Source organism: Edaphobacter bradus (assembly GCF_025685645.1).
Lineage (GTDB): Bacteria > Acidobacteriota > Terriglobia > Terriglobales > Acidobacteriaceae > Edaphobacter > Edaphobacter bradus.
The window spans coordinates 288,358-346,028 of record NZ_JAGSYF010000002.1 but is presented as its reverse complement, the minus strand read 5'-3'; the positions used below and the strand labels follow the sequence as shown (position 1 = coordinate 346,028).

Genomic DNA, 57,671 nt, shown 5'->3' with positions numbered 1-57,671 from the left:
CAGAACTGTGCCATTGCATGAGGTGTTGGCAGAACACATCCATCGATGGCAGCGTGAGACCCCCTATGGTGCGTCGGCTGACTGGGTCTTCGCCAGCTTCAAGTTGAAGGGCAAGCAACCAAGAGCCGCCACTATGATCGTCGCGGACTATCTTCGGCCCGCAGCAGTGAAGGCCGGCGCCGCTTCGAGTTTCACACCCTTCGCCACTCGCTCGCAACATTTCTCGTAGCGATGAAGACGGATCCAAAGACTGACAGTCTGGCGGAGTATGTGTTTTTTCATTCGACGTAGGGAATTGTTTCGTACTCGGTCTGGACCGTGCCTGGTATGCGAAGGTTGAGGATCCCGGCGCAACGGGCGGCTTCAGGCTCCCACTTAGACAGCCATCGTCTGCTTAGCAACAGCAGTACGAGCGACGCGAAAAAGAAGCAGAATGCCAAAGCTACGAACCCGGCACTGTAATGACCTGTGTGCTCCTTTAGAACGCCGAAGCCTGAGGGTAGAAAGAAGCCTCCCAAGCCGCCGGCAGCGCCTACGATGCCGGTCGCGATTCCTACGCGACTCTGAAAGCGCAACGGCACCAATTGGAAGACAGCGCCGTTACCCATGCCGAGGATTCCCATTCCGGCGAAGAGCAGACAGGTGGTCGTGGCTATGGCTGGAATTGTAGCCGTGAACGCAAAGCAGAGGCCCGCGCTGAAAAGCACGATGAGAAGAAACTTGTACCCGCCGATCTTGTCCGAAAACCAGCCGCCGACCGGGCGAAGAAAACTTCCTGCTATGACAACGAGTGTGGTGAAGTCTCCAGCCTGTACTTTGGAGAGGTGGTACTGGTCGGCGAAGAAGATGGTCAGGTAACTGATAAGGCCGACGAATCCTCCAAAGGTGAGGCAATAAAAAAAGGAGAGCCAGTAAGTATCTGCTTCCCGGAGCAGCGCGCCATAGACGCCCCATGCGGGAGGAGCTGTGCGTTGGCTGTCTTTGGCGAAGACGGCAAAGAAGAGCAGGATTGCGAGCACCGGGATCATGGCGATGGCAAATGTGGCCTGTACGCCGAGGTGCTGTGCAATGCGGGGTGCAAAGAGAGTCGCGAGCAGAGTGCCGGAGTTGCCCGCGCCCGCCAGACCAAGGACAAGACCCTGCTGCTCGGGCGGATACCAGCGGCTGGCCAAGGGGAGGGCTACGGCGAAGCTGGCCCCGGCAATGCCGAGCAAAAGACCGAGTGCATAGTATTGCCAGAGTTCATGCGCGAAACGCCAGCCGATCACCAAGGGCACCAGTGTCAGGATCATTCCCAACAGGCCGGTGCGACGGCCTCCGATGCGGTCCGCAAGTATGCCGAGGATCGGGCGGAAGAGCGACCCTCCGAGCAGTGGAATCGCCGTGAGGAGTCCCTTCTGCGTTGCGGAGAGCTTGAGTTGCACCGCTATAAATGGGGCAAGCGGGCCGAGCAGAACCCAGACCATGAAGCTGATGTCGAAGTAGAACAGCGAAGAGAGAAGAGTGGGAAAGTGTCCCGACTTAAGAAACTTCTTGAGTTCCATGGTTTTGATCTCCGGCGGATGAAGCCTCTGGGTATTCGACGATTCGCGATGGCGCAATGCCTGGTCTGCACAGGGCAGAGAGCACGAAGATATCGGCCGGCAACATCCCCACAAATGGATGCAAGGACACGTCGGTAGACATCGGCGTTTGCGCGTTCGGGGCGCGAGGTTCTCAGATGGATTGTCTCGGGCGGAGCGTAGCGAGACGATCGGCACTGACAGGGTGCCGGAAACAGAGCGTTTCTGAAGCGAGAGTATCCTAAGGCGGCTTTTGTGACAAGAGTCCTCTTGCTCGCGCGGCGAGGCTTCGGTATCATCGCCTTACTTTCCTCTTGCCGGCACCTTGTCAGTGCCTGGCTGCATTCTCTCCACGGCGAGCTTTGTTCCAGAAGCGGGTTGCTTCTGGTGTGGTCGATGACTCTGTCGGCCCAAAGGCTTTTTACGCTTTCAAATCGTTCGCCTGATCATCAGGCATGGAGAGAGTTATGGATCTGCCTCTGCTGGATCGAGCAACGGAAGATGGTGAGCAGTTTCTGCTGACGTCGTCCCTCGAGGACGCGCAGGGCGCAGCGTGTTCCGTTCCGCTTGTGCCAAGCCGTCTGCCTCTGTCGGGAGAACAGTACCGGTTTCACCTGGACATGACGCAATGTATCGGGTGCAAGTGCTGCGTAGTTGCCTGCAATGAACAGAATGGCAATCCGGCTGAGATCCAGTGGCGTCGCGTAGGAGAGATTGAGGGCGGCGTCTACCCTGATACGATGCGGCACTACCTGTCGATGGGTTGCAATCATTGCCTTGAGCCAACGTGCATGACCGGATGTCCGGTAAATGCCTACACGAAGGACCCGCTGACAGGGATCGTGTTGCATAGCGCAGAGCGCTGCATCGGGTGCCAGTACTGCACGTGGAACTGTTCGTATGGTGTGCCGCAATTCAATCCGGAGCGTGGCGTCGTTGGCAAGTGCGATATGTGCTACGGACGTCTTACCGATGGACGTGAACCAGCGTGTGTGGCTGCCTGCCCAGAGGAGGCGATTCGGATTGAGATCGTCGATATTGCTGCTTGGCGCCAGGACTATGCCGGGCAGGCGAATGCGCCAGGGTTGCCCTCTGCAGACGACAGCATCTCCACCACCCGAGTCACGGTCGATGCGAGCCTGCCTCGGGACATGGGTCGAGTGGACACCGCGCGCGTGGAGCCGGAGCATCCGCACTGGACTCTCATTCTGATGACCGTGTTTACGCAGATGTCCGTGGGAGCCATCGTGTCGATGTGCGCCTCACAGGCGATCGCGCGCGTAACCATAGAGCGGACTCCCGCGATTGCGGTTGTGATGATCGCACTGTTCGCGCTGGGGGTGTCGACGATGCATCTCGGCAGGCCTATCTATGCGTTTCGCGCGCTTAGCATGTGGCGCCGCTCGTGGCTTAGCCGTGAGGTGCTGTTCTTCTCGCTGTTTGCCGCGGCCGCCGTCGTCTACGCCCTACTGCTATGGACAGGGGCCAGAGGTAATCTGACAGCGGGTGTCATCGCTGCTGCGCTTGGGCTGGTTGCCGTCTACTGTAGCGCCCGGCTCTACGTGGTTGCAGCGCGGCCGGCCTGGAACAGCGCGCACACATTGTTTGAGTTTTATCTCAGCGCAGGTCTTACCGGACCGTTGGTCGCCTCCCTCTTCGCGCCTGTTACAAAGCTGGCGTTGGGTCATGTGGCCGCAGGTTGCGCGGCAGGGCTTGTCCTCCAGCAACTTGTAAAGTCGGCGTGGTTCTGGCGCTCTCATGTGTTTGAGTTGCGTGCCTCCGGAGGGCTTCTGCGCTACCGTCTCATGCCGTGGTTTGCAACACGACTGTTCGGCTTGGCAGGTCTTGCTACGGCATTGACGTTGCCGGGCGGAAATCGCTGGCAACTTGGGTCCTGTCTCGCAATTTCGATCGGGCTTGAGATGCTGGGGCGTTATCTCTTCTTTGTCAGCGTGGTTCCGAAGAACATGGCTGCGCCCTATCTGAAAGAGAGGCCTGCTGCATGAAGCTGCGCCGCTTGCTCGGGTTGGATATCGCGCGCGAGAAGTATGCCTTCAGCAAAGACGCGGCCGTGGGACACATCTCGGCACGAAAGGTCGCAGACAGCTGGGTCAAGACGACGTGCGGGTATTGCTCTGTTGGTTGCGGGATGCTGCTTGGAGTTCGCGACGGCAGAGTGGTGACATCCCGTGGAGACCCGAATCACCCTGTCAATCGAGGCAAGCTGTGCCCCAAGGGGCTAGCCGAGCACTACGTGCTTGAAGCGGAGAAGCGCGCCCAGTACCCGCTGCTTCGCGGCAAGGATGGCCTTGCCCGCGTCTCATGGGGTGAGGCGATCGGCACGATGGCGCGCGAGTTTCAACGCGTGGCCGAGCAGTACGGCCCTCAGGCCGTGGGCGTGATCAGCACCGGGCAGTTGGTGACGGAGGAGTTCTATACGCTCGGGAAGCTGGTTCAGCTTGGCCTCACAACCTCAAACTACGACGGCAACACGACACTCTGCATGTCGACTGCGGTCGCCGGTTACAAGCGCTCGTTTGGCAGCGACGGCCCTCCTGGAACGTACGAGGACATGACGAAGGCGGACGTGGTGCTGCTGATCGGTGCCAACATCGCCGAAAACCATCCAATTCTATGCCAGCACCTCGAGGCGAACCGCCCGAAGACTCTTATCGTCGTCGACCCGCGCGTGACGAAAACCGCCATGATGGCGGACATCTATCTGCCGGTGCGGCCTCGCTCTGATCTTGCATTACTGAATGGCATCGCTCACATCCTCATACGAGATGGACTGATCGATCGCGAGTATATTCAGCGACACACGAACGGCTTTGACGAACTCTCCGCGTTTCTCGAGAAGTATGAGCCGGAGTATGTCAGCAGCCTCACTGGGCTCAGCACAGAACTGCTCCACAAGGTTGCGCACCTTTACGGGACGGCAAAGGCCGGCTTCATCGGATGGACGATGGGTGTCAATCACAGCTCGAAGGGCACCGAGACTGTGAATGCCATCAATAACCTTGCGCTGCTCACGGGGAATGTCGGACGTGCCGGCGGATCGCCGTTCTCGATCACCGGCCAATGCAATGCGATGGGCACGCGCGAGACCGGGTTCACATCAGGTCTGCCGGGCTATCGCAAGTTTGAGAGCGCGGAAGACCGCGAGGAGGTTGCCAGAATCTGGGGTGTTCCTGCAGAGCGCATTCCTATGCAACGAGGGCTTGCTTACCCGGACATCATCAGCGCCGTGTTCAGAAGGGAGATTCGCGCACTGTGGATTATCGCGACGAATCCGCTCGTCTCGTTTCCCAATATTGACGTATTGAAGCAGGCGCTTGGCGGCCTCGAATTCTTGGTAGTGCAGGATGGTTTTCATCCCACGCCGACGACGGAAATCGCGCATCTTGTATTGCCTGCGGCGATCTGGGGCGAGAAGGAAGGCACATACACGAACTCCGAGCGGCGTGTGAGCAAGGTCAACGCCGCTGTTCAGCCTCCGGGCGAAGCTCTCAGCGACTTCGAGATATTTCTCCGGCTTGCGCGAGAGCTTGGCTGCTACGACGAGCTCTTCCCCGGATGGGAGAGGCCGGCGGATGCCTTTGAGGAGTGGAAGCGGATCTCAGAGGGCAGGCTCTGTGACTACTCCGGCATCACCTATGAGGCGCTCGAAGAGCTCGGCGGCATTCAATGGCCGTTCCCGAAAGACTCAGACTCCCCGGCCAGCGCGGTTCGGCGGCTTTACACGAATGGGAGCTTCCAGACAGCCGATGGGAGAGCACAACTCTATTGCGTAGACTGGACGCCGTTTCCCGAACAGCCTTCGGAGAAGTTTCCTCTCGTGCTGAATACCGGAAGGACCGTCGAGCACTGGCATACAAGGACCAAGACGGGAGCCATTCCGATCCTTGAGCAACTCTCACCCCGCGCCTGGCTGGAGATGAATCCAGTAGACGCGAAAGGGTTGTCGCTGCGGCCCCACGATCTCGTCGATGTCGTCTCGTCAAGAGGCAGGGTGCGCGGTGTGGAGTTGCGCGTGACCGAAGTGATTGCGCCCGGGCAGGTATTTGTTCCGTTCCACTTTGCTGAGTGGAACATCAACGAAGTCACGCAGGATATATTTGACCCCATATCGCGCGAGCCGAACTACAAACAATGCGCCGTGCGGGTGGAGAAGATGCCGATCGCGCCACCGTAAGTCGTCAGAGACTATGCCTGGCTTGTGTCGCTGGTTCTGCGAAGCTCTTCGCTGAGGATGACAGCTTCGGCAATCTCGCGCATATTCTTTCTGCGCTGCCGGCTCTCCTTCTGCATCATGCGATAGGCCTGCTCTTCATCGATGCCGAGCTCCCGTTGCAGCATACCCTTGGCGCGCTCCACGAGCTTGCGCGACTCGAGCTGGCCGGAGAGAACATTCTTCTCTCCTTCGAGACGGGCCATTTCGATCTCGGCGCCCACCAGAAACCCAACCATTGAAATAGTCTGAACTTCCCACTGCGTATAGTGGTGCGGATTGCGGTGTTGCACATTAATGACGCCAACCAGCCGTCCACGCGCCAGAATGGGCACCGAAAGGAATGCTTCAAACCGGTCCTCAGGGAGATCCTTGAAGAACTGGAAGCGCGGATCGCGCAAAGCTCCGGAGTCGATGGAGACCGGCTCCTGATGTTTTGCCACCCAGCCCGTGATGCCCTGGCCAATCCGAATACCGAGGTGGTCGATGATGTCGGGGTGTGGATTCTTCGACGCGCGCAGCACGAGCTCATTCTCTTCGAGAACATAGATAAAGCAAGAGTCGCAACGCAGCAGGGTCTCAATAAAGCTGACGATCTGGTTCAGTACCAGGTGGAGCGGATCGGATGCGGCCATCCTCCGGCCGATGGCGTGCATGAGTTCAATCGCGTTAGATTGACGCGCGCCCTGCGGACGGCTGAGTTCACTCTCCTGTTTTGATTGCGATAGTGAGGTGGGGACGGCCACTGGTACAGGCGCTGTGGAAGGAATGCTCTTTGCGATAGACGACGCGCCTTGTACAGCCGCGTGAAGTCTTGAGGTGATGGTCGTTCTCACCACCGGCCCGCGCTTCTCTTCGAGCAAGTCAACTGCGCGCGCAGAAGCTTCGTTCATCAGGAAGCCCATCTTTGGGCGTGATGGTTCAAAGTCGGGGCGAACGCCGTGACGAGCGAGCTCCTCTGTCGTGCTTGGTCCGATGGAAAGTACAACCGTCCGCTCGATTCCCTCACGCAGCGCGTCGGTGGCGCCGATCTCCTCGGCTACCTGGAAGAGGTGGATGACCTGAACAGCAGTGAGAAAGATGATGACATCCGTCTCACCTGCAGCAATAGAACGGATTGCGTCCTTCAGCGGCTCAAGATCATCCGGAAGCGCCCATTGATAGACCGGAACACGAGTGCACTGAACGCCATGATCGGAGAGGGCGTTGAGCAGCTCATGGTTGGGAGCTCCGTACTCCTGAACAGCTGCACGTAGACCTTCGAGCGATGGCCCAAATGCGGCGTCGAGCGCTCCAATCATCTCGCGCCACGTACAAGGCTCTGGCACTGTTACTGCTATTGGTACACCCAACTCCTTGAGCGCACTGCTTACCTTCGGGCCGCGGCTTGCTATCTTGACGCGCCGCAGCGCTTCAACGAAGCGCTCGCGATCGTAGCGTGAGTCGATGACATCGGTGAGGCGGCGAACCCCAACTCCAGTGAGAAAGATGACCAGGTCGTAGTCGCCATGAAAGAGGCGGCCGGCGAAGTCCAGAGCCTCGTAATTGGAGTCCAAAGGAATCTCACGCATGGCGGGCGTGACCGTAGGATCACCGCCATACGTTCGAATCAACTTTGCGATCTCCGTGGCGCGCCGACTCTCCAGCGCCAGAATCCGCAATCCTTGGAAGTTACCACTCGCCATTCTCTATTGTTATCTCAAAATGTGCAATTTTCGAGGAAAATCGTAAATGTGGCTTCAATTCTGGGTTTTTCTCTGGTTGGTCCCCCAGCGGTATACAAGCTCTACGTAACCATACTGTGCATTGGGATCTACGGGATAGATCTTTCTGACGACCGTTTTGCCCCAGGCGTGCGCATAGTAAAAGTTCAGCCCCACCGACTTCGTAGCCTGCCAGTCGGCGCTAATGTCCGCGACGGAGGCAAAGGACGACGATCGGTTGCCTGGGCGTCCCGTGTATCCGAAGACTTTATTGTCGAAAGCTCCGCCCCCCTGATACCAGAGGTCACTGTTCGAGGTAAGTTGCAGCCATTGCAGGTCGGCCCGTAAAGCGAGCTTGCTGAAGGGCTTCTCGTTGACCTGCATAAACTCGTCTGTATTGTTCATCAGGTTGTAGAACGGAATTCGTGCATAGATTCGCGGTGTCGGCAGCACCTGAAAGAAGGTGTTGTGCTTGCCGTCTGTCGTGTTGCTGTCGCCACTGCCGCGGAACCATCCACCACGCAGCCACGGGGACCGTGCTGTTTTCGTTGGCTGGTATCCACCTTCCACTGCGACGGCGTTGGCACTGTGGCTGAGAACTCCCCAGCTTCCGTTCTGAATCGCGCCCCAAAAGAGGAAGTCGAACTGGCCCTGACCGGCTGGAACAGTCGCGAGAAAATCGCCGCCGTAGGTGCCAACCCGAATGTTTCGATGGTCCGTAGCCCTGACGGCCAGTGCGCGGTTGTCCGTTTTAGTGATACCTGTGCGTCCGTCGTGATAGCCGAGGCCGAAGACACGCCACAGGACGTGCTGCTTCAGCGCCGATTGCGTGAACGCAAGGTATTGAATGTCAACGTTCAGCTCGGGATTACCGTTCATGTTGACGACGCCCTGATCGGCTCGGCCAACCATGGCGGTAACGTCCCAGGAGCGAGAGCTGTAGTGTGCGTCGATGCCGTCGAAGCTGCGCTGAGCGTTGGAGAATCCGAAGTTGCCCACCAGTCGATGAGCAATCCGGTTGGTTTGCAGCCAGTTGATCGCGGAGTTCTTCGGCTGCATCTCCTGCCCCTCGACAAACTCAAACCTCCCTAGGCGCACTGCACTGTCGTTGTCGCTGCCATTATTGAAGTGGTAGCGCACAAATCCCTGCTTCAGGAAGGCCGCAGCGGGGTGGGAATTGCTGTTAGCCGCATAGTAGGTTCCACCGAGCCCGAGTTGTCCCTGAGCAGATACCGGAGAGATAGCATCGTTTGGCAGGCCAAGCACGGATGGCTGCGCCAACTCGAGCGACCAGTCCACGCGATGAACGCGCTGCGCAATGCCGACGCGCAGCAGCGATTCGACGTAACCGTACGTCTCCGATTCAGGAGGCGCCGCGAACCACTGCCACGCATCCGCGCGCGTCCGGTCGTAAACAGAGATGCTGACGGGCATGTTGCCTGGTGGGGCCTGCGCCTGGCAGAAAGCGGGAGCCGTGGTCATCATCAGCAGTGCGATCGCCGTTACTACAACACGATATTTTTTAAACATGTCGTTCTCCTCGTGGCTTATTGGCAGGTATACGTTGCCCTGGGGTCTGCGAAAGACTCAACCTGCAGCACTGTAAGCAGGAAAAGTTCGATGCGTGTCTTGGGTCAGGCTTCGACGGCGCTCGGTTGCGGATCGATGAACGTTTCAGGGCCGGGCTCCGCCGATTGGCCCGCGGGAGCAACTCTCTGTACTTGTTCAGAACGAAGCCAAAGCATCGGCAGTCCCACGAAGAGAAACCCTCCGAGGAGATTTCCGATGGTGACTGGAATCTGATTCCATATCCACCATTCGCGGATAGAAACCGGTGCGCCCATCAGCATGCCAGCGGGTATCACGAACATGTTTACGACCGAGTGTTCGTAGCCCAGTGTGAAGAAGGTGAAGACGGGCAGCCAGCATGCAGCGATCTTGCCAAGAGTTGAGCGCGACGTAATCCCCATCACCACGCCCATGCATACCATCCAGTTACATAGGATGGCCTTTACTGCCGCCAGCCCTATGCCTGCTGCTCCGAGTTTGTGGTAGGCGACCGTCTTCGCCTGTGCCGCTGCAACGACCAACGCCGCTGGGCCAGCAGCAGGAACGTGATGGAACTGCGTCTGCACGGCCGCATACAGCCAGGCAAAGAAGCATCCGCCGAGCAGATTGCCAAGGAATACCCAGGTAAGGTTTGTAGTTGCGGTTAGAGGGCCCACCTTGCCCGCTAGTGTTGCGGCTGGCAGCATGGCAAAGCTGCCGGTGACGAGTTCGAGGCCCAGAACGATGATCATCGCGAAGCCTACCGGGAATAGGATCGCTCCGACGATCGGAGGCAAGCCTTGCGAAGTGGAAGTGAAGGCGACAGCAGTTGCAAAACCGAGCAGAGCACCGGAGAGAAATCCACGAAGTAGAAGCTGGCCGGCGGGCAGCTTCGATTTAGCCACAGCAGCGATAAGAAAAGTCTCAGCGACCTCGGAAGGCTTGATGTAGTCCATAGAAATGTCCTCTCGTCCGCAAGGTGATTGCTACAAGCTACGGACACGCGGGCGCATTACCGCAGCCATGTGTCAGATTGCCATTGGTTTTGCTCAGCGGAGAGCAGGAGATCTATGAGGATCGAACAGCGGACACTGCCATGGTGTCCCTTGAGGCTGTTCCGTGTAGTGAGTGATAGCACACCTGCGGGCGCGAATTCAAGAAATATTTGCACTGAGCCGGGCATGCAGTGCAGTACGCGCTATCGGTTTCAAGAGCCCGCTGTGCTTCAGAGAAATATGCGGCGATCCCCCTTGTGGACGGACAGGGAACGCAGTATCCTCGTTCCATATCGCAACGAGTGCAGGCATCGCGCACTTCGATCGCCCGCTGAGGTCCTCTCCGATACTCGTTGTTGTGGCACCATGATCCGTGCCATCTATCAGAAGTGATGCTGCCAGAATCACAGCATCGGTACCTATCGCTCCAGGATGAGCAGTTGAAATGCTTATGAGCCGCTGCGCCGGCATCACGTGATGCGCTGCACCAAAGCGGCTATTGGCACTCATTTCGTCTGGAGGAATCTGAGAGATGGCTGCGTCGATTCATATTGTTCCCAAGGAAATTCAGGACACGTTCACCCTTGAGCAGAAGGAATACCTGAGCGGCTTTCTTCTCGCTGTCGCCAAGCGGGGTGAGACGTTCTTTGCCGGACACACGGCAAACGGACTCATCACCGCAGACGCTGCATCAGGTGCGGCAAACCTGGCTGCGCCGTCGCAGGAAGAGGCTTACTTTGGCACTCCGGTGGAGGACCTCTGCAAGGAGGAGCGCTGGAAGTACGAAGAGAATCCGCTCGATATCTGGGAGAAGATTCTCGCCCATGCCCGCGAAAACCGCTTTCCTGAAGCCGGTGACGTCTTCCGCTTCAAATTTCACGGCCTCTTCTACGTCGCTCCGGCGCAGGATTCTTTCATGCTGCGCCTGCGGACGCCGGGCAGCATCCTGACCTCGCATCAGATGCGCGGCCTGGCCGAGATGGCTGAGGATTGGGGAGCCGGTGAAGCCGACATCACAACCCGCAGCAATATCCAAATCCGGCAATTTCAGCCGAAAGACATTGTGCGCGTACTGACAAAGGTGCAGAGCCTGGGGATGAACTCGCGAGGAACGGGGGCTGACAATATCCGCAACATTACGGCAACCCCTACCAGCGGACTCGATTCACACGAACTGATTGACGTTGCCCCACTCGCGCAGGCGCTGAACTTTTACATCCTCAACTCACGCGACCTCTACGGCCTGCCGCGTAAGTTCAACGTCGCCTTCGATAGCGGCGGCCGCGTCAGCGTCGTTGCAGACACCAATGACATCGCCTTCGTTGCCACCCGTGTGTTACCCGGACGCAGCGTGCCTGAAGGCGTCTACTTCCGGGTGCAGCTTTGCGGCATCACCGGCCATCGCCAGTTCGCGACCGATTGCGGCCTGCTACTTATGCCGGAGCAGGCGATAGCAGTAGCGGCGGCTATGATCCGAGTCTTCAACGAGAACGGTGATCGGATGGACCGCAAACGGGCGCGCCTCAAGTACCTCATCGACGATTGGGGAGTCGACAAGTTCCTTGATGAGGCGGAGAAGCGCCTGGCCTTCCCTCTGCTGCGGTCGCCGCTTGCAGAGTGCGAGCCTCGTGGGCCGGTCGATCCGAGCGGGCATCTGGGCGCGCATCCACAGCGGCAGCAAGGCCTCTTCTACCTGGGAGTCGCGGTGCCGGTAGGGAGGCTAAGCGTGGCCCAGATGCGAGCCATCGCTGACATCGCCGATGAGTACGGCTCAAGAGAGATTCGTCTCACCGTCTGGCAGAATCTGATCCTTCCCAACATCTCCGGCGCGAGGTTGGAAGCCGCGCGGAATGCTCTCGCCGCTGCCGGTCTCAGTGACTCCGCAGGGACGTTTGCCGCAGCTGCAATTGCATGCACAGGCAACAAAGGCTGCCGCTTCTCCGCAACAGATACAAAGAGCCATGCCGTTCAGCTCGCACAATATCTTGATGACAGATTCGTGATCGAGCAGCCTCTCAACCTACATGTCACAGGCTGCCCCCACTCCTGCGCACAACACTACATCGGAGACATCGGCCTGTTGGGAACGAAGGCCGGCGGCGAAGAAGGCTATCAGGTACTTGTGGGAGGAGGAAGCGACGACCGTCAGGGGCTCGGGCGCGAACTTATATCGGCGATTCGCTTTGCAGACCTGCCTCTGGTGATGGAGAAGCTCTTCAGCGCTTACACGGCAAAACGCCTCGAAGGGGAGTCATTTCTCGATTACACGCGCAGACATGAGATCGAAGAGCTCAAGGCCCAGATCTCCACACAGGAGCAGGCATGAACACTCCCGAAGGGCTGGTGCCACGTATCCCCGAAGAAGCGCCTTTCACGCAAGCTCAGCGGGCATGGTTAAACGGCTTTATCGCAGGGCTCTATTCGTACGCTCCGGCCCCGGCGCCTCCTGCGCAGAAGCCTCTTCGCATCGCCGTGCTGTACGGGTCGCAGACCGGTACAGCAGAAGGGCTGGCGCGCAAGCTCGCCAAGGAACTGAAGGCGGCTGGCTTCGAAATCGCTCTCAACTCGCTCGAAGGATACGTCCCGGCTACGCTGGCCGAAGAGCGCTACGCTCTCTTCATTGTTTCCACGTATGGAGAGGGTGAGGCTCCAGACCCGGTGCAGCCCTTCTTCCAGCATCTCTGTGTGCAACACTTTCCGCTCCTCGGCAATCTCTCTTATGGATTGCTGGCGCTGGGCGATTCGCATTACGAACAGTTCTGTCAGTTCGGCAGGGATCTGGACGCAAAGCTTGACTCCCTGGGGGCAGTGCGCTTGATGGACCGCGTCGAGAGTGACGTAGACGTCAAAGCTCCCTTCGCGAAGTGGAAGGAAGCTGTGGAGAAGCGCCTCCGCGAGATCGCTCGCCAAGCACCGCCAGTCGATCCGGTCTCTGCAACCGTTGACGACGCGGGCAGCGCTGCGGAAGCATCCCTTGAGACGGTCGTGCGTTCGCCCATGCCGACGGCACACACGCGAGAAAACCCATACATCGCACCAGTCGCCGAAAAGCGACCTCTCACACATCCATCGTCAACCAAGCAGACAATTCATCTGAGTTTCGCGATCGATGATTCCTCGGTCCGTTATGAAGCAGGAGATGCCTGCGGCGTGGTTCCGCAGAACTCTCCGGAGCTGGTCGATGCTGTTCTGGGACAGCTTCCCTTCAGCGGCAACGAACCGGTTGAGATACCCAAAGCCGGCACACTTCCGCTGCGTCAGGCACTGCTCGAGAGGCTGGCGATTACCCGGTTGTCGCGCAATATGCTCAAACAATATGGAGCGCTCACGCAATGCACTCAGTTACAGACGCTGCTGCTGCCGGAGAAGCAGGACGACCTCGAACGCTATCTTCACGGACGCGATCTGGTCGATCTCCTGAAAGAATGCCCGGGAGCGTTCTCTTCGCCGGATGAGTTCGTGACGCTGCTTCCTAAGCTGATGCCGCGGCTGTACTCGATATCGTCCAGTCCCTCGGCGCATCGTGGTCAGGTCCACACCACAGTCTCCATCGTCCGTTATCGCACTTACGACCGCGACCGCGGAGGAGTGTGTTCCACGTTGTTGGCAGACCGGGTCAACGTCGGCGACCGCCTGCCGCTCTATATCCAGCCCAACAAAAAGTTCCGTCTTCCACAAGACCCAACCGCATCCGTCATTATGATCGGTCCAGGAACCGGCATCGCCCCGTTCCGCGCCTTTCTCCACGAACGCCGAGCCACCGCCGCTACAGGACGAAACTGGCTCTTTTTCGGAGAGCGCAGCGCAGCCACAGACTTTCTCTACCGCGAGGAACTTGAGAACATGCGGTCCGACGGACACCTCACCCAACTCGATACCGCCTTCTCGCGCGACCAGAAGGAAAAGGTTTACGTACAGGACCTGATGCAGCAGAACGCGCAGCAGCTTTGGGCCTGGCTCGATGAAGGAGCCTTCATCTATGTTTGTGGCGACGCGACCCGTATGGCCAGGGATGTTAGTCAGACTTTACATCGAATCGTGCAGGAACAAGGCGGGATGTCGGAAGAGGAGTCGGAGAACTATGTGAATGTGCTCGGTGATACCTTCCGATATCAACGAGATGTCTACTGAAGAGGACGTCGCTACTCGAGATTCTTGTAGATACGAAATTGGCTGTGCAGGATCTCGACCAGACGCGTGTCTGAATGTTGTCCGCCTCCACTGGAGGCGGCGCATGAATCCCCTTTTTACGCTTCGCTCAGATCCAGTTTCTCCTGCAGTGCTTCGAGCGAAAGCCCTTTTGTCTCCGGGAAGAAGAACAGCGTCACAAAGAACTGCGCCGCCATCACCACTGCGAAGAAGACAAACGGCAAAGCCGCTGATCTTGCGGCCAGCGATGGAAACACCAGCGAGATAAGACCGTTCATAATCCAAAGTACGGTACTACCCAACGCCTGTCCCTTAGCCCGTACATGTGTCGGAAAGATCTCGCTCATATACACCCACAGTACGGAGCCGGAAGAGAGCGCGAAGGAAGCTGTGTAGCCCGTCACGAAGTAGATCAACGAACCATGACCGCGTCCCGTAAGAAAGACTGTCGCGACGCCACTCAGGCCAACTGTCATACCTACGCAGCCGATCAACAGGAGAGCTTTGCGGCCAAGCTTGTCAATTAGAGTCATCGCTAATAGCGTCGCCAGCAGGTTTACCGCGCCCACCACCACAGCCTGCAGGCCTCCCGATAACCTGCTAAATCCCGCCGAGACGAAGATGTCGTTCAGGTAATACAGCACTGCATTGATGCCTGACAGTTGGTTGAATGCCGCGATCCCAATCGCCAGCAGAATCGGCACGCGGTACTGTCGTTTGAAGAGCGTTTCCTTGCTGCTGCTCGCATCGAGATGGATTGATGCAATGATCGCCTCCAATTCTACCTCTGGCTCCGGCGTGCCGATCGTCACAAGCGTCTTCCGCGCCTCCTCAGCTCTGCCCTGCGTCACCAGCCAGCGAGGGCTATGGGGAATACCGAAGAGCATCAGCAGGAAGAGGACTGCGGGCACCGCGGACACGCCGAACTCCCATCTCCACTCCAGCGCGCCCAGATGAAACGTGGCGATCGAGAAATTCGAGAAGTACGCGAGCAGGATGCCGACTACGATGTTGATCTGAAACAGACCCACCAGCCTGCCGCGGTACTTCGGCGGCGCGAGTTCCGCAATGTACACCGGCCCGAGAACGGAAGAACCCCCGATGCCGAGGCCACCGAGAAAGCGTGCGGCCAGAAAGACGGGCCAGCTCCATGCGAGCGCACAACCCAGCGCGGAGAGCACATAGAGAACCGCCATGATCCGAAGGGTCGCGCGGCTGCCGATCCGTTGTCCCATCGCCCCTGCAGAGCTCGCGCCTAGTACCGTTCCCCACAGCGCAATCGAGACTGTGAAGCCGAGCTGAAACGGGCTCAGAAGAAAGTGATCCTTTAGCGCATAGGTTGTACCTGCGATTACCGCCGTATCGAAACCGAATAACAGGCCTCCCAAGGCGCCCGTCATCGCACTACGCAGGAGAAATTTATTCAGAACCACTCGTGTCTCACCTTTCCACATTTGCATCTAATCGCTTCTACTTCAGGGCAGCTGTCATTCGCGCAGTGCCGTCCGCAATGCATCTCCTACGACCCGGAGAGCAGTAACCGCGGGTCCGGACTCTTGCAGATCATCGATTATCGGGAAGTTATGGATCGTCCCGAGCAACCGCATCGCGGTGACGGCGACACCAGCGTCGGCAAGCCGCTGTGCATACCGTTCGCCATCGTCACGCAAGACGTCGCACTCCGCGGTGATGATCACCGCCGGAGCGACCTGTGATAAATCGGACAATGCGGCCTGGAGTGGTGATACCGTCGGTTCGAGCCGCTGTGCTACGTCCGGCACGTACTTGTTCCAGAACCACTCCATCGCCTCACGCGTGAGGTTCAGCCCATCCGCAAACTCCTCGTAGCTGCTCGTTGTGGTCGACGCCTGTAGTGCCGGACACATCAGCGCTTGCAGCCGCAGAGCTGGTCCGTTGTGCCGTGCCATGAGCAACGCGACAGCCGCAGCCAGGTTGCCACCTGCGCTGTCGCCCGCGACGGCCATCCGGGTTTCGTCGATCACGTGCTCTGAACCGTGCGACTGTACCCAACGTGCTGCGGAGCAGCACTGTTCGACCGCAACTGGAAAGCGTGTTTCCGGGGCTAGAGCATAGTGAGGGAACACCACCGCCGCTTCGGCGCGCAAGGCCAACTCGCGTACGATGCGTGCATGTGTCTCGATGCCGCCCAGCATCCATCCGCCGCCATGCAGATAAAGCACGGCGGGCAGAGGTCCGGGTGCCTGTGCTGGCCGCACAATCGTCAATGGAATACCCGCGGCATCCACGGCTTTAATTGATACCGACACATGCTCCAGCGGCGTGGGCTGACTGTCACGCATGTACTGCCGCGCTGCCTCCACGGAGAGCAGCTGCAGCGGCTCTCCGTCTTCGTGGATGAGGCGCTGCATGTATGCGCGCGCGCCTGGCTCCAGGCGATGAAGAAGGCTCATGCGCCTGGCTCCGTGCGCACGAATGCCTTGATCGTCGCGCACTCTGTACCGATGGCTGCACCATGCGGCCGAATCGTGAACTCGCCTACCGCCGCCGGGACAATGAACGTCTCGGCATAATGCACAACGTAAGGCTCGAATGCTCCGGACGGGCTCTCCACCAATGCCTCCTCGCCTTGCACCAAATTCAGCACATTCACGCCGCCATGCGTGTTGTGTGGAACGGTGCCTGTGAACCAGTGCCGCCGCGTCTCAATGAACTCGCGCTCATGCAGTCCAGTCACCTCTTCGCGCCATCCGTCGCCCGCGGCTACAGGCTCGACACTATTGACGAGATTCTTCCGTGTCCACGCGGTGGTTCGGTCCCACTGGATGTTTGCCAGCCCGTGCTCGATATGGATCGGACGCGGCTGGCCGTCAAGGCCCAAGCGTCCCCAGTCCCACAGTTTGAAGGTGAAGATATATGGTGTGGCGCTGATCTCCAGCACCATGGAGTCCTTGCCCGAGCAATGAATCGTCCCTGCCGGAATCAGGAAATGGTCATGCGGCTGAGCAGGGAACTGGTTCACGTATTCGTCCGTCGGGAACTCCCCTCCTTCAGTCTGTGCCGCATGCAGGTCGCGCGACATCTTTGCGCGGTCTATACCCTCCTTTAGTCCCAGATAGACGACCGCTCCTGGCGCAGCATCGAGCAGGTAATAGCTCTCATCCTGTGTGTAGTGCATGCCAAACCTGTCCTGGATGAACTCGGTCAACGGATGTACCTGAAGCGAGAGATTCCCGCCGCCCATCGTGTCGAGAAAGTCGAAGCGGATCGGAAACTCCGTACCGAAGCGTGCATGCACTGCATCGCCGAGCAACTCCCGTGGATGAGCGAAGACCAGATCGACAGCTGGAACCTCTATACGCTGCTTGCCATACCCCAGCAGTAGGCTGTTCTCCTCCGGCACGCAATCGAAGCACCACGCATGGTTAGGTGAATCCTTCGGCAGATCGCATACCTCTTCCATCCAGTGTCCGCCCCACGGTCCCGGATCGAAATAGGGCACAACGCGGAAGGGGCGCCGCGCTACATGCGCCAGCGCCTTGCGAAATGTATCACCGCAAATCATCTTCGGTGCGCGCGCGTCATTCGTGTCGAGGAGAAAATCAACCACAGGCAAAAGGTGCTTCTTCAGCCGGTCCGCTGCGCGCCACTCCGCAAAAAAGCCGCACTTGTATTTTTCAGCAAAACTTGCCTCTTTGTTGTCGCAGCCTAGATTGCCCATCTCGAAGCGCCGGTATCGTAACTGGATCTCCCACCGGGCCATGTCTGCATACACCAAAGCATCGCACTCCGGTGCCAGTAATGCCGCTCCCGAGCCAATGACAAACACAGTCCCGCGCTTCGCCGCTGCGATCACATCTTCGCGCATTCGTATCAACTCTTTTGGGTCAAACCAATCTTCAATGGTAAGCCCGTTCATGCGGCCAAATACGCGATCATCGCCCAGATGTGGTGCGAGCATCGCATAAATCTCCGCTGTTGGTTTGTAACCATCTGAGGCGCAGATAATCGCGTTAGGCCGCAACCTCGATGTCAGTTCTGATTGTAGTTCGTCTACTCGGGCGCCCGGGTAGCACTCCACGCATACCACCTTGGCGGTGCCAAGCTGTAGCGCTATCGCGTCCCAACCCGCAGCACACTCGCTGCTTTGACCAGCGGCGACAGATGGAAACTTATTGTAGTTTGATTGACGCACCATGCATCTCCTCGGTCAATAGTGGGACAGCACCCAGCAGCGCAGCCATATTTCCGAGCGCGGCCGCTTGCACCTGTGGCTTTCCCCAACTCGACCATGTGTGTGTGTTGATATACTCGCGTACGAACGTGAGGACGGGCTCTGGGCTCTGCATGACCCCTCCTCCCAGAATCACCAGATCGGGGTCGTACGCGTGGACCAACGAGACTGCATTGGCAGCCCATACACGCAAACAGCGCTCGCGCACGTCGCACGCCACCGTATCGCCACGCTCCGCGTGCGTGAAGAGTTCGCGGAAGCCGAGCGGTTCCAACTTCGCCAGCGCACTCTCAGGAAATCCCGGCCACGCGCGCGCTACCTGAGGCATCGACCACCCCGACGCCTCAGCCTCTGCGCATCCAACATTGCCACAATGGCACGGACGACCCTCGAATTTCACAGTCAGATGTCCGCCAAGACAACCCGCATGTCCGTGCACGCCACGTACGACGCGGCCGTTCAAAATCGCGGCGGTGCCGATTCCCGTGCCTAGCGTCATCATCACAATGTTCTCGACGCCACGTCCTGCGCCGGCATATTGCTCGCCCATCAGTGCCATGCGCGCATCGTTCTCGATTCGCAGTGGCAGATCCAAAGCCTCGCGTGCCCATGCTGCCAGATCGAGCTTGGGTGCGTCCTCATACTTCTTCAGTGTGGAGTGAATTGTGCCGTGACATGCATCTACAATCCCCGGAAAACCAATCGCTACCCCCACGCACTCTTTTGCCGTCGTGTTTGCCTCGAGCAGCAAGGCACGCAACGCATCCGTCACGACCGGAAGCAGGTCAGCAAGACTCGATGCGCCCTCCGCGTCGATTGAGGTGTTTGCCAGTAGCCGATCCTCGTTCACCACACCGCAGCCGATGTGCGTCCCACCCATGTCCAATGCCAAAGCCCGCATTTACGTGATCCCCACTTTCTTAGTCTTCTCAGAGTGCCTGAGAAACGCCAGAGCGCCCAGCGCAGGGACTCGTATCTGCTGTCCTGCGTGTATCAGCACAATCTCATCTGGCTCAACATGTATGTCCTCGATCTCACGCCAGCCACTTGGGACGGCGGCAATAAACAGTAGCCAAGGAGCCCGCAGCGTCTCATGCGCTTCAATTCTGCACGACGTAGAACTCCCAAGCAGAGGGCCACGTGCGTCTACAACATCATTTCCGAGCGGCAGCGGCGTCGTTCCGAACTCCATCCCACGCGCCTGCACTTGACCTCGCCACGGCGCATCGTTGCGCACATGATTTTCTTCCCAGAGGGTCACCCATGGAAAGTGTTCGGCACGAAACAGATAGCCAACGGCCAATCCGATTTCCGCATGACAGACCGCGACAAAGCCATGCTCTCGTCCCGGCGTCTGCTGTGCTGCAGCCACGAAACCCGATCTGCGTCGAGTAAAAATCTCCCGCAAATCGACTGTCTCGCCGTTCGCTCCAGGTGCATACGGCCACGTGAACTCTGCGTCGCGTCTCAACAGATTGCAACCGTTATAGTCCAACGGCCAGGTTATTCCATCACGAATGGATGCAGTCGCGCGCCCGCTCCCGGAGGCGAAGAATGGGGCGCCGAATGTCGCATGCTGTACCCAATGAAGAGCCCGCTCGGCGGCGCGGAGATTTGTGACACGCTCTTCTACGCGCAGTACACTCTCGTCCGCGATCAGCGAAAACTTCCGCTCCACCTGCAGTCCCGCCACCGGCAATTCCACAATGCCCGACGCCAGATTCGCATGCTGCCTAGTGAACGTCCACGTTGCATTCGATGCCTCGCCATGAAGCGAAACACCAGCTGCGGCTTCTCTCGCGCCGGCAGGCCCGAATCCATCGAGACAGAGTGCGTGCCCTGTATACGACGCCAGAAATTTTCCAGCGGCCTTGTCTTCGCACTCTTCCGCTATTGCTGAGTGTGCGGGCGAATCGGGATCCGCTGTCGTCCACGGCGCCTCCCAAAGTACATTGTTCTGCGAGGGCCCGTAGCCTGAGGCAAATCCCCAGCGAGCAAGGTGTCCGCCACCCGGCAGCAGCGTCGCCTCCGCCACGCCATTTGTTAGCGTCATCGCAGCGCGGTCTCGCCAACTCGTCGCAGGCACTCTGACACCCTGGTCTATCGCCTTCATGAGCCGGATGCTCCCAGGCCGCTTTCGCCGAAGCCCATGCCGCCCGTTGGAACCAGCATCCCACCATCCACCAGGAGCGCAGCACCTGTGATGAACGAGGCCCAGTCGCTCAACAGAAACGCGATCGCGCGCGCAACTTCTTCGGGCCTGCCGACACGTCCAAGAGGATGCATCCGTGCACATTGCTGTAATAGGAACTCCGGGTCCTCCGCTTCCGCGGCCACCGACCGCAACATCGGGGTATCGATCGCTCCGGGCAGTACGCAGTTCGCTCGAATCCCACGTGCAGCATAGTCCAATGCCACCGAGCGTACGAGGCCAAGCAGAGCATGCTTTGCGGTAACGTATGCGGCGGAGTTCTGTATCGCCGTGTAGGTCTGCACCGAACCCGTCACTACCAGGGCGCCGCCGCCGGCGCGCAGCATCGCTGGAACCGCCGCGCGTATCGCATGAAAGCACCCTTGCACATGCACGCGCAGCGTTTCGTCCCACTGCTCCACACTTGTGGATACTACGTCGCCATAGCGCTGAATGCCTGCGTTGCTCACGAGCAGATGCACCGCGCCGAAGCGTTCCTCCGCCCGATGGACCGCGTCATTCACCGCCTCCACGGAACCCACATCGCACTTGTAGAAGGCCGCCTGATATCCGCTCTTCTCCATCTGGGCAGCCGTCGCTGTGCCTCGCGTCGCATCCAGATCGAGAATAGCCACCGACGCGCCCAACTCGCCCAGCAGCTGTGCCGTCGCCGCGCCAATTCCCATCGCGCCGCCTGTCACGAGGGCCACCTTTCCGTTGAACCGAAAGCTCATGGCATCTTCTCCGGCTGCGTCTTCAGGCGCAGCGTCATGATCTCAAACGGTTTCAGCTCTACTGCAACACTGTTGTCGCGCACTGGCAACTCTTGCATGCAGTCCTCCAAGAGCGAACACCGCCACACTCTTTCCATCTGGAGATGCGGCGTGCTCAGGTGCAGCGTCTCTGAGCGGCCTGCGATTTCTGTCAGCCGCAATATGCTGCCATTCCCATCTTCCGCGCGCTTCCATGTCGACAGCACGACATTCGCATTGTCGAGCGTCAGAAAGCTCGCACTGTGTATCGAAGACGGCGTCGGGCTTGCCGGAACGGTGTCGCTCTCGAGCGGCGTCATCTCTTTCCATCCACTCCGCGTCAGCTGAGCCGGCTCGAATTTCGCTCCACTCACGAACGCGTACCGGAAGGTAAGCTCGCCGCCCTGCGATGATTTAAAGTTCGTGCTCCAGTAGTTGCTCATCAGCCACGAGAAGATCGTCGCGCTCTTCGGCTCGAACTCCTTCGGCCATGCACCACGCACCACATCTCCGAACGTAACCATCGGGGCATCCACCGGAATCACTGCTGCCGATTCCGAGCCATCGTGTACTGCTGCCCAGTGCTGTACGGCATACCACTCCCGGCTCCCACCTGCGAGCTCATCCCGCGCCGGATCGACCCATCCATTCTGTGTGTCATATGCGAACTCCGGATGTTCGACTGCCAAGGGAAACGCAATGTACGCCGCTTCGCGGTGCAGCGTCGCGACTTTCTGAAGTGATATACGAATGTCGATGCGCTTGGAATCCGCAGGTAGAGCAATCACAGTCCGAATCTGCGGCGTGTTCGGCGCGGACGACTCTAGTGTTGCAGACTCCGAATTTATCCCGTGTTGCACAGCAATGATGCGGCCGCCAGCCGCTAGATGTGTCGTCAAATCCGGCCTTGGCAGCGTCGCGCCATAACGGTAAAGGCTGTTGTCAGGCATGTCATCCGCGCCCGTCACGTACACATAGCTGCCGAAGGTAAAGGGACTACTTGCATCTACCAGTTCCCGGTTCAGCTCTTTGTCCCATATGCTACGAATCGAGCCGCTTCCCGCGTCCAGAGTCACGCGATAGAAGCGATTCTCTAAAACTCCGCCGCCCTGCGCCGCCTCGTGTGTCGCCGCAGTCTTCGGGTGAGCATCGACGATTGACAGCAGCTTATATCCGACTGCGGGAACATTGTCTGCCCGATATCGTACACGCAGCGTGCGTCCGCCGAACCCCGGCAACGGCGTACCCTTCTCGATTCGCAATACCTCCTGCGGCACAGCGTCCTGTGTCTGAGGATCGACAATCTCTTTGCCCTCTGGGAGATCCGTCTCGAGCCATCCGGTGCGCGGCCAGTTTAATGCATTGAAGATGAGCAGTGAGTTGTCTCTCGGCGCCAACGTTGCTTCCAGCTGTGCGAAACTCAGCGCGATGCTTTGCGTCAGATCGTTGCCGGCGCGGACCACCTGCGCGCGCTTGCTTTCCCACTGCCGCACCGTTTCGTCGCTCTCCGGTTGCGTCGTCGCACCGGCCGCCGTCCATGTGTGCTCGTCAAAAAGCAACGAGTTCTGCCACGCGTCGCGCAACAACGAAACATCAGGACGCAGAGCAGGATTCAATAGAGACGGGATTGTGCCCATCGTCTCAGCGTTCAAGAGCCTCTGCTGATTTGCGCGATGGATCGCCGTCGCATGTGCACCTGATGTGAAGCCATCCTCCCAGTAAGGACCAAAGTCGCCGCGATAGGTTGGGATCGCTCCGCCAAATTGGCGCTCGATCGAGGACATCGCCTCGGCGAAGGTCGAAAACTGTAGACGCGGATATGCATATTCCTTGGCCCAATCAGCAGGGAGCGTCACTTGCCCTCGATCGAGCGCCGTATTCTCCAACTGGCTCCCAAAGAGAATCACAGAATCTGCGCGATACTCCTTGTGCGCATACGCCTGCAGGAAGACAGGCAACGCATCTTTCACAGCCTCCACCGTCGGCGGCGTGCCGAACATGGATGCCAGTTGCAGATACGCGCGCGAATACCACATCAGAACGCGGCCTCCGTCCGGCCCTTCCCAATAGAACGGGGACTTCTCATTCCACCGCCCCTCCAGCAGCACCGGAGCGCGCCACGAGTTGCTGGCCGCCGCAAAGTAGCGTATGCCTGCGCTGTGCAGGATCGACGCATATGACCACGAGTACGATGGAACGTCGGTGATGTTCGCCGCACCCACCGGCAGCATGAACTCCTTCGCCAGAGCATGCGATGGATACAGCGAGCGTGTCAGACCTTCAAGAGACGCAACGCCCGTATGCTGATTCGCGTACTGCGGCGGCATTACGATTTTTCCTGCTCGAACCGCACTGAGAAACTGTTGGCCGCGTTCCGGAGAACGGCCAGCTAGATATTGCTGTGCGACCCAGCTACCGTCCATTGTCCAGCGAAACTCCGGATGTTCCGGCAGTAGATCGAGCACGCCGTCGATGCTCTGCGACTGCAACTCCGCAACCTTCTCGCGATAGTCTGTGAAGCCGATATCCAAGTGTTCATGTGGGACTACCAGCACCGTCCACTTTTTTTGTGCTTGCAGCGTCACCGGGAACGTTTTGCCGGCAACGCTCAGCGTGGCCCGCAGCACGCCTTTCCATTCCGGTACATTGAAATGCGCACAACTCTCGCCGAACTCAGCATCGCCGAAGTGTAGCGGCTGTGTGTCTGTGCGTCCGTCGGTACTTAATTTGATCTGCGTCGGCAGCACACCACCCTCATGCGTCTCTACACAAACCCGCACAACTTCGCTAAGCCGATCCTCTTGCTGCCGGAAAAAGATTGTCGCCTCAGCTGTCGCAGTAGCCTCACCCGCTGCGTATGGCTCGTCGGGATTTTGCTCGAGCGCCAGAGCGTCATAAATCAGACCACTTTCGCCCGGTGCAATATCGCCCTGAGAATTCTGTGGTGTGGCCGGCTGATCCACGGCGACTAATGTCAACGTGTTAGTCCCCGCGCGTAGCCAAGCCGCCGGAATCGCGATAGATCGCTCTGCGGACGAGGTCTGTGGGACGAACGTGCCTTCCCAGTCCCCCGCCGCATAATCCAGCTTTGGAGCAAAGGAAAAGACGCCCGCGTGGCCGTTCACCTCTACGCGCAGCGCCGAGAGTCGCGGTGTCTCGTACAGTATCGCCAGCTTCAATACGTAGGTGCCGCGTGGTGCTTCGCTCAACGTGAAATCGATTCGGAACGGGTGAAGCCTTCCTCCCGCCTGACCATTCGCCGGCCCCGGTTGAAACCGGGGCCAGTCGCGAGCCGTACTCTTGCCCACGACGTAGTCCACGTCCGACGACGGTTTCGTGTACTCCACGCCAAAGCTGTCGTGAAATTCGTGTGACGAGTCGTCGAACTGGCCAATCTGCCAGATCGTTCGCTGCTGCGCACATGTGGGGAAAGCCGACGCTGCGAGCACGACTCCACAGATGAGTGAGGCCTTTACCACTTTGGCTGCACCGTCACAACACCGGGGCACGTAGGATCCTCAATCCACGATCCCATCTCCTGCTTCCGTGCCAACTCGTTATACTTCGCCAGCTTGTCCCGGTCGAGCTCCACGCCTAACCCAGGACCCTTCGGCACGGGCATGCCTCCCGCCTCAAACTGCATTTTCCCGCCAACAATAATGTCGTCCGTCAGATGGTGGTAGTGCGAATCTGCCGCTGCACTCAGGTTCGGTACAGATGCGAGCAGATGCAATGCAGCCGCCTGCGAGATTCCGAACTCCCCGCCACTATGCAGTCCTACGTCCAGCCCCAGTGCCTCGCATGCTCCAGCTGCAATTCGAGCTCGCGAGATGCCGCCATACCAATGAGGATCCAGCAGCACCATGTCGATTACATTGTTGTGCGCCGCCGGATAGATATCCTCGAAGGCAAAGATGCTCATGTTTGACGCCAGCGTCATATAGGGGACCTTCGCGTTCACGCGCTCCATTGCACGCAGCCCCCAGACTGGATCCTCGTAGTACTCGACGTCATAATCAGCCAGTTTCTGCGCCACTCGGACTGCCGTCGTCACGCTCCATGCAGCGTTCGGGTCCAGGCGCAGCTTGCATTGCGGAAATGCCTCGCGCAGCGCGATGAACGTCTCAATCTCCTCTTCCGGAGGCAAAACGCCGTTCTTGTACTTCAAGGTCTGGAAACCATGCTTCGCAACCAGATCTTTCGCAAACGCGACCATGTCCTCCGTATCACTGATCCGACCCTTCCCCTCGCCATTCGCGTGCCGGTAGAAAAGGTATCCCGCATGTGGCACACTCTCGCGCAACCGACCGCCCAGCAGATCACAAACTGGCCGTCCGATTGCCTTGCCCTGCAGGTCAAGACACGCAAACTCGATGCCTGCATATCCCAACACATTGCCGAAGAGCTTCTGCGCGCTCGGCGACGAGAGCTTCCATCGAAGCCGCTCCAACTGAAATGGGTCTTCTCCAATGAGCAGGGGCCGCATCTCCGCTAGCTGCCCTTCTCGACTAGGGCCGCTGTAGCATTCGCCCAGTCCGGTCAGTCCCTCGTCTGTTTCAATTTCAATGACCAGTCGCGATACTCCGGGATGCGACCCATAGGCATAGCGCAATGGCGCCTCGATGGGGATGAAAACAGGCGTCCAGCGCACATTTGTGATCTTCATTACAATTACGTCCTATTCTGCGATTTGTGTCGCGAGCAGTTGACCGGGTGTGTCGGTGGGAATGCAAGTAATGTGCCAACGTCCCAGATTGGCCACGAAAAGGTCCGTTCGCGACGGACCGCCAAAGACTGCGTTGGTCGGCCTCGCGAGCATCGTTCCCTCGGGATCGTATGCGAAAAGTTCGACGGTGCGATCCGTTCGTACGCGATAGATGCAGTCGGTCGCGTAACAGGTTACATAGAGGTTCTGGGCAGCATCGAGCACCACGCCATCGGGCACCCGCGCCAATCCCGATGCGTACACTTCGGGATCGCCAGCCGCTCCGTCGCTCCTGATCGGAAGCCGCGTCACAGAGTGGCGCTGGCTCTCGACGATAAACAATGCATCGCCCATCGCGCTCAGTGCCATCCCATTCGGGAACGCAAAGGGTCCTGCGAAAAACTCCACAACGCCGCTCCGGCGTAGCCGATAAACGCAGCCGTTCCCCGCGTTCCACTCGCCGGAGTCCGAGAAATAGAGGTTGCCGTCCGCATCGAAGACCGAGAAATTCGGCGTCTGCAGCCGTCGTCCACCCACTTGCTCAATCGTCTGTAGGACACGGCCACGGCGGTCTATTCGTTGCAGCGCGTGGACACCCAGGTTGCACACAAAGATATCTTGCGCAGGCGAAAGCGTGATTCCGAGACAGAAGCCTCCGACATTGGCCACCTCCTCCGCCTTTCCTTCCTTAGATATCCGATAAATCTGCCCGGCCTCGCCTCCGGCCCACAACACGCCTTCCTGGTCGAACGCGAGCCCCTCAGGATGGTCTAGCCCCTCGGCAAAGACCGCCATACGATGGCATGACACGATCGGGGCGACGGGTTGAGGGAAGAACTCCATCGGTTATTTTCGCCAAGCCTTTCAGCCAAATGTCAGACAGATAGAGAGCATAGAACTTGGAGTGCAAAATCGTCAATTCGTATAAATCAGGCGTAAAACAACGCCGTTCCAGCCGATCTATTTCCAGAAAAAAGAAATGGGGGGCTTGACAATCATTATTTCCCTCACATATTGTCTGACAGATTTTGAACAGACCTCTTCGTTCTATGGCAAATCGAAAATCACCTGTCCCTCCTGTTCGTCCCGTTCAGCGTGAAACGGTCATCGAGATGGTAGCGCGCCGCGTTGAGTCTCTTGTGCGTTCCGGTGACCTCAGCCGCGGCAGCCGCCTTCCCTCCGAGCCACGTCTCGCCGAGATGCTTCAGGTGAGCCGCGCCTCACTCCGCGAAGCACTGAAGGGACTGGTTTTCATCGGACTGCTCAAGGCCCGGCCCGGAGACGGAACCTACCTGCAGCCTTCGCTCACCAGCATGGCCAGCCGGCACCTGCAGTGGATGCTCCTTCTGGAAGAGATCAAGTACCTCGAACTTTACGAGTTGCGCGAAATCCTCGAGCCTGCAGCCGCTGCGCTCGCCGCGCGTCGAGCTACGCCAGACGATCTCGAACAGATGCAGGCTGCACTCAGCGGCATGAAGCGCACGACGAACGATCCCGAATCATTCATTCGCTACGAAATGGAGTTTCATAACGCCATTACCCGCGCCTCGAAGAACGGCGCAATGCAGAGCACCATGCAGATGATGTACGGCGCTCTCTCTGAGGGACGCCATCGCGTGCTACCGCTCGTCCAAAACATGGCGCATCACTGTGCGCGCCACGAGAATATGTTCCTGCTCATAGCAAAGCGCGACGCCACCGGCGCGCGTCACGCGGTAATCGCGGACGTGAAATATGCCGAGTCGCTTCTTCAGGAGAATCTGCAAAAGCTGCAGAACCAGAAAGGCGAAAGCTCAAAAGGCACGAAGATGAGCCTAAAGGCGGCGAAGAAATCTTCTCGCAAGACAGCAACTAGAAAAGTCAAGCTAAAGCAAGACCTATTGGAGACAGTCGATGAATAATCTTTTTCGTTTATGCCGTATCTTCCTGGCGATCCTGATCCTCTCCTCGGCCGGAGTGGCAATGGCGCAACTCGATACCGGTAGTGTCCAGGGTACCGTGCGCGATAGCTCGGGCGCGGTTATCCCGAATGCGACAGTCGTCGTGACTAACGAGGGTACACAACGCAACTACCGTACTACCTCAAACAGCCATGGCGAATACAGCATTCCTACTTTGCCGGTCGGCATCTACAGCGTGACGACGACTTCCAAAGGCTTTCAAGCGTCGAAGATTATGTCGGTTCCACTCAACGCCTCAGAACTGCATCGCACCGATGTTGTCCTCCAGCTCGGCAGCACTACCGACCAGATCACCGTCACTTCTGACCAGGTGCAAGTCAATACGCTGGGAGCGGACCTCGGAACCACCATTGATGCGAGTCGCATCGCTAATCTTCCGCTCAATGGTCGCGACTTCACCGACCTGCTGGCGCTCGTGCCCGGCTCAGTCACTAGTGGCCAGTTCGGCCAGACCAGTCTGGGCGGCGCGGAGACTAGCTTCGCCGGCGTGAACATCCTGCTCGATGGCGCTGATGCCACCCGTATCGACACGAATGCCACCTCCATGCAACTGGGACGCGGCGATGCGCGCATCACTCGCGCAAGCGTCGATTCGATTGCGGAGTTCCACATCCTGCAAGGCAACTTTTCAGCCGAGTACGGTCGCTCCATCGGCGACGTCGTCAATGTCATCACCAAGTCCGGCACCAATGACTGGCACGGAGAGGCCTTCGAGTTTCTCCGCAATAATGCCCTCGATGCCCGCAATTACTTCGCCGTCCCCGGCACCAGCACTCCGCTCCGTCTCAATCAGTTCGGCGGTAACCTCGGTGGGCCTATCGTCCATCAAAAGCTTTTCTTCTTCACCAACTATGAGGGTGTCCGCCAGACGATCACCAACACGCAGATTTACGACGTGCTGAATGCCGCCAACCGCGCACGGTTCGTGCCCTCTATGAAGCCCGTCGTCGCGGCCATCCCGGTGGGAAATCTTGGCCCGGATCCTGCAGACACCACGCACAACTTCGACCTATACAGCGCCAACCTCGCGAACACTTTGCGGGAGGATACGGGGTCCGTCCGCATCGATTGGAACCCGAGTGAGACAAACAAGTTTTACGTCCGCTATAACATCGGCGACTCATTTACAAATACCACCTACGGTCCCGCTGTCGGGCAGACCGCCCCAACACCAGCACGTACGCAGTTCCTTAAGCTCAGCAACACGCATACCTTCTCGGCTACTCTGTTGAACGAAGCTGGCTTCGGCATTAATTCCAATCACGTAGAGTCTTACGGAGGCGGCGGTCCCTTCCCAGTCATTGCTTTCAGCTGCTTCTTCTGCAACTTCGGTGCAGCACCTGGGCCTGCAACCTTCGCGAGCATCCGTCCGCAGACGTCCTATCAGTACATCGACACGCTCACCAAAGTCTCTGGCCGCCAGGTCATCAAAGTCGGCGCAGACATTCGCCACAACCTCTCGGATGAGCAACTCCAGCTCCAGGAGTTTCTTTCCTATGCCAGCATCTCTGACTTTGAAAACAACAAAGGATTCGCCTTCAGCACACTCGGCAATCCGATGACGCGGATCCGCAATACCAACTACGATTTCTTCGTGCAGGATGACGTTCGACTCGCACGTACCCTCACCCTCAACCTCGGTTTGCGTTATGAGTACAACACTGTGTTGCACGAGAAGAACAATCAGCTCGCCAACTTCGACATCGCTACGCAAACTGTCGGAACTCCGGGCGCTCCGCTCTATAAGCCTGACTACAATAACTTCGCACCACGCATCGGCTTCAGCTGGGACCCTTACGGCCATGGCAAGACTGTTGTGCGCGGCGGCTTCGGCATCTTCTATAACCCTCAGTTGACGGGTGCCGTCTTCTCGCTTACTGACAACACATCCAGCAACATCTCGGTGAATGTGTTCCAGGCGCTCTTCGGTACGGTCTCCTGCACGCCCAATTTCCCGCTCTCCTACCCCGTCGCCACGGTGCCTGTCTGCACTCCACAGGTACGCAATGTCGATGAATTTGACCCGAACACGCGTGACAGCTATGCCCTCCACTACAGCTTCGGCCTGCAGCAGGAGGTCGCGCCGAACACAGTGCTGGAGGTGACCTACGCCGCCGACCGCGGGATCAAGCTGCCCGCCGGCGCAGCCTTCGCCGGTCTTCAGTTCAACAGCCAGAACCCGATCACCGGCACGTATCCTCTCAGCCAGAAGTTCGCGAATGAGCGCCTGCTCGGAGACTATCTCGATTCCAAGTACAACAGCTTGCAGGTAGCGCTCCGGGGGCATAGCCGCGCCCTTACCTATGACGTCAATTACACTTTGGCGCATGAGTTCGACGACACAGTCAGCGTCTTCGGGGCCTTCGTGAATCCCACCAATCCGAGGAACGACTTCTCCACCGGTGACATCGATGTCCGCAACAATTTCACTGCGGACGCTTTCTACCACGCCCCGGACATCCGCTATCTGCCCCGTATTCTGGGCCATGGCTGGGATCTCGGCGCGATCGCCTCGGCACGCAGCGGTCTGCCGGTCAACATCGTAACGAACATCCCGGATGACTACGGCACGCCGCAACGTCCGAACTTCGTCCCAGGAGCGACACCCAAGTCGTTGCGCGCGAAGAACTACAGCTCGCCCAACAATCAGTTCGATGGAACAATGCTCACAGTGCCAGTGTCCAGCTCCTTCGGCAACGTCCCGCGCAACGCTGGAACCGGGCCGCGGTTCGCACAGGTCGATACTGCCTTCATCAAGCGCACGCCAATCGGCGAGAAGTGGAATGTTGAGTTCCGCACCGACCTCTTCAATATCGCCAATCATCCAAACTTCGCGAACCCTTCAGGCAACGCTTTCATTGCCAATCCACTTTATGGCCAGCCCGGGCAGTCGCAGTACGCGCTTGATCCCGGTTTTGGTCGCAGCAGAACTACGGTTGGCAGCAACATCGGTACCGGAACCTCACGTCAGGTTCAGTTTTCGATCAAAATCATTCGCTAGACTAGTCGTTCGCAGCCTGTTCGCAAGGAAACGCAAACAGGCTGCGACCCTTTCATCTTAGGAGTTGCTGTGCCCCGAACGAATCGCGCCCTCTGGTCCGTCCTCGCACTTTTTCTTTTCTTTGCTCCCGGTCTTGCGCACGCTTCCAGCTGCACACCTAGCTTCCCTCTGGAGGAGAATAAAACTCTTGGATGGGAGGGGGCCGATGCCGCCTACTCCATCCTGCTGCCGGACGGGCGCGATGTTTGGATCTTCGGCGACACGCTCTACGGCACCGACCGGTCCGTCACTGGTCATGATCCTCGCCAGGTCCACAACAGTCTTGGCATCTCAACCTGTGACGCCAAGGGTAACTGGCACCTGAACTATGTCGTGAAGCACGACAGGGCGGGCCACGCCGAAAGCTATTTCTCTCCGGTGGACCCACAACACTGGTATTGGGCGATGGACGGCTTCATGGCCCATGGTGATCTTTGGGTTACGCTGCTCTGCATTCGTCACGCCGCCACGCCCAGCCCCTGGGCGATGGACTTCGAGACGTGTGGCTCCGACCTCGCACAGGTCAGCCACCTGGATCGTGATCCGCAGGACTGGGAGGTGAGCATCCATCCCCTCGTCCCCGACGGCGTCAAAGCCTACCCCTCCGCCGCTACTGTCGTCCGCGGCGACTACGCCTACCTCTTTGCTCTCTACGAGAGCGGAACGCGTCCTCTGCTTGTCACGCGCCTCCCGCTCAATGGCCTCGATAATCCAGCAGGGAATCTCGAATATCTTGCCACGGATGATACATGGAAGCACGGCTTCGACCCTTCGCATGCCAAGGAAGTCATGAAGAATGGCAACACCGAACTCTCCATCCGCTATCACTCTGAACTCAAAGAGTGGCTCGCGGTCATGGTCGAGCCCAACGGCTTCTCCGACAAGGTGCTTCTGCGTACGGCACCCGACCTAACCGGTCCATGGACCGAAGGCCAGGTGGTCTACCACATGCCTGAGATGCTCCCTGGCCCCTCGCGTGATAAGAACGTCTTCTGCTACGCGGGCAAAGAGCATCCCGAGCTTGAAGATGGCCGCAAGTTGCTCTTCACCTACGTCTGTAACACAATGGACGTCCCATCTCTCGTCACTAACCGAAAAATCTATCATCCGCAGGTTGTCCTCATTCCTTTGCCCCACGAACAAGACGAGCGTTAGGAATCGGCGCGGTTCTCGTCGGATATCCGAAACAAGAAAAGAAAGACACCACAGAATGGGCAGCCATAAGGTGCCTACACATCTCACGCAGACAACCAATCCGCCGGTTCGCGGGGCTTAAGCGAGTGATGAAAAGTCAGTGCCGCGCCCAAAACGCGCATCGCAGCGGCTAAAGGCGCGTTGCCTATTTGTACCCTTGTTTCTATCTAGATGGCCACCATTCGTGGGCGAGAGTCGGCTGCCGACAGAGACAAAACAGTAACGCTGTTCAACCGCACTTGGCAAGCTGGCACCTGTTGAGCGCACCATAAGCTTTGCCGGTTGGTCGCCAGACCAGCCGGCAATACTGCCTACTATTCACATCTCAGGCCCAAAATGTCCCCGGCCATCAACTGACCGGCGCTTTTCCCTTGAGTGGACATGATCGCACTTGCATTCCGAGCAGTAAGAACGTCACGAGCACAGGCAGTTGGGAAGATCTGAACCGGGATCCCATTCTGGCGTTCTAGGCGCCCAACTATACACGCAATCACATCTGCTCGTGCTTTTCTCTGTTCGGCTTCGCAGCAAGAACGCTCTTCAGAAAATTCACAGCTTGCGTCACTGCTGCTCGCGTGGGGGCGGCTTCGGCGAGTGAGTTCAGCAGCACGAAATCATGAATGGCCGCGTTGTATCGCGTTGACACAACTTCGACTCCGGCCTCGATCAACTTGCGGCCGTATGCCTCGCCTTCATCGCGCAACACGTCATTCTCGGCCGTGATGATGAGCGCGCGGTAAGCCAGCGAGTTGGTTCGACGACGCCAGCAACGGAGACGCGGTGGGATCCTTGCGCTTGTCGTGGTCCGGAAGATACTGGTCCCAGAACCACTGCATGGCCAGTCTCTAAGCCAGGGGCCATCGGCGAACTGTTTGTACCACCCGGTTTCAAAATCGGCATTAGTAACGGGATAGAAAAGGAGCTGACCCGCTATTGTAGGTACAGACCTTTGCTTTGCAAGGAGCGATACGATTGTAGCCATATTGCCGCCCACGCTGTCGCCCGCGACCGCAAGACGCGTCTCGTCAACGCGGAATTCTTCGGCGTGCTCTGAAACATAGAGGGTCGCCGCATACGCCTCTTCGATCGCAACTGGATAACCATGTTCAGGCGCGCGGTCGTAATCAACGAACACGACCGTCGCTGAGGCGCCGACTGCCAACTCCCTCACCAGGCGGTCGTGAGTTGTCGGGTCGCCCATGACCCAGCCCGCGCCGTGAAAGTACATGATGACAGGACCTCCATCAATGACTGGGTGCGGGCGAACAATGCGAAGACGAAGAGCGCGCGGACCCGAGCCCACATTCCGGTCCTCGACTTGCACATCCGGTTTGCGGACGAAGCCTGACTGCATCCGCAATAGGGCACTGCGGGCCTCGTCTGGTGTCAGGGTATAGATCGGCGGCCCTTCATGGGCGGCAAGCTGATCGAGGAAATCCTGGATCTTGGGGTCCAAGACCGGAATTCCCTGAGCCGCTGGTTGTTGCTGTTGCACCATCGAAGTCTCCTCATTTTCCCTAAATGACCACCATCACTTACCGGAATGTGACGTTCACAAAGACGGCTCCTCGCCTAAGGTCTCGCCGTGGAACGATCCACATCACCCGGGCAGCTCCAAGGCGTCCTCTGCAAGGCGTTCAAATTCCGCTGCCGAGCGGAGTTCCGAAATCAGTCGTTGGTTCAACAGCCAGGCGGGCGTGCCCTGAACGCCATAGTTGCGGCCAATCTCTTCGGTCTCCGTGACGGCTTCTGCAGCACTGCCATCGGCAAGCGCAGCATGCAAAGCTGCGAGGTCAACACCCGACCCAGTCGCGTGCCGGTCAATCACGGCTGGATCCTCGAGGTCCTCGCCCAAGACAAAGTGCGCTTCAAAGAGGTCTTTGCGTAAGTGGGGAAAAACGCCTGGCTGATGTCGCTGGGCCCACTCGGCGGCGGCCAAGGCCCGCCGGGTGTTGGGAAGGTGCCGAGGCCAGTTCAGCGGCAATCCAGCTTCTCTGGCCTCGCGCTCCAGCATGGCGTACATCGGCCCATCGCGAGGCCCCGCTGAAATTCCCCCGGGCGGAATGTCGGGGTGAGCCTGGAATGCCAACTCAGAAATACGAAGCCCGTGCCGGACGAGGATTGCGTTTCGGTGCTGGTCCGACGTAGCAGAACGGGCAAAGAAAGTCATACCAGTGCACCACTGTTTTAGCGTTTTCCGTGCGCTGCTGCTCGTTGATCTCACTCATCTTCTCGCCTTTCTCCCACTCGCAAAATGCCCTGTCTACCGCAACGCTGTGGCCCGGAGGCTCCAGAGAAAGAGAAACCGAGGAGGCAACGGTCACAACGCTGACACCCACGAATACAGCCGTGACAACAATCTTTTGCGAGAGTTGCCCGAAGCCGCTTCTCGGTCACCATCGCTCTGTCACTCCTCATTTGGTCGGCTACTCACTTGCGCAAGGCGAGCAAAGTTCTCAGGGAGTCGGTGACTGCAGCCGCGACCGCAATCCAGGATAACCACTCCAATCCACGCTTGCCATCCATGCGGATGTTAAAACTACATGACGATCTCAAGCCCCGATGCATGCCGCGGCGAGCATCGTGGCATTCGTGCGGTCAACCAAGTGTTCCAGGTCTTTGACAAGCGGCTCGACATCTTTGACGCGCGTCCAGATCCGCAGGTTACCTCGTTCGATCCTGCCGAGCATGCGGTCAGTTCGTCGAGGCAGTTCGATACTCACCTCTACAGCACCTAGCGCTGAATGGTTGAAAGAGGGCTTGAAACGCATGGCAGTGAAACTGAGCGTGCGACAAGCGCTCGCGCATCGGACTTGATTCGTGGTCGCGGTGGCTTGAAATATCGCCATTGCCGCATACTTTCGAGTACGTCCGCATAACCGCACGCCTGCACCACGCATGGGGCGAGGCCCAGCTTGATCTTGTGGGCCTGGGCAACCCCGCTTCACGCCGACTGATGTAACTGAAATGGCTTTGCCAATACAGTGGCAAGAAACGGGAGAATGGCCTAAGATATCTGATTGCTGCTCCATAGAGAAGATGGGCACCATGGCTCTTGCGTCTGCATTCGCAAACTGGACACGAGGTCGACGATGACGAGGTACGCAAACCCAACTCCAGAGTTGATCAATGGACGGGAAGCGGCAATTGGGCTGGCGCTGGTTCGTGTGACGCTTGGCGCAATGTTCCTGTCGGTCTTTTTCGAGAATCGGGGGAAAGGCCTCTACACCCCTGCGGGTTACGCGGGCCTGATCAACTTCTATATCAAGGCGAGTCATTCGCCTGCTGCGTGGAAGGCGGTGATGGGCCTGGCGGCAAATCACGCCGCGGTAGCGGCTCCTATGCAGTCCATGATCGAGATCTCTCTCGGTATCCTGCTCGTCATCGGTCTGCTCACACGCCCGGCCGCATTTGTGGCTTTTCTGTTTCTCGGCAGCCTTTGGATTTCGGAGTTGGGTACCTCGTGGATTTGGGAACTGCTGGTTTCGGTGCTGGCATGCCTTGGGCTCGCTATCGGACGCGCCGGCCGGAGATGGGGCGTTGACGCGTGGCTGTCGCAACGGTGGCCATCTTCTCCGTGGTGGTGATCGGGCCAAGTCAACATGAGAGTGTCCGTCATCATTCCCACCCACAATGAGGCGCAGGCGATTGAGCGCGTTCTAGCGGATCTTCCGTCCGACCTAACGACGGAAGTCATCGTTGTTGACAGCAACTCGAATGACGGGACACCCGAAATCGCCGTAAGTATGGGAGCCCGCGTCGTTCGGGAACCTCGCCGCGGATATGGGCGCGCCTGTCTGACGGGACTCGCGACTGCCAACGCGCCTGACGTCGTCGTGTTCCTCGATGGCGACTACAGCGATCGCCCCTCTGAGCTGCCGATTCTATTGGCTCCCATCATGGAAAGCCGCGCAGACATTACGTTTGGTTCACGGCTTGGGAGGCAGCGCATCCCTGGCGCGCTACCCTGGCATGCCGTTTTTGGTAACCGTCTCGCGGCCAGCCTGATCCGTATTTTGTACGGCTTGAAGATCAGTGATCTCGGCCCGTTTCGTGCTGGCCGCGCTGAGGTACTTCGCTCGCTCGCCCTCGAAGAGACCACTTATGGCTGGGCCGTTGAGATAATCCTCAAAGGTATCCTGGCTGGATTCCGCGTGGTTGAAGTCCCCGTGAGTTACTACCCGCGCATCGGAAAATCGAAGATCAGCGGCACGCTGAAGGGTACGGTCGGTGCCGCTTGGTTCACCCTCAGCCTGATCGTGCGATATTATTTCGGGCATCGAAGAACGCCCGAGTAACGCCGCGTCAAATTCTATGGAATCTTCAATCCAGACCGTGGTGCGTACGCAGCGCAGCGACCGCGTATTGGTCATCATGGCGAAGGCGCCGAGGCCGGGCGTGGTCAAGACCCGTTTGGCTTCGAGCCTTCCTGTTCAAGCCGTCACCGCGTTTTATCGGTGTCTTTTGGACGACACACTGGAACTAGCGCGATCATTGGGCAGCGTAGAGGTTGCCATCATGTGCCCGGAATCCGATGTCAACGAACTGGCTTGTTTGGCAGGTAACGGAGCATGCGTCGTTGCACAGAAGGGTGAGGGCCTTGCTGCAGGCCTTACTTCGGTGTTTGCGCACTTCGCGGAAGATCATCAACGGCGCACCATTGCCTTCAACAGCGACAGCCCACACCTGCCGCGTTCCGTGCTCGAAGACGCATTCGAAATGCTGGCCGCGCATGACGTGGTCGTCGGACCAACGCATGACGGAGGTTACTATCTTGTAGGGGCAAAGGCTTCCCATCCTACCCTTTTCGCACGCGACGGAATGGGCGCCAGCAGCGCGCTGGAGACACTCCTATCGCGCGCACGAGCTCTTGCGCTTTCTGTAGGTTTCGCAGAGCCTTTTTACGATGTTGATGTAGCTGAAGACCTGACTCGGCTGGCAGCTGAGTTGCGTTTGGCTCCGGCAAGAGCGCCACGCACGGCGATGTGGCTTAAAGAGTGGGAGCTTGCGGCGGCACAATTACGGACGGGCAGAGGAGAATTGTGAAGATCACCCCGACGTGGAGAGTGTACATACTCGGCACCACGTTGTGTCTGGCGCTAACGATCTGCTCACGCAACTTCGGCGATAGGGGTGGACCGTACTTCATGGCCTCTTTGACGCTTGCGGGCATCGCGTACCTCTTAGCGATCCGTGAGTTTTTCGCTACTCCAAGATTCTCCCGACGCGCTGTCGTCATTGGGCTCGTTCTGGCTGCCGTGTGGCGCATTGAATTTCTTCGTGTGTCCCCAGGGGCCGACGAGGATATCTATCGATATGTTTGGGATGGACGCCTGCAGAGGCTCGGCTATAACCCATATATAGTCGTTCCCAGCGATCCTGCCGCTAAGGGGCTGCATACCCTGGAAACCCGCAATTTAAACAACCCGGATCTACCGAGCCCATATCCTGCGGGGGCGCAGCTATTCTTCCGCGCCGTAACCGCCATTCACGAATCTACATTTGCACTGAAAGTAGCATTTGTAATTTGCGACTTGGCAATTGTTCTCGTGTTGCTCGATGTCTTGCGTTGTAGCCGGCGGGCAGCGCACCTGGTTCTGGCGTACGCCTGGAACCCATTGTTAGCCGTTGAGGTGGCGGGAAGCGGTCACATTGATATTGTTGGCGCGCTATTGTTGCTGGTGTCCGCCGCTGCGCTCGGACGCCGATGGCGGGCGACTGCGGCTGTCGCACTTGGGCTAGCTGTAGCAGTGAAATTTCTGCCGATCGTACTCTTGCCCCTCTACTGGAAGCGGGTTCGCATTCGCGACGCTGCGCTGGCGGCAGCCGTGCTCGGACTCCTGTACGCGCCATTTCTTAATCACGGCCGCATTCCGATCGGCTCGCTTGGAACGTACGTGCAGAATTGGCGCTTTAATGGTCCCGTGTTTGCAGCACTCGATCAGGTGGCGCCTCCGCAGTTGCTAGCTGGGCTGGCAGTGCTCGTCGGATTAGTGACTGCAACGTGGCTAAGAAGCGCAGCGCCCGAGTGGTCTCCAGACGTATTAGCCTGGCCAATGGCAGCATCTCTTTTGTGCGCACCCGCTGTATTCCCATGGTACCTTCTCTGGCTGCTGCCATTTCTGACGTCGGTCTCGGCGCTGCTGATCATCGTCTGGACTGTGAGCATTATCCCCACCTACGTTGTTTGGCACCTGCGCACACTTGGGCGTCCGTGGGGGCCGCTTCCTGGCTGGGTAATGCTGCTGGAATATGGATGCGTGGCAATAGCTGTTGCAATCATCTGGTTGCGCCGTGGGAGGGAACGCGAGCACGCTGGCGCTCTATCAGACTAAGGAGTATAGTTTTGTCGCTCCGCCATACTAGACAACGTTCGTTCAATCTAAAGAGGGGGACTTCGATGACAAAATCGAGCTGTTGGTCGGTGATTCGTCTTCTGGCTTTCGCTGTGCTGGTCCTTGCTCCCAACTGCTGGGCGCAGAAACGCCCGCCAATTCTCGAACAAATCGCCAAAGCGTATGGCATCGATTCCTACGGGCAGGTTGAGGCGATCCGCTACACCTGGAATGGGGAAATCACAGGACTCTTCAAGGCTGCTCACGTGTGGGAATGGGAGCCCAAGACCGGCAAGGTTTCCTACGAAGGAAAGGATAAGGACGGCAAGCCGGTCAAGGCTAGCTTTGTTCTGTCTCAGCTGAACAGCGCACCTGCCGACGTGAAGGACCAAATTGCTCCGTCTTTCGTCAACGATAACTATTGGCTCCTGTTCCCCTTCCATGCCTACTGGGACACCAGCGCCAATGTGACCGATGACGGCATGCAAAAATTGCCGCAGGGAGCGGGCTCGGCCAAGCGGGTGGTGGTGAAATATCCGAAGGAGGTTGGCGGCTATACGCCTGGAGATACCTGGGAGCTTTACGTCGGTCCTGACAACCGAGTCAAGGAGATGGTCTATCATCGGGGTGGGCCCAAAGCACCGCAACTCGTCACTGCGACGTGGGCAGGCTATAAAAAGGCGGGTCCTCTGCTGATCTCAACAGAGCATCGCGGCACCGCCGACGGCAAGCCCTTGCACATCTTCATCTCGGATGTGTCTGTTAAGGTGACGGGCTCGGATACCTGGGTGAAAGCACAATAATTCGTGCTCACACGACCAAGCTTTCTCCGAGTCCTCTGGGAGCTGTAAAATCCGCGCATTCCGATGAAGGCAGACATCGATCTCGACATTGGGCGAAAGACGTTCGCATCTGGCCTGCTACCTGAGTTGATCGCGGTGCTGCGCCGTAGCCGCCCGGGGGATTTGGTTGCCCTTGCCAGTGAGGACGAAAGCATTGGCCCTGGGTTGGAAACGTGGTGCCGGTTCACTGGGAATTCGCTGCTGGAAGTAACGGTTGAAAAAGGCCGCGCGCGGTGGGTCTTCCGGTGCGGCGCACTTCCGGTATCCCCTGCAGGCAATCGGCCTGTGGGCTCTCGGCTTTGGCTCTACACGAATTTCGACTGTAACCTGCATTGCGACTACTGCTGTGTGCGTTCATCGCCCGTCGCGCCGCGACGGGAACTAGGGCTCGCACGTGTACAGCAGATCGCTCACGAAGCGCCGGGGCTTGGCGTCAAAGAAATCTTCGTGACCGGAGGCGAGCCGTTTCTGCTGGAAAACATCGGCGAGATTCTGGCTGCTTGCGCAGTAGCCGCCCCGACCACAGTGCTGACCAACGGAATGCTATTTACCGGACGACGTGCGGAAAGCTTGCGAGCGTTGCCACGCGATCGAATTGTCCTGCAAATCAGCTTGGACAGCGCTACGCCAAAGCTGCACGACCTCCATCGCGGGCCCGGCACATGGGCGCGCGCACGCGAAGGTATCAAGCGCGCTCGTTCGCTAGGTTTTCGTGTGAGGCTGGCGGCGACTGTCTCGACAGATGCCGAGGCTGAGGAGTTCCGTCAATTCCTCGACGAGGAGAAGATTGCGGCAGAAGACCGAGTCATACGGCGGATCGCGTTGCGTGGTGCTGCCAGCGAAGGTGTAGCCGTTACTCGGGCCGATCTGGTGCCGGAAGTCACCATTACCGCCGAGGGTGTGTACTGGCATCCGGTCGGAGCAGCAGATGCCGATCTGCTGGTTACGCACGAAATTTTTCCTCTCTCCGAGGCCTTCGCGGCTGTCCGCCGCGCCTTCGACCGCGAAGGCGAACACGTGAATAAGCTGGCAAGAATCTTTAACTGCGCATGACCGTTGGCAAGGTGCCAGCGAACTTGCGGTTGGCTAAACCCAGATCGCCTCATCTCTCACGCCGACTTGGCAAATAGCCGCTCGAAGAATCCCTGTTGGGCGGCGGCCTGCCGCAATGCAGCGTAACCATCAACATGAGGCGGCAGCCAACGCTGAAGTCCTTCGGCGTCGAGTATGGAGCGATGAACCGGGTTGTCGTAGCTCATGGCTAAGAGCGCCTCGGCAAACCGGTGCTCCTGTTCGAGGTCGAGGTCAGGCCTCGCCGTGAACATGCAATGATTGTAGGTCGGAGAGGACCATATCTCACGAAGGCCGCCTTCGGGCACCAGGCGCTCGTTGCGCACAGTGTTCCAGAAGGGGCCGCCGATAGCGCCGGCGTCGGCTCGCCCGTCGAGGACGGCGCGCACCACTTCCACTTCGCTGGTCCCTGTATCACCATGTTTGCCTACGTCGCTGTCGAAGCGCAGCGTCCGGTAGTCCCTTCCCTCGCGCATGCCTTGCTGCTCCAAAAAGTGAACGGGAAGAATCGCTGCGTGTCCGCTGTCTCGGCTGCCAACCGCGAGCGTCCGATTTTTCAAATCCGCGAGCGTAGAAATGGGGCCTCCGGTGACCGCGACAATCTTGGTCATCCAGCCGAGATCGGTGTCGCGCATGGCGATCGCACGACAGGCATGGCCGCTCCATTCATCGGCCTGCAGGTAGGCAAGGTTTGTGTTCCAGGCAATATCGATACGCGGCACGGGCTCGCCCGGTTGGGCGAGGAGCGCGAGGACCTGCGCCTCGTAGCTCTGAAATAGTACGATCTCCACGGGAAGATGCGCTTCCTCGTGAAAATAGCGCCGCATCCCCTCCCAAATCGTAACCACTTTCGGATTGTATGCAACAGCTCCCACCCAGATTGTTTTGCTCATAGGCCTCCAGTTCCTGTCAGCGGCGTTTCACGAAAACACTCTCTTTGTTTTCGCAGGCGCCCGGTCTCAGAAGAGCGGCATTCCCAACAGTGACTTCCCGATGAACTCGCGCAGAACATCGCCCGTTGGTGCCATGACAGCGCCCGCGTGCGCATCGCGGAACAGGCGTTCGATGCTCAAATGCTTTGAGAACGCCGCACCGCCGCAAGCGCGCATTGCAGCTGAGGTAACGCTGATGGCGACCTCGCCTGCAGCGGCTTTGGTCTCAAGCACGCGCAGCGTGGTCGTCTCGCGCGGCTTCTCAAGATGCTCGATCAAATCGTCGATGCGAGCCGACAGCCCGTCGGTGTCAATCTGCATTGCCGCGAGTTGCGCGCGTAGGGTAGGCAGGCTCTCGCCGAGGCTCTGGCCGAGGTGCTCAAATTTCGCGCTTTTGAGGTGCGACACAGTTCCAGCGACTGCCGCTCGGCACAATCCCAAGGCCACCGCTGCTGTCCCCAAACAGAAAAGCGGAAGCACCACGTTTTGCATAGTCGGAAAGCCCTCGCAGTCATCAGTAAGCTGAAAATCGGATGGGACTTGGCAGTCGTCCAGCGCAATCGGTGCAGAAGCGTTGGCCCGAAGTCCCATGCCGTCCCAGGGCCCCGCAACTGAAAGGCCGGGCGTCTCCGCCGCAAGAAGATAGATGGTCGAATCCGTAGGTCCCGCCCCTTCAGGGGCAAGCGAAGAAACGACATAGCTTTGCGCATGACCAGCGCTGGTCACCCACGATTTCTTGGCGCTTATGCGCACGCCGTCACCATTCCGATGTGCGCGGGATATAGGCGCCCAGAAATGACTGCGCGAGCCGGCTTCACTGATAGCGAGAGTGGATAAATGGCGGCCCGCACCAATCTCCTGCAGTATGGGCGTCAGCGCCCGAGCCGCGCCGGGGCGCGCTGCCAAGATAGTCGCGGTGCCGAGGATGTGCATAAGGTAGACCATCGCGACAGAAGCGTCTGCCTCGGCGAGCGTCGCCGTCACAACGGCAAACGTGCCGGGACCTAACCCAGCACCGCCAAAATCTACGGGTAGCAACAGCCCAAGCAGTCCAGACTCACCAAGCGCCTCGACAGCCTCGGTAGAGAATCGCCCCACCTTGTCGTTTTGCCCTGCGGATGGCGCCAGCACGCGACCGGCGATCTCTTGGGCCTTCAAAACGGCCGCGTCATGAGTCATGATCCACCTATCATCCATGAATCTACTCGATAGGACCGAAATTCTCGCACAGGATGCGCGGAGGGGTCAACAGTCCCTAGGCGCTGTCTGGACCCAAACACGCAGTGCTGCTTTCACTCAGTTGATCCAGTGTCCGCGATGTCGGGAGGCGCAGAATCCGGCAGACAGCTGTCGCAACGAGCAGTGCCATTAGCTGACCTTCGCTTTCACGATCTACGTCACCACGCCATTACCGAGCTTGCCGAGTCACAGGCCAGCGATAGCACAATCATGGCACTCGACGGTCACGTTTCGAGGAAGATGCTGGAGCACTATAGCCACGTCCGGCAGGAAGCTAACAGAGAAGCCGTCAACGTGCTGTCGGCCAAGGTGCCGGGAAAGCCAACAATTAAGGGTTACGACACAAGTAACGACACAAGTGCGACGCTGCTAGAGCAGTGTTACCGTATGTCGTTGAAAAGATGGTAGGCACGAGCGGATTCGAACCGCTGACCTCTACCGTGTCAAATTTGACGAAGGCGCTGTATAACCCTCTACCTGCCTTACTTTCCGTGACCTAGACTCTTCCGATTCGTCTCCAAAATGCTCAGTTTTGGTGACGAATCGGTGACGAGTTAGTGATGCGTTCGCTAACCAAGCTTCACAACTCCGAGCAAACCTTCCGACAAGCTAACATCTGAGGACCGAAGAACTCGTACTTTCCGTATTGCCGACAATACGGCAGTTACTCAAACCAAAGGCGTATATGAGGAGCAATCGGGCGTCCGCTGCCTTCGATGAGTGCATTGGCCTGTTCTCGTCAGTTGAGAGTCCGCCGGAATCCGAAGCAGGTGCATAGGTAAACACTGGCCGGCTACACGGGACCAACACGGCGTTACGATTTGTGCTGGCCTTGCGTTATACAGGTCGGCCTAATCGCCGACGCCGAAGTTCGTACTTCAGCCAAGTATCGAGTACTGAATCGCTATTGGATGTCCCAGATGCCGGCGATTTGGCGTTATGCTGCGAGCGCCGTAAGGCCGACCGCGATATAGATATACTGGTCGGCCTACGATTAGGCTATTTTTGCCCAACCCCTCGAAACTGCTTAATTGGGGTATCGCAACGATTCGAGACAAAGTGGGCCAGGTGGCCATAAGTGATTGATTTTGAACGGCACGATGGTCAAAATTATCTTGTGGCCAATCGTCAATCAAGAACTAGAGCATAGTTCTCATAGGTATATAGGTTGATTCTTTGCGCGGCGCGAGTTAGGGCGCATGGTGGAAGGATGGCACGTGCGTACAGCGATGACCTTCGGCGGAAGTTATTGGAGGCTCACGCGGCGGGTAAGGGGACGTTGCGGGAGTTGGCGGAGCGGTTCGGGGTGAGCGTGCCGTGGGCTTGGAAGGTATCGGCCGCGCACAAGCGCAGCGGCGCGATGGAGCGCGCGGCACAGAGCCGGCACGGCCGTCCGAGTCGCGTGGATCGGGCGCAGGTGATGGCGTTGCTGAAGGCGAAGCCGGACCTGGTTCTTTGCGTTTTCGAAAGCTCCCACATCCTTCGGGCGCGGATAGATGACTACAAGTTTTACGTCTGCCATGCGAGACTCCTATCGAGCGGAAGTTGCGATGCCCCTTAGTGATCGAGAGGCAGGTGCCAAAGTCAACGGCGCAGAGCGCCTCCCCAGTACGAATGATTCATGAAGTGTCGTGGGTGAAGAGAGGGCAAGCTGCTTCACACAGAGCCCACGGAGGAATCCGAGGTTCGGTGACTCCAGCCCCGGGACCACGGAGCGCACAGAGGAAGATATCGAGACTTCTCTGAGCGCTCCGCGCGGGGCTCCGTGATCTCCGTGAGAAACCCATTTCAACCTGTTCAGCCGTGCCGAGCAGTTCATGAAAAAAGCGGGCTAGCGCGCGGCTAATCCCTGACCACCCGTTGGGACTCCCTTAGTCGTGCCAAGCGGGGTGAGACTACCGTTCGCTTCTATACGCCAGGCGTCCACCGTGTTCAGCAACGGATCGCGGACATAAAGGAATCTACCGTCATTGCTCAGGGCAGGATCGGTCGGTGTACTTCCGGAGCCGGCCGACGCCGCAGTCGGATCAAGTAGAGTCAAATAGCCTTCCCGCGAAACCTCATAGCTTGAAATAGTGCCACTGCCGGTGTTTATGCTATATGCGTATCGGCCATCGCTGGTCACGACGGCCCAGCAGGTTGCCGCCTGGCCATTGTTGAGCGAACCCGTGATCAACTCCAGCTTCCCGTTCTCGTCAAGCCTGTAAGAGGACAACGCATTTTGCCCCCCCGCGCTGAGCGGAGACCCCGCTTCCGAAACTATCGCCAAGCCCCTGTGGGTAAACTCGAAACCGAAGGGAGTGGACCCGCTGGAGTAGTTAGAGATGGGCCCTGAGACAGTTCCGTCCCGATTCACCGTGTAGGTGTCTATCGTGTGCGTTACGCCCAGCAGAAACCCAGGCGTCTTTGCGGCGGGACCTTTTTCGGTGACCATCAGAACGCTCCCGTCCAAGCTAAAGCTCACATCGGCTGGATTAGAGGTGCTGCCTCCGGCAAGAGGGCGCGCGGATCCTGCCAGCGGGACGAGCTTGTTTGTGCGAGGGTCGATGGTGAAGCCTGTGATATTGGGAGTGCCGCCCGCATTCAGAACATAGACCAAGTCGCCATGGATGGCGATGCTGACGGGCAACGTGCCGCCCGAACTGATCGTATTCAGGAGGTCGAGGCGGTCGCCATCTACCGCAAAGGCGGAGACCTGATTACTGGCGGCGCTGACGGCGAATAGCAGCCGGTTGCCCCGGCTCAGTACGACCGCTCCCTGTCCTCCCAACGGATCCACCATTGTGGGAAATGTTGGTCCCGCGCCGGTGCCGGTTCCCCCGGTGGGATAACTTCCGGCAAGCGTCAGCGTTCCATCTGCAGCGCGATCAAAAACAATTACAGAATTCCCTGAGGGCTGATTGGAAAGCGTATAAACTGCTCCGGGATGACCCTCAGAAGGGCTCTCCTCCTGTGCCCAGTTCTTTTGCGCAGAGACGACCAACAGCAAGGGAAGCAGAGCGAAAGCATACGTGCTGCGTAATGATAGGCGACTAACTCGATTCGTGGTCATTTTGTGATCTCCTTTTAGGGTTGAGTTACTAAGAGTGGTTCGTCGATCCTTCGGATCGACATTCTTGGCTAGTACTCTGCGTACGGAAGGAACTTGCCGCTCATCGCGATTCGAATCCGGTCTCCGGCTGGATCAGGCTCACGTTCGAGGTTCATCTTGAAGTCGATGGCGCTCATAATGCCGTCTCCGAATTCCTCGGCGATCAGCTCCTTGAAGGTCGTCCCATAAACGCTGATCAACTCATAGAACCGATAAATCAGCGGATCGGTAGGCACCGCGGTCGGAAGTGAGCCACGGTACGGAGGAATCTGGAGCACCTCAGATATCCCAGAAGGTAGTCCCAAGTATTCGACTACTGCCTTCGCCTGCTCCTCGTTGAAGGTCATTTGCCCGAGACATCCCGCCACAACCCATTCCTTGCTTTTGCCCACTTTTGCAGCGATGTGTGACCACTTGATTCCCTTGGCTCGCTTCGCGTCCAAGATCAACTCAACAGCTTCTTCTCTCTTCATGAAATCCTCCCGACCCAAGATCCTGCTAATTGCCGAGCTCGGCGACACTCTTCTCCGTTGTCCAGAGTGCGTGCGCGATGAAGCGGAAGTTGATCAGCGCAGCAAGGTACCCATCACCTTCCGGAGCACGAGGAGCCGCGGTTGCGTCTTTAACGACGGCAACTTCGAAGCCTTGTTCAACAAACTCGCGAAGGTGGCTCTCGATACACAGATTGGCAGCCATCCCCGCCAGAATGATCTGAGAAACACCCCTCTTCCGAAGCTGGAGGATCAGATCGCTGGTCTCCGGACCGAAGACCTTGTGAGGCGATGCAATGATCGTTTTTCCGTCCTGGATGAACGGCTTGAAATCCGCATAAAAATCAGCCCCGGAGCCTTCGAATCCTTCGAGTGTGAGTGAGCCGGTCCGCCCGAACATCCCGATCTGGTGCATCAGTTTCTCAAGTGGACCGCCGAACTCCCAGGCGTGGTCGGTTGGATAGTAGTAGTGGGGAGAGATGGCCACCGTGATGCCCGCGGCCTTCGCTGCAGTGAACAGCTCGTGCAGGTGCGGAACAGTCTTGTTCTCCGTGATGGAGATTCCGACAAAGGGCCAGGTCACTCCATCGGGACTCAGAAAGTCGTTTTGCGGGTCGACGACAACCAACGCTGCCTTGGATTTATCGAGTTTGAACCCTGTCGGTGGGCAGGCGGGATTTGCCGGCTCGGCATAGCGGATTGCGGAAGTGTTCTGTTCGCTCATAGGTACTACCTCCAGTTCCAGAAAGTGTCTATCTATATAAATAGCTGACCAGTCATCTATGTTGCAAGCAAAAAATTAGCCCTGCAGGAGCGCCGGCAGCAACACCTCTTCAAATCGCCGGTAAGGCCATCGTTTTTGTTCAACTTTCGCTCTCATGGCTGCGCCCTCCCAGCTCTCGATGATGGCGGCCGCAAGATTGCTCAGATCAGCATGTCGAGTAATCTCCGACTTCCCCTGGGCTTCGCGAAGACACCGGACGAGGGATGCCTCCCAGCGCTCGAAGATGTCGGAGAGCTTTGAGCGAACCTGCGAGCTGGCGTTCGAGATTTCGAGAGACAGGTTCCCAATGAGGCATCCATGCGCGTAGTTGTTGGCGGCTTTTTCTTCCGAAAGCTCGTGGAAATAGCGGGCAATCCTTTTGGCCGGCGGGAGCTTTGTGTCCACCAGAATTCCCCCGAAGCGCTCTTCAACATCACTCCAATACTCCTCAAGGACAGCCATCGCAAACGCCTCTTTGCTGTCAAAGTAGCTGTAAAAGGAGCCCTTGGGGATTCCCGATGCGGTGGCGATTTCCTGGACGCCACACCCATTAAATCCCAGGTTCAAAAACAACTCTCGCCCCGCCTTCATCAGACGCTGGCGCACTTCCGGATTAGCTGGCCTTGGCACGGATACTATTATGACCAGTCGTTTATATATCTCGCAAGTGCGTTCCCGCGTCCGCGGAGGGGTTTGAACCACTATGGCATACGCACCACCATTCGCCGAGGCACTAGTCACAATGGAGTGGATAACCACTAGCCGACTTGTCTTCTATCGAAGAGGCCTCAGGCAGCAGTCGCGCAATCGATCACCAGAACCACACAGGCACGGAGAAGTTGACTGCAAACCGCGTGCTTTGGCTTCACTTAATAGAAGTTGTCTGGACTGTTCGCGCCATAGCCGCAAGCTCGCATCGTCGGTATTATTGTTCGCCCAAACGACCTCTGCTGAGGCTTTGGGGTTCTCAGCCTTCATCAGGGTCGAGAACTTATTACGTGCAGCTTGTAGAACCGCAGCAGGAATTGCTCTCTTCAGATTTCCCTCTACGCTGGACGAAAATTCGGTGCCGTCATTTGTATCCAGACGGTCTGAAACTCCCGTCTCAATGCCTCACCCTCGGTCGATTCGCGGAACTTGAGAAGACTCAGAAACAATCCAGGGTTCTTTTCGAGATATTCACTCAGATTTGACCCGAAAACTCCAGCCATCACAAACCCTGCGTAATCAAACACCGACTGTTCAGAGGGCTTGATAACAAATGCAGCACTCAATAGCGAGACACCCCCGAATGGCACTCGTGAAGCACCGATGTTTAACTGATTACAAATCAAGCCTGTCTGCACCAGATGAGCAAATCTCAAGGTTGGGAACGCAAGCCAACGAGGGATCTTGTTTGTTTCGGCGTAATCTGAGTACCCAAGAAGTTGCGACACACGAGGCAGCAGCAGGGCATCTCGCACCATTCCAGGAAGATTCAGCCTTTCGGAGTCGTCAAATACGACAATTTTCGATGCCAATCCCTCTATCAGCTTGTCGCCCTCTGCTTCCTTCCCCGGCATGGGCCTCAACATTTTTCTGACAAGGCTCATGGAGGAGCGTGTTTCCACCAGTTCGGGGTCTTGGGCGCGAAAAACACCAACATCTCCAATTAGGCTCTCTGGTGTAGAGAGGAAGAAAGGCTGACAAATTAAATCTACGAACTTGATTGCGCCACTGGCCATAAGTGCCCAAAAAACTTCGGACGTTGCGCGATCGTGCAGCAGGGCCAATGATTCCAACGGTAGAAATACGCGGTCAAAGCAAGTCAACCCCACAGCAAGATCGTGAAAGGCGACGGTTTCGCTACTGCGGAGTTCGCCCTCTACGAAACCAAGACCAACAATTGCATTGAGCTTATTTTGTTGAGGGTTGCCCAACTCCAGTACATGCCCTGAGAGGTGTGTACCTGATGGCCAAAAAGAGCTGATAAAGAATCCAGATTCACTTTTCTGCTGTTTCTGATCGTCTGAAGCAAATATAGCTTCCAAAACGGGGCTGCTTATCGCCTGTTCAATGAAGTTCAGAACGGTGAGCGCCGCCCGGTGATCCGGGTGCTGGGCGATCTTATAGCCGATGCGATAGACTCCCTTTTCTGGTGGACCAGACGCAGTTGTAACGAGGAAGTGAGGACCGTTGCCGAATAGGAGATGGTTGCCTTCGTTCTCTGCAAGCAGATTTAACACATATTCGTCTTGCAGACCGTATCCGAGAAACACAACAGAGGCGGTAGAAAATATAGTCCTCACCACTGCCAGATAGTCATTGGAACCGACAATCTTTTGATAGTCCGACTTCCCGAAAACAGTCGATGCAATCGAAGACACCGACCCGTGCAGTTTTGCGATGAACGGTGTCCGGCTGTTGAGGGAATCGGCGCACCTTTCCAAGTCTGTGTGTTCGATGACATCTCTCGTGTGAAGGTTCTGCTCCAGGCAAAGATCCACGTTTGTCGTTACGATCTGTAAAGGCGCGATCTTTTTGAGGCCTTCGATAAACTGCTTATAGATTTCGTTAGTGATCGGGGAGTTGAACTGCTCGTGCAAAATCTTGTTGTAAAGGGTAAGGTCCGGCGTCTTTGCACAACTGAAATAAGTCAGGGTAGGCCTTCGATGCAATGATGGACTTAGCCAGATCATCAGGAAAATTGGCGACGCTCTTTGCAAACACCTTTCGCATCTGAGCAGCCGACATATGCCAAGAAGGAAGACCGGCCCACCGGCTTGCTCCAGCTCCAATCCATAAAACCAAGGGGCGCTTTTGACGAATTACGGCTTTTAGTCGAGACAGGGAAGCCGGAGTATAGTGATCGTCTGCATGTAGCATTCGGAAAACGATTGTAACGTCTTCGCACGCACAATTATCAGAGAGTACGCGAATAGGATAGAGAGCTTCGGATGAACGCAGAAAACGCCCGTCGTATTGCCACACTCATAGTTGAAAAATGAGCAACCAAATTCCATCCGAATACAGGACTATCGGCGAACCTCCGCCAAAATCTCTAAAAGACATCATCCAACTGGGCATGATTGTCGCTCACAGTATCCGGGAAGTCGCGCAGTCTTCTGTAGAGGGGGCTTTCCCAATCGAACCGGAATTACTAGCGGCACTTGCGTGCAGCACCATCAACCCAGCGCTGCTTACGGATGTATTTGCTCGGGCGCTGGAAGCCTCTGATGAGGACCCCGTAGAACTTGAAGCAACGTTGCTCAATGTAGTCGTGGCAAAAGGTAGGCTCACAAATCTGCTGGCCGCTAAAGTAGAAGAATTCAAAGCAAGCGCGAAACAGCAAAACAGTGAAGACCGGCAGCTCATGTTCGAGCGATGGGAAGCCTTGCAGCCGCCTCTCGCTGCTCTCCTGGAACTACAACGCAAGCACCCAAAGACGGAGATTGCCGATGCATTGCGTTTCCTCACCCCTGAGTTTCCAGGGCTGATGAGACACGTAGAAGTGTATTGGCCCACCATCGAAGCGTTCATTGCAAACTCGCCTGCCTATGCCGAAGCGAAGCAGATCAAAACGAAGGCGGGACTTCTGGCTGCTGCAATCGTCGCTGAAGAATTCGAAATGGGGTACGCCTACTGTCTGCAATTGCTCGCAGGGAGCCGCAGAACGATAAAAGGACACCTGCGCCGACGTAAGCCCTAGAGGTCAATTCCTTAATCATATTTTCGCGATTTATATGATTAGTGGCGCTCTCCCTTACGCACAGATCGGACCTTCCACCTCAAACTTCTTCAGCCAAATCATGCTCTAAAAGTCGAATTTCCAAGCAAGACGTTCCGCAAAGCAATCTCGCAATATGCGCGAGACACCTGAACGGAAAGCCAATCCCAACCACCAGCAAACAAGTTCACGTGAGCGGGATGCGGTTCGTCGAAAATCCGGGGAGTCGGTTGACCATCCCGATCCGGGGCTGATGGAACCCTCAATCCCTCCGACGGCTGACCGAAAATCAGCGGCTCGCGTGAATGTGGGGCAGGGCGCGAATCTGCGCCCTGCTTCTCATCAGCCTAAAAATGGTCGGGGTTTGGGGCGGAGCCCCATCAGCGCCGCAGGCGCTGTGCCTCTTTCACTTGACTCAATACAGAATAATCGCGACAAACCCAACGATCTTCCCTGAAAAAAGAGATGCGGAAAACTCACCTTGCGACACATTTCGGCCAAAGCGAATGGAGTTGGTCGTTTCTTCAAAGTGACATGTAAATGCTGGGATTGCCCTCAATGTGCTCCGCGTAAAGCGAATAAGTATCGCAAGGCGATTGGCAAGGCGGCGGAACAGCACAAGCTGAGAACGATGCTCACGCTGACCCTGGACCCATCGAAGCTTTCTGGCCAAGATTCGACACGTTACATCGCCGAAGTATTTGCGGACTTCCGAATCTACATGAAGCGCAGACTCGGCGTTAATCCAAAGTACATTCGCGTTATTGAGTCTCAAAAGAACGGCAATCCTCACCTTCACATCTTGCTGGATTGCTATCTCAAGCAAGATTGGGTATCGGGGGCGTGGTCCGCGTTGGGTGGAGGCAAGATCGTCGATATCCGACGCGTAGACATGCACCGCGCCTCGCATTATCTCTCCAAATACCTGACCAAAGAGATGCTCATGTCCGCACCGAAGCGGACTCGCCGGGTCACGACCTCGCGAACGATCAAGCTGAATCCGAAAAACGATAGTGATCCGACCTGGACATTGCTATATATGCCAATCGAAATTCTCTACAAACACTACCTGTGCACCGCCAACAACGTCCTCTATGACGTTGAAGGAAACGTAACCGCATTCGAATCGTTTGTCCCGATGGAATGACGACTGTTTCGTAACAGCACCTCGCGACAGCGCCTCAATACGTATCCCACGCGGCAATCGATACATATCCCATACAGAGCCGATACGTATCGCCACGCTGCAATCGATACATATCCCAAGCAGAAATCAGTAGGTACGCGATAGCAATTGATACCTATCCAGAGAGCGAATGATACGTATAATTCCCGATACGGAAAGGCAAGGCAGGTCAACCCAGCAAGGAGGCTGGCAAGACTTGGCTCGCCGACGTTTTCAAACGGGAAGTATTCGTAAGCGTGGCAAGCGACACCCCATATGGGAGCTTCAATGGTGGGCGGATTACCTAGCAACGGATGGCAAGATCGGCCGCAAAAGGGAATCGAAGATTCTCGGGAACGTCGCGGACCTGTCTCTCAAGCAGGCGAAGAAGCTTGCTGCGGAGTTCTTGCTTCCGTTGAATCAGGGCAAGCTGACTCCGATGGCAACGATCACCTTCGCGGACTTTATCGAAAGGTATTTTGTCCCGAATGCGTTGCCAACGTTGAAGCAATCCACACGGAAACGCTATCAAACCACGCTCAACTATCACCTCAAACCTGCATTTGGTCAGAAACGTCTGTGCGATATCTCAACCCTCGATATCCAATCCTTCGTGCTCAGCAAATTCGATTCTGGTTCCGGATGGGAGGTCTGCAGCCATCTCCGCAACCTTATGTCGAAGGTCTTTGCCTGTGCGAAGAAGTGGGGACATTTCGCTGGGGACAATCCTGCAACCGGAATCGATTTACCGGAGAAGGTCGAAGTCCGCGAGAAAAACGCATTGACCTGGGAGCAGTGCCAACGGTTGTTGGCCGTGCCTCCGGAACCGGTTCGAACGATGGCGCAGGTCGGCATTCATACCGGCTTGCGCGTTGGGGAGATTCTCGGCCTGCGCTGGCAGGACGTGGATTTTCTCAAAGGGACCATTCGCATTCAACAGGCCGCCTATCGTGGCTCGATTGGATCGCCGAAGACCAAAGGCAGCAAACGCACCCTACCCCTACCACCACCCCTCGCGGCGGCTCTCCGACGTCATTACGACGCATCTCCGCAGTGGGATGGACTGGTATTTCCTACCCGTACGGGTATGCCCTTCAGCGACTGCACTCTGCTCTCCCGCTTCATCAAACCGGCGGGCAAGCAGATCGGGACTCCCTGGCTGAGCTGGCATACCCTCCGACGGACTCACGCAACCTTGCTCTCGCATGTGGGAGCCTCGCCCAAAGAGGCTCAGGCACAGCTAGGGCACGCACACATGTCCACGACCATGGACATCTACACCCAACCCATTCCCAGTCATCAACGCGCGGCAGTCGAAAGGTTGTCGCAATTGGTGACGAATGGTGACGGGTTGGCCGCAACACAGACCGAGCCGCCCCTGGGCTCCATGTGTATTCAATGATTTGAGTGGTAGGCACGAGCGGATTCGAACCGCTGACCTCTACCGTGTAGAGGTAGGATAGGGCGCGCACGTTATTGACGGCAAAGGACTTATAAGCCGGATGAATCGGTAAAACCGGCACAGTTGGCCCTATTTGCCGCAAAAATGCCGCAAATTTTTCATTGATCCAACCGAGTGGGCCAAGGGCTGGCCGTGGCGGAACAGCCCAGCTTTTCCTCTCCATTCGAACGGCATTGAGGACTTTGCTTTACGGTTCTGCAAAAAACAGCGAAAGCGCACACGCTCTTCAATGCGAGCGGCTCCCAGCGGGAACTGCACCTGAGAGTTTTGCGCTTTAGCGTTTCTGAATCTAAGCACAAGTAATTTAGCGTTTTCGGATTGACTTTAACGCTTTTGCGACAATTGGTGACCGCGTAGAACCGGACACCAGAGTTTGGAGTCTTACCCTACCCAGGCCATCTCCCTGCTCGGGCATCGCCGATCGCGGCTACGACAGTCGCCAGATCTTCGCCCATGCACAGAACATGGGAGCCATCGTCGTCATCCCCTCCAAGATCAACCGCAGACAGCAACGGCAACACGACCAGAACCTCTACAAACTCCGCAACCGTATCGAACGCTGCTTCAACCAAAGCACGGCCGATTCCCTTAGATGCTCCCGTAATGACGATGGATTTGGTCATGATAACCTTTCAAATAATTACTTTCGAGAACCTTCAGCGTCGTTCTGGCCGAAGCTCTTGTCGGCGCCTTTTTGGCAACGTTGTGCATTGATGACGCCGACAAAAGCAGCGGTACTAAACCTTCGATTTCGTAGACAGGCTAAGCCTTGGCCTGCCTCAATTTGATGAGATCCGCGGCTGACGCGCCTTCAAGGGAAAGTCCGTAGCCGACCTCCCGGACGAGGCGCTCCTTCAGGGGTTGAATGAAGTGGACCCGGGTGTTGCGGCGCGTCACCTCCGGAGCCTTCAAGTACAGCTCTGCTAGTTCGCGCGCGCGGCTTAGCGCTTTACCGTTTGGCACAACTTCGGCAACGACTCCCCACTCCTGTGCGGTATGCGCCGGCAGCGGATATGGATTGAGCAGGAACGCCTCGACGCGTCCTGCACCGGCGCGATAACTCCAAGTGGTAAAGATGCCGTCACCGGGTGCAACGCCAGCGGCATAATGGCCCACATCCTGGAAGGTCGCCCCCTCGGCAGCCACAATCACATTGGCGAGCAGCGCGTAATCGGAGTGAATATGTGCGCGCCCCTCGATAGCCGCGATGACCGGCACACGTATGTTGGCTATGTTTTCCAAAGCCTGAACGCCTTCGTCGTGAATCTGGCTCCAGACACCGGGATCGGCGACATTGCTGAAAGATGACCATTCGACGCCTATGATGAAGTCGCCGCCTGCTCCTGTCAGGAGCACGATTTTATTCGCTCGATCTTGAGAAATCCGGTAGAAGGCGTCGACAAACTCCGTGTGAGTTTGTGCCGTCATAACGCACGGCCCGCCGTTGGTGTGGAGTTGAACAATCAGCACACCATTGGCGTCTCGCGTCAGCTTTACGTTGCGATAGGCAGTGGAGTATTCGGTATCTGGGGACAGAACAGAATCAACAAGGATCGAAGCCGCCGGTGGAAAAACAACAGATCGACCCGATACCATTCGGTTCCGATGCGAAGACGCTTCTGCCTAGCTACGAAAGCGAAGTCATTTGGGATGACAGCGTCCTCCAAATCCGATTCCGAGTATTTATCCCTTCAGGTCCAAGAATTCCAGGACGAACGGATCCCGGATGCGGTCGTCAGGATTGAGACCGTCGGGCGAGGATGAAGCAATCGAGGTGCTGGGCTTTCCGCGCAGTCGTTGATGCGCCTGGTTGCGATCTGGCGATCCCAGATCCCGGACTGACCAGCCGCTCAACGTGGAGAATAATCCGTTATCACACATAGATGAGGACGGGCATCTCGACTGCCCTGACGGAAGGTGGGGCAGGAATTGTTGCCTCATGCGAACATCCGATGACGCTCGATATTTACACCCAAGCGGTCTCGCAGCAGAAACGCGAGGCCAACGCAAAGGTCGTGGAGATGATGCTTCTGGGGTTCAGCACACTTCAGCACCTTCGGAAGTCCGGGAGGCGGTCGGGTGATCCGGTAAATAACTGGTATTGAATTGTTTGTCTGGGCTTGGTCGGGATCGAACCGATGACCCCTTCCATGCCATTCAAAGCACCGCGGCCAGTAAGGCGTAATGCAATAGAGCCGTCGCACCGCCTTGCCTGAACGGCTCTCTTTTGAACGCAAATAGTTTTTTCTCTCAAGACCTTGAAGGATCGGATTCGTCGGCCTGATCCTGATCGCCTCGTCCAGCGGCTGGTTGTAGTGCATTAGTCCATCGACAAGGAAGGGTGTCGATGGCTCTAAAGAGTTACTTCAACCGCCTGCCGGGGTTTGATACGTTCTCAAAGAGTTCATTCACATGATCAGACGACATGCTTGACCACCCTCATGGTCAACAAGGCGTGACGTCTGTTTTTTTACTTTTTCTGCTTTGGAGATCTGAAAAACCATGAAATTCGTGCAATCTCTCAAGTCCTCTCTCAACTCCCTGGGAGGCGTGGCCCGGACCTATACGGGTCGACAGCGGCGTGTTGCAGGCGAACGTTTGTTCTTGTTCGCCGGAGTTTGGCTTGCCGCCTTTTTGGGGCTGGCGACAGCGACGGCCTCCGCGCAGACCGCCCATGCCGTTGGATTCATCACCGTTCCCGGCTTTAATTCTCCCTATAGCGTGGCGATGGACGCCAGGGGCAACGTCTTCGTGGCAGCCTTCGACGGGGTGAAGGAGATTGTGGCGGTCAACGGCCAAATATCTTCTACCTCCACGGTGAACCCGATCGGCAGCGGCTTTAATGGCCCCACCGGCGTGGCAGTGGACGCTAATGGCAATGTGTTTGTGGCGGACTACAACAACAATGCGGTGAAGGAGATTGTGGCGGTCAACGGCCAGGTCTCATCCAGCTCCACGGTGAACACGATCGGCAGCGGCTTTAATCAGCCCAGCGGCGTGGCGGTGGACGCCAGTGGCAACGTTTTCGTAGTAGATAGTATAAACAAAGCGGTGAAGGAGATCGTGGCGGTCAATGGCCAGGTCTCATCCAGTTCCACGGTGAACACGATCGCCAGCGGTTTTAACTTCCCCTTTGGTGTGGCGGTGGACGCCAGTGGCAATGTCTTCGTAGCGGATACTAACAACAATGCGGTGAAGGAGATTGTGGCGGTCAACGGCCAGGTCTCATCCAGCTCTACGGTAAACACGATTGGCAGCGGCTTTAGTTTTCCCGATGGTGTGGCGGTGGACGCCACCGGCAACGTCTTCGTGGCGGATCGCAGCAACAACGCGGTGAAGGAGATCGTGGCGGTCAATGGCCAGGTCTCTTCCAGCTCCACAGTGAACACGATTGGCGGCGGCTTTAATGCCCCCTTTGGTGTGGCGGTGGACGCCACCGGCAACGTCTTCGTAGCGGATACCTTCAACGGTGCGGTGAAGGAGTTTGTGGCCGGAACGCAACGGTTCCCGGCGACGGCGTTCCCCGCGACGGCGGTCGGCAGCACGAGCGGCGCGCTCTCCGTGGTCTTTACCTTCGACACCCCAGGCACCCTGGCAAATACTCCCTACGTGGTGCTGACGCAGGGAGCTCAGAACCTGGACTTCAAGGCAGCATCGACCCAGGCCACGGATGCCTGCATCTCCGGACATGCCTATAACGCAGGCGACAGCTGCTCAGTAAGCGTCACATTTACTCCCACCACGCCCTTCCTTCGGAAGGGAGCAGTGCAACTGATGGGCTCGGCAGGAAGCCCGATCGCAACCTCCCCCATTTTTGGCACGGGGACTGGGCCGCAGGTGAGCTTTCCAAATCCGACCCCAAATCCGGCCGCAGTGAAGACGCTCGGCAGCGGCTTTAATAATCCCTTTGGCGTGGCGGTGGACGCCAGCGGTGACGTCTTTGTGGCCGATACTTACAACAATGCGGTGAAGGAGATTGTGGCGGGCAACGGCCAGGTGAACACGATTGGCAGCGGCTTTGTACACACCTTTGGTGTGGCGGTGGACTCCGCCGGCAACGTCTTCGTGGCGGATGATGGCAACAATGTGGTGAAGGAGATTGTGGCGGTCAATGGCCAGGTTTCATCCAGCTCTACGGTAAACACGATCACCAACATCAGAAGCTTTAATCAGCCCTCTGGTGTGGCGGTGGACGCCAGTGGCAACGTCTTCGTGGCGGATACTGGCAACAACTTGGTGAAGGAGATCGTGGCGGTCAACGGCCAGGTCTCATCCAGCTCCACGGTGAACACGATTGCCAGCGGCTTTAGTGGTCCCTATGGCGTGGCGG

The 57,671-nt window shown here is 57.5% G+C and carries 48 protein-coding genes and 1 tRNA gene (1 of these 49 running past the window's edge); 23 read left to right on the top strand and 26 right to left on the bottom strand.

Features of this window, described 5'->3' with window-relative positions; all coding sequences use genetic code 11:
* Positions 1 to 25 precede the first annotated feature (25 nt).
* Positions 26 to 229, top strand: a complete 204-nt coding sequence (locus OHL16_RS07590) for a hypothetical protein (protein ID WP_263366511.1) — start codon at positions 26 to 28, stop codon at positions 227 to 229.
* Positions 230 to 278: 49 nt separating this feature from the next.
* On the opposite strand, the gene OHL16_RS07585 is transcribed toward OHL16_RS07590, so the two are convergent.
* Complete coding sequence (locus OHL16_RS07585; RefSeq protein ID WP_263366510.1) at positions 279 to 1,544, bottom strand: nitrate/nitrite transporter; 1,266 nt, start codon at positions 1,542 to 1,544, stop codon at positions 279 to 281.
* Between the two features lie 485 nt (positions 1,545 to 2,029).
* On the opposite strand from OHL16_RS07585, the gene OHL16_RS07580 reads away from it, so the two are divergent.
* Positions 2,030 to 3,568, top strand: coding sequence for a DmsC/YnfH family molybdoenzyme membrane anchor subunit (locus OHL16_RS07580; RefSeq protein ID WP_263366509.1), 1,539 nt, complete (start codon positions 2,030 to 2,032; stop codon positions 3,566 to 3,568).
* Complete coding sequence (locus OHL16_RS07575; protein ID WP_263366508.1) at positions 3,565 to 5,757, top strand: molybdopterin oxidoreductase family protein; 2,193 nt, start codon at positions 3,565 to 3,567, stop codon at positions 5,755 to 5,757. Before OHL16_RS07580 ends, OHL16_RS07575 begins: the two co-directional genes overlap by 4 nt.
* Positions 5,758 to 5,768: 11 nt before the next feature.
* On the opposite strand, the gene OHL16_RS07570 is transcribed toward OHL16_RS07575, so the two are convergent.
* The 3 genes from OHL16_RS07570 to OHL16_RS07560 form a co-directional block, all read right to left on the bottom strand.
* The gene (locus OHL16_RS07570; protein ID WP_263366507.1) at positions 5,769 to 7,478 is read right to left on the bottom strand and encodes a uroporphyrinogen-III synthase; all 1,710 of its coding nucleotides are present in this window, start codon (positions 7,476 to 7,478) and stop codon (positions 5,769 to 5,771) included.
* Positions 7,479 to 7,532: 54 nt separating this feature from the next.
* Entirely contained in the window at positions 7,533 to 9,026 is a 1,494-nt protein-coding gene (locus tag OHL16_RS07565) for an alginate export family protein (protein ID WP_263366506.1), read from the bottom strand.
* Positions 9,027 to 9,130: 104 nt separating this feature from the next.
* Complete coding sequence (locus tag OHL16_RS07560; RefSeq protein ID WP_263366505.1) at positions 9,131 to 10,000, bottom strand: formate/nitrite transporter family protein; 870 nt, start codon at positions 9,998 to 10,000, stop codon at positions 9,131 to 9,133.
* Between the two features lie 571 nt (positions 10,001 to 10,571).
* On the opposite strand from OHL16_RS07560, the gene OHL16_RS07555 reads away from it, so the two are divergent.
* Both OHL16_RS07555 and OHL16_RS07550 read left to right on the top strand, forming a co-directional pair.
* A complete protein-coding gene (locus tag OHL16_RS07555; RefSeq protein WP_263366504.1) occupies positions 10,572 to 12,365 on the top strand; it encodes a NirA family protein in 1,794 nt (597 codons plus the stop codon).
* A complete protein-coding gene (locus OHL16_RS07550; protein WP_263366503.1) occupies positions 12,362 to 14,170 on the top strand; it encodes a sulfite reductase subunit alpha in 1,809 nt (602 codons plus the stop codon). Before OHL16_RS07555 ends, OHL16_RS07550 begins: the two co-directional genes overlap by 4 nt.
* A 116-nt stretch (positions 14,171 to 14,286) precedes the next feature.
* Here the strand turns inward: OHL16_RS07550 and OHL16_RS07545 are convergent, their stop codons facing one another.
* From OHL16_RS07545 to OHL16_RS07505, 9 genes are all read right to left on the bottom strand, one after another.
* Positions 14,287 to 15,648 carry a sugar porter family MFS transporter gene (locus tag OHL16_RS07545; RefSeq protein WP_263366502.1) on the bottom strand — a complete coding sequence of 454 codons (1,362 nt, stop codon included), beginning with the start codon at positions 15,646 to 15,648 and terminating at the stop codon, positions 14,287 to 14,289.
* Positions 15,649 to 15,675: 27 nt separating this feature from the next.
* Positions 15,676 to 16,620 (bottom strand): alpha/beta hydrolase, encoded by a 945-nt coding sequence (locus OHL16_RS07540; protein ID WP_263366501.1) that lies wholly within the window; start codon positions 16,618 to 16,620, stop codon positions 15,676 to 15,678.
* Positions 16,617 to 18,128: a class I mannose-6-phosphate isomerase gene (locus tag OHL16_RS07535; RefSeq protein WP_263366500.1), complete on the bottom strand. Its 1,512-nt coding sequence runs from the start codon at positions 18,126 to 18,128 to the stop codon at positions 16,617 to 16,619. Before OHL16_RS07535 ends, OHL16_RS07540 begins: the two co-directional genes overlap by 4 nt.
* A gap of 211 nt (positions 18,129 to 18,339) precedes the next feature.
* Positions 18,340 to 19,302, bottom strand: a complete 963-nt coding sequence (locus OHL16_RS07530) for an ROK family protein (protein ID WP_263366499.1) — start codon at positions 19,300 to 19,302, stop codon at positions 18,340 to 18,342.
* A complete protein-coding gene (locus OHL16_RS07525) occupies positions 19,303 to 20,514 on the bottom strand; it encodes an aldose 1-epimerase family protein (RefSeq protein WP_263366498.1) in 1,212 nt (403 codons plus the stop codon).
* Positions 20,511 to 21,326, bottom strand: a complete 816-nt coding sequence (locus OHL16_RS07520) for an SDR family NAD(P)-dependent oxidoreductase (protein ID WP_263366497.1) — start codon at positions 21,324 to 21,326, stop codon at positions 20,511 to 20,513. The genes OHL16_RS07525 and OHL16_RS07520 overlap by 4 nt, the downstream gene beginning before the upstream one ends.
* Positions 21,323 to 24,823, bottom strand: coding sequence for a polysaccharide lyase family protein (locus tag OHL16_RS07515; protein WP_263366496.1), 3,501 nt, complete (start codon positions 24,821 to 24,823; stop codon positions 21,323 to 21,325). The genes OHL16_RS07520 and OHL16_RS07515 overlap by 4 nt, the downstream gene beginning before the upstream one ends.
* On the bottom strand, positions 24,817 to 26,010 hold the full coding sequence (locus OHL16_RS07510; protein ID WP_263366495.1) for an enolase C-terminal domain-like protein: 1,194 nt from the start codon (positions 26,008 to 26,010) through the stop codon (positions 24,817 to 24,819). Before OHL16_RS07510 ends, OHL16_RS07515 begins: the two co-directional genes overlap by 7 nt.
* A gap of 12 nt (positions 26,011 to 26,022) precedes the next feature.
* The gene (locus OHL16_RS07505) at positions 26,023 to 26,892 is read right to left on the bottom strand and encodes an SMP-30/gluconolactonase/LRE family protein (RefSeq protein WP_263366494.1); all 870 of its coding nucleotides are present in this window, start codon (positions 26,890 to 26,892) and stop codon (positions 26,023 to 26,025) included.
* A 206-nt stretch (positions 26,893 to 27,098) separates the two neighbouring features.
* Between OHL16_RS07505 and OHL16_RS07500 the strand changes: the two genes are divergently transcribed.
* From OHL16_RS07500 to OHL16_RS07490, 3 genes are all read left to right on the top strand, one after another.
* Positions 27,099 to 27,950 carry a FadR/GntR family transcriptional regulator gene (locus tag OHL16_RS07500; protein WP_263366493.1) on the top strand — a complete coding sequence of 284 codons (852 nt, stop codon included), beginning with the start codon at positions 27,099 to 27,101 and terminating at the stop codon, positions 27,948 to 27,950.
* Positions 27,943 to 31,011 carry a TonB-dependent receptor gene (locus tag OHL16_RS07495; protein ID WP_263366492.1) on the top strand — a complete coding sequence of 1,023 codons (3,069 nt, stop codon included), beginning with the start codon at positions 27,943 to 27,945 and terminating at the stop codon, positions 31,009 to 31,011. Before OHL16_RS07500 ends, OHL16_RS07495 begins: the two co-directional genes overlap by 8 nt.
* Before the next feature lie 69 nt (positions 31,012 to 31,080).
* Positions 31,081 to 32,205, top strand: a complete 1,125-nt coding sequence (locus OHL16_RS07490; RefSeq protein ID WP_263366491.1) for a DUF4185 domain-containing protein — start codon at positions 31,081 to 31,083, stop codon at positions 32,203 to 32,205.
* A gap of 529 nt (positions 32,206 to 32,734) precedes the next feature.
* On the opposite strand, the gene OHL16_RS07485 is transcribed toward OHL16_RS07490, so the two are convergent.
* Together OHL16_RS07485 and OHL16_RS07480 are read right to left on the bottom strand one after the other, a co-directional pair.
* Positions 32,735 to 33,742, bottom strand: coding sequence for an alpha/beta hydrolase (locus OHL16_RS07485; RefSeq protein ID WP_263366490.1), 1,008 nt, complete (start codon positions 33,740 to 33,742; stop codon positions 32,735 to 32,737).
* 102 nt (positions 33,743 to 33,844) lie between these two features.
* Positions 33,845 to 34,414 (bottom strand): DsbA family oxidoreductase, encoded by a 570-nt coding sequence (locus OHL16_RS07480; RefSeq protein ID WP_263366489.1) that lies wholly within the window; start codon positions 34,412 to 34,414, stop codon positions 33,845 to 33,847.
* A 373-nt stretch (positions 34,415 to 34,787) separates the two neighbouring features.
* On the opposite strand from OHL16_RS07480, the gene OHL16_RS07475 reads away from it, so the two are divergent.
* From OHL16_RS07475 to OHL16_RS07445, 7 genes are all read left to right on the top strand, one after another.
* Positions 34,788 to 34,982, top strand: coding sequence for a hypothetical protein (locus OHL16_RS07475; protein WP_263366488.1), 195 nt, complete (start codon positions 34,788 to 34,790; stop codon positions 34,980 to 34,982).
* 354 nt (positions 34,983 to 35,336) lie between these two features.
* A complete protein-coding gene (locus tag OHL16_RS07470; RefSeq protein ID WP_263366487.1) occupies positions 35,337 to 35,831 on the top strand; it encodes a TQO small subunit DoxD in 495 nt (164 codons plus the stop codon).
* Positions 35,832 to 35,846: 15 nt separating this feature from the next.
* Complete coding sequence (locus OHL16_RS07465; RefSeq protein WP_263366486.1) at positions 35,847 to 36,542, top strand: glycosyltransferase family 2 protein; 696 nt, start codon at positions 35,847 to 35,849, stop codon at positions 36,540 to 36,542.
* A 16-nt stretch (positions 36,543 to 36,558) separates the two neighbouring features.
* A complete protein-coding gene (locus tag OHL16_RS07460; RefSeq protein WP_263366485.1) occupies positions 36,559 to 37,290 on the top strand; it encodes a TIGR04282 family arsenosugar biosynthesis glycosyltransferase in 732 nt (243 codons plus the stop codon).
* A complete protein-coding gene (locus OHL16_RS07455; RefSeq protein ID WP_263366484.1) occupies positions 37,287 to 38,579 on the top strand; it encodes a hypothetical protein in 1,293 nt (430 codons plus the stop codon). Before OHL16_RS07460 ends, OHL16_RS07455 begins: the two co-directional genes overlap by 4 nt.
* A 65-nt stretch (positions 38,580 to 38,644) precedes the next feature.
* Positions 38,645 to 39,382 (top strand): hypothetical protein, encoded by a 738-nt coding sequence (locus tag OHL16_RS07450; RefSeq protein WP_263366483.1) that lies wholly within the window; start codon positions 38,645 to 38,647, stop codon positions 39,380 to 39,382.
* A gap of 63 nt (positions 39,383 to 39,445) precedes the next feature.
* Positions 39,446 to 40,474: an Rv1681 family radical SAM protein gene (locus OHL16_RS07445; RefSeq protein ID WP_263366482.1), complete on the top strand. Its 1,029-nt coding sequence runs from the start codon at positions 39,446 to 39,448 to the stop codon at positions 40,472 to 40,474.
* Positions 40,475 to 40,530: 56 nt separating this feature from the next.
* Here the strand turns inward: OHL16_RS07445 and OHL16_RS07440 are convergent, their stop codons facing one another.
* Entirely contained in the window at positions 40,531 to 41,385 is an 855-nt protein-coding gene (locus OHL16_RS07440; protein WP_263366481.1) for a phosphate/phosphite/phosphonate ABC transporter substrate-binding protein, read from the bottom strand.
* Between the two features lie 66 nt (positions 41,386 to 41,451).
* Positions 41,452 to 42,621: an acyl-CoA dehydrogenase family protein gene (locus OHL16_RS07435; protein ID WP_263366480.1), complete on the bottom strand. Its 1,170-nt coding sequence runs from the start codon at positions 42,619 to 42,621 to the stop codon at positions 41,452 to 41,454.
* Positions 42,622 to 42,741: 120 nt separating this feature from the next.
* Here OHL16_RS07435 and OHL16_RS20265 point away from each other — a divergent pair, with 120 nt between their 5' ends.
* Positions 42,742 to 43,071 (top strand): tyrosine-type recombinase/integrase, encoded by a 330-nt coding sequence (locus tag OHL16_RS20265; protein WP_396127186.1) that lies wholly within the window; start codon positions 42,742 to 42,744, stop codon positions 43,069 to 43,071.
* Positions 43,072 to 43,873: 802 nt separating this feature from the next.
* Entirely contained in the window at positions 43,874 to 44,224 is a 351-nt protein-coding gene (locus tag OHL16_RS07430) for a hypothetical protein (protein ID WP_263366479.1), read from the top strand.
* Positions 44,225 to 44,494: 270 nt separating this feature from the next.
* On the opposite strand, the gene OHL16_RS07425 is transcribed toward OHL16_RS07430, so the two are convergent.
* The 6 genes from OHL16_RS07425 to OHL16_RS07405 form a co-directional block, all read right to left on the bottom strand.
* Positions 44,495 to 45,715 carry a lactonase family protein gene (locus tag OHL16_RS07425; protein ID WP_263366478.1) on the bottom strand — a complete coding sequence of 407 codons (1,221 nt, stop codon included), beginning with the start codon at positions 45,713 to 45,715 and terminating at the stop codon, positions 44,495 to 44,497.
* Positions 45,716 to 45,783: 68 nt separating this feature from the next.
* On the bottom strand, positions 45,784 to 46,227 hold the full coding sequence (gene cynS / locus OHL16_RS07420; RefSeq protein ID WP_263366477.1) for a cyanase: 444 nt from the start codon (positions 46,225 to 46,227) through the stop codon (positions 45,784 to 45,786).
* A 25-nt stretch (positions 46,228 to 46,252) separates the two neighbouring features.
* Entirely contained in the window at positions 46,253 to 46,969 is a 717-nt protein-coding gene (locus tag OHL16_RS07415; protein ID WP_263366476.1) for a cysteine hydrolase, read from the bottom strand.
* Positions 46,970 to 47,044: 75 nt separating this feature from the next.
* Positions 47,045 to 47,599, bottom strand: a complete 555-nt coding sequence (locus OHL16_RS07410) for a TetR/AcrR family transcriptional regulator (RefSeq protein ID WP_263366475.1) — start codon at positions 47,597 to 47,599, stop codon at positions 47,045 to 47,047.
* A gap of 183 nt (positions 47,600 to 47,782) precedes the next feature.
* The gene (locus OHL16_RS20260) at positions 47,783 to 47,986 is read right to left on the bottom strand and encodes an SEC-C metal-binding domain-containing protein (RefSeq protein ID WP_396127163.1); all 204 of its coding nucleotides are present in this window, start codon (positions 47,984 to 47,986) and stop codon (positions 47,783 to 47,785) included.
* 68 nt (positions 47,987 to 48,054) lie between these two features.
* Positions 48,055 to 49,686 (bottom strand): SIR2 family NAD-dependent protein deacylase, encoded by a 1,632-nt coding sequence (locus tag OHL16_RS07405; protein ID WP_263366474.1) that lies wholly within the window; start codon positions 49,684 to 49,686, stop codon positions 48,055 to 48,057.
* Between the two features lie 305 nt (positions 49,687 to 49,991).
* Here OHL16_RS07405 and OHL16_RS07400 point away from each other — a divergent pair, with 305 nt between their 5' ends.
* From OHL16_RS07400 to OHL16_RS07390, 3 genes are all read left to right on the top strand, one after another.
* Entirely contained in the window at positions 49,992 to 50,696 is a 705-nt protein-coding gene (locus OHL16_RS07400) for a hypothetical protein (protein WP_263366473.1), read from the top strand.
* Between the two features lie 499 nt (positions 50,697 to 51,195).
* On the top strand, positions 51,196 to 51,861 hold the full coding sequence (locus tag OHL16_RS07395) for a protein rep (RefSeq protein WP_263366472.1): 666 nt from the start codon (positions 51,196 to 51,198) through the stop codon (positions 51,859 to 51,861).
* A gap of 235 nt (positions 51,862 to 52,096) precedes the next feature.
* Complete coding sequence (locus tag OHL16_RS07390; protein WP_263366471.1) at positions 52,097 to 53,281, top strand: tyrosine-type recombinase/integrase; 1,185 nt, start codon at positions 52,097 to 52,099, stop codon at positions 53,279 to 53,281.
* A gap of 6 nt (positions 53,282 to 53,287) precedes the next feature.
* Here the strand turns inward: OHL16_RS07390 and OHL16_RS07385 are convergent.
* A tRNA-Val gene (locus tag OHL16_RS07385) sits at positions 53,288 to 53,420 on the bottom strand.
* Between the two features lie 238 nt (positions 53,421 to 53,658).
* Between OHL16_RS07385 and OHL16_RS20255 the strand changes: the two genes are divergently transcribed.
* Positions 53,659 to 54,129 (top strand): transposase, encoded by a 471-nt coding sequence (locus OHL16_RS20255; protein ID WP_396127185.1) that lies wholly within the window; start codon positions 53,659 to 53,661, stop codon positions 54,127 to 54,129.
* On the opposite strand, the gene OHL16_RS07375 is transcribed toward OHL16_RS20255, so the two are convergent.
* Together OHL16_RS07375 and OHL16_RS20250 are read right to left on the bottom strand one after the other, a co-directional pair.
* On the bottom strand, positions 54,104 to 54,811 hold the full coding sequence (locus OHL16_RS07375; RefSeq protein WP_396127162.1) for an enoyl-CoA hydratase/isomerase family protein: 708 nt from the start codon (positions 54,809 to 54,811) through the stop codon (positions 54,104 to 54,106). The genes OHL16_RS20255 and OHL16_RS07375 overlap by 26 nt on opposite strands.
* A 23-nt stretch (positions 54,812 to 54,834) precedes the next feature.
* The gene (locus OHL16_RS20250; RefSeq protein WP_396127161.1) at positions 54,835 to 55,008 is read right to left on the bottom strand and encodes a PDDEXK nuclease domain-containing protein; all 174 of its coding nucleotides are present in this window, start codon (positions 55,006 to 55,008) and stop codon (positions 54,835 to 54,837) included.
* A gap of 285 nt (positions 55,009 to 55,293) precedes the next feature.
* On the opposite strand from OHL16_RS20250, the gene OHL16_RS07370 reads away from it, so the two are divergent.
* Both OHL16_RS07370 and OHL16_RS07365 read left to right on the top strand, forming a co-directional pair.
* On the top strand, positions 55,294 to 55,446 hold the full coding sequence (locus OHL16_RS07370; protein WP_263366468.1) for a hypothetical protein: 153 nt from the start codon (positions 55,294 to 55,296) through the stop codon (positions 55,444 to 55,446).
* Positions 55,447 to 55,843: 397 nt separating this feature from the next.
* Positions 55,844 to 57,671, top strand: the 5' portion of a protein-coding gene (locus OHL16_RS07365) for an Ig-like domain repeat protein (protein WP_263366467.1). Its footprint extends 3,278 nt past the window's final position; the window shows 1,828 of its 5,106 coding nt (coding positions 1-1,828); its start codon is at positions 55,844 to 55,846; the stop codon falls past the right edge of the window.

Coding starts and splice junctions, on each gene's coding strand:
- OHL16_RS07460 (WP_263366485.1), top strand. CDS start 36,559: ATGGAATCTTCAATCCAGACCGTGGTGCGTACGCAGCGCAGCGACCGC.
- OHL16_RS07580 (WP_263366509.1), top strand. CDS start 2,030: ATGGATCTGCCTCTGCTGGATCGAGCAACGGAAGATGGTGAGCAGTTT.
- OHL16_RS07445 (WP_263366482.1), top strand. CDS start 39,446: ATGAAGGCAGACATCGATCTCGACATTGGGCGAAAGACGTTCGCATCT.
- OHL16_RS07570 (WP_263366507.1), bottom strand. CDS start 7,478: ATGGCGAGTGGTAACTTCCAAGGATTGCGGATTCTGGCGCTGGAGAGT.
- OHL16_RS07545 (WP_263366502.1), bottom strand. CDS start 15,648: ATGCAAATGTGGAAAGGTGAGACACGAGTGGTTCTGAATAAATTTCTC.
- OHL16_RS07535 (WP_263366500.1), bottom strand. CDS start 18,128: ATGCTCGCACCACATCTGGGCGATGATCGCGTATTTGGCCGCATGAAC.
- OHL16_RS07495 (WP_263366492.1), top strand. CDS start 27,943: ATGAATAATCTTTTTCGTTTATGCCGTATCTTCCTGGCGATCCTGATC.
- OHL16_RS07435 (WP_263366480.1), bottom strand. CDS start 42,621: ATGGATGATAGGTGGATCATGACTCATGACGCGGCCGTTTTGAAGGCC.
- OHL16_RS07555 (WP_263366504.1), top strand. CDS start 10,572: ATGGCTGCGTCGATTCATATTGTTCCCAAGGAAATTCAGGACACGTTC.
- OHL16_RS07440 (WP_263366481.1), bottom strand. CDS start 41,385: ATGAGCAAAACAATCTGGGTGGGAGCTGTTGCATACAATCCGAAAGTG.
- OHL16_RS07370 (WP_263366468.1), top strand. CDS start 55,294: ATGACGCTCGATATTTACACCCAAGCGGTCTCGCAGCAGAAACGCGAG.
- OHL16_RS07430 (WP_263366479.1), top strand. CDS start 43,874: ATGGCACGTGCGTACAGCGATGACCTTCGGCGGAAGTTATTGGAGGCT.
- OHL16_RS07550 (WP_263366503.1), top strand. CDS start 12,362: ATGAACACTCCCGAAGGGCTGGTGCCACGTATCCCCGAAGAAGCGCCT.
- OHL16_RS20265 (WP_396127186.1), top strand. CDS start 42,742: ATGTCGGGAGGCGCAGAATCCGGCAGACAGCTGTCGCAACGAGCAGTG.
- OHL16_RS07425 (WP_263366478.1), bottom strand. CDS start 45,715: ATGACCACGAATCGAGTTAGTCGCCTATCATTACGCAGCACGTATGCT.
- cynS (WP_263366477.1), bottom strand. CDS start 46,227: ATGAAGAGAGAAGAAGCTGTTGAGTTGATCTTGGACGCGAAGCGAGCC.
- OHL16_RS20260 (WP_396127163.1), bottom strand. CDS start 47,986: ATGAAGGCTGAGAACCCCAAAGCCTCAGCAGAGGTCGTTTGGGCGAAC.
- OHL16_RS07410 (WP_263366475.1), bottom strand. CDS start 47,599: ATGAAGGCGGGGCGAGAGTTGTTTTTGAACCTGGGATTTAATGGGTGT.
- OHL16_RS07575 (WP_263366508.1), top strand. CDS start 3,565: ATGAAGCTGCGCCGCTTGCTCGGGTTGGATATCGCGCGCGAGAAGTAT.
- OHL16_RS07465 (WP_263366486.1), top strand. CDS start 35,847: ATGAGAGTGTCCGTCATCATTCCCACCCACAATGAGGCGCAGGCGATT.
- OHL16_RS07505 (WP_263366494.1), bottom strand. CDS start 26,892: ATGGAGTTCTTCCCTCAACCCGTCGCCCCGATCGTGTCATGCCATCGT.
- OHL16_RS07585 (WP_263366510.1), bottom strand. CDS start 1,544: ATGGAACTCAAGAAGTTTCTTAAGTCGGGACACTTTCCCACTCTTCTC.
- OHL16_RS07540 (WP_263366501.1), bottom strand. CDS start 16,620: ATGAGCCTTCTTCATCGCCTGGAGCCAGGCGCGCGCGCATACATGCAG.
- OHL16_RS07500 (WP_263366493.1), top strand. CDS start 27,099: ATGGCAAATCGAAAATCACCTGTCCCTCCTGTTCGTCCCGTTCAGCGT.
- OHL16_RS07510 (WP_263366495.1), bottom strand. CDS start 26,010: ATGAAGATCACAAATGTGCGCTGGACGCCTGTTTTCATCCCCATCGAG.
- OHL16_RS07565 (WP_263366506.1), bottom strand. CDS start 9,026: ATGTTTAAAAAATATCGTGTTGTAGTAACGGCGATCGCACTGCTGATG.
- OHL16_RS07415 (WP_263366476.1), bottom strand. CDS start 46,969: ATGAGCGAACAGAACACTTCCGCAATCCGCTATGCCGAGCCGGCAAAT.
- OHL16_RS07530 (WP_263366499.1), bottom strand. CDS start 19,302: ATGCGGGCTTTGGCATTGGACATGGGTGGGACGCACATCGGCTGCGGT.
- OHL16_RS07560 (WP_263366505.1), bottom strand. CDS start 10,000: ATGGACTACATCAAGCCTTCCGAGGTCGCTGAGACTTTTCTTATCGCT.
- OHL16_RS07400 (WP_263366473.1), top strand. CDS start 49,992: ATGAGCAACCAAATTCCATCCGAATACAGGACTATCGGCGAACCTCCG.
- OHL16_RS07405 (WP_263366474.1), bottom strand. CDS start 49,686: ATGATCTGGCTAAGTCCATCATTGCATCGAAGGCCTACCCTGACTTAT.
- OHL16_RS07475 (WP_263366488.1), top strand. CDS start 34,788: ATGACGATCTCAAGCCCCGATGCATGCCGCGGCGAGCATCGTGGCATT.
- OHL16_RS07485 (WP_263366490.1), bottom strand. CDS start 33,742: ATGGTGCAACAGCAACAACCAGCGGCTCAGGGAATTCCGGTCTTGGAC.
- OHL16_RS07470 (WP_263366487.1), top strand. CDS start 35,337: ATGACGAGGTACGCAAACCCAACTCCAGAGTTGATCAATGGACGGGAA.
- OHL16_RS07450 (WP_263366483.1), top strand. CDS start 38,645: ATGACAAAATCGAGCTGTTGGTCGGTGATTCGTCTTCTGGCTTTCGCT.
- OHL16_RS07525 (WP_263366498.1), bottom strand. CDS start 20,514: ATGAAGGCGATAGACCAGGGTGTCAGAGTGCCTGCGACGAGTTGGCGA.
- OHL16_RS07480 (WP_263366489.1), bottom strand. CDS start 34,414: ATGACTTTCTTTGCCCGTTCTGCTACGTCGGACCAGCACCGAAACGCA.
- OHL16_RS07520 (WP_263366497.1), bottom strand. CDS start 21,326: ATGAGCTTTCGGTTCAACGGAAAGGTGGCCCTCGTGACAGGCGGCGCG.